The organism is Metasolibacillus sp., assembly GCF_025291715.1.
Taxonomy (GTDB): domain Bacteria; phylum Bacillota; class Bacilli; order Bacillales_A; family Planococcaceae; genus Metasolibacillus; species Metasolibacillus louembei.
In genome coordinates this window covers 115,343-161,611 of sequence record NZ_JAMBIZ010000006.1, presented here as the reverse complement: position 1 = coordinate 161,611, position 46,269 = coordinate 115,343, and the positions used below count along the sequence as shown (strand labels likewise).

Annotated in this window: 43 protein-coding genes and 1 other annotated feature (1 of these 44 running past the window's edge); of the genes, 10 read left to right on the top strand and 33 right to left on the bottom strand. The window is 37.3% G+C overall.

From position 1 onward, the window contains the following. Positions 1–600 (bottom strand): transposase (locus tag M3Z76_RS06645; RefSeq protein ID WP_295655768.1); only part of this gene is annotated, 600 nt, incomplete at its 3' end. Positions 601–735: 135 nt separating this feature from the next. Beyond that, complete coding sequence (locus M3Z76_RS06640) at positions 736–1,569, bottom strand: MerR family transcriptional regulator (RefSeq protein ID WP_293921632.1); 834 nt, start codon at positions 1,567–1,569, stop codon at positions 736–738. Positions 1,570–1,645: 76 nt separating this feature from the next. Between M3Z76_RS06640 and M3Z76_RS06635 the strand changes: the two genes are divergently transcribed. Together M3Z76_RS06635 and M3Z76_RS06630 are read left to right on the top strand one after the other, a co-directional pair. After that, a complete protein-coding gene (locus M3Z76_RS06635; protein WP_293921635.1) occupies positions 1,646–1,783 on the top strand; it encodes a hypothetical protein in 138 nt (45 codons plus the stop codon). Further along, positions 1,770–3,104: an MATE family efflux transporter gene (locus tag M3Z76_RS06630; protein ID WP_293921637.1), complete on the top strand. Its 1,335-nt coding sequence runs from the start codon at positions 1,770–1,772 to the stop codon at positions 3,102–3,104. Before M3Z76_RS06635 ends, M3Z76_RS06630 begins: the two co-directional genes overlap by 14 nt. A 111-nt stretch (positions 3,105–3,215) precedes the next feature. On the opposite strand, the gene hflX is transcribed toward M3Z76_RS06630, so the two are convergent. Together hflX and putP are read right to left on the bottom strand one after the other, a co-directional pair. Continuing rightward, the gene (hflX, locus tag M3Z76_RS06625; RefSeq protein ID WP_293921913.1) at positions 3,216–4,493 is read right to left on the bottom strand and encodes a GTPase HflX; all 1,278 of its coding nucleotides are present in this window, start codon (positions 4,491–4,493) and stop codon (positions 3,216–3,218) included. Between the two features lie 170 nt (positions 4,494–4,663). Then, positions 4,664–6,160, bottom strand: a complete 1,497-nt coding sequence (gene putP, locus M3Z76_RS06620) for a sodium/proline symporter PutP (protein WP_293921638.1) — start codon at positions 6,158–6,160, stop codon at positions 4,664–4,666. Positions 6,161–6,369: 209 nt separating this feature from the next. Between putP and M3Z76_RS06615 the strand changes: the two genes are divergently transcribed. From M3Z76_RS06615 to M3Z76_RS06600, 4 genes are all read left to right on the top strand, one after another. Next, the gene (locus tag M3Z76_RS06615) at positions 6,370–7,530 is read left to right on the top strand and encodes a class I SAM-dependent methyltransferase (RefSeq protein ID WP_293921639.1); all 1,161 of its coding nucleotides are present in this window, start codon (positions 6,370–6,372) and stop codon (positions 7,528–7,530) included. 320 nt (positions 7,531–7,850) lie between these two features. After that, on the top strand, positions 7,851–8,471 hold the full coding sequence (locus tag M3Z76_RS06610) for a DUF47 domain-containing protein (protein ID WP_293921640.1): 621 nt from the start codon (positions 7,851–7,853) through the stop codon (positions 8,469–8,471). Between the two features lie 18 nt (positions 8,472–8,489). Then, positions 8,490–9,506: an inorganic phosphate transporter gene (locus M3Z76_RS06605; protein WP_293921641.1), complete on the top strand. Its 1,017-nt coding sequence runs from the start codon at positions 8,490–8,492 to the stop codon at positions 9,504–9,506. A 200-nt stretch (positions 9,507–9,706) separates the two neighbouring features. Then, positions 9,707–11,803 (top strand): MMPL family transporter, encoded by a 2,097-nt coding sequence (locus tag M3Z76_RS06600; protein WP_293921642.1) that lies wholly within the window; start codon positions 9,707–9,709, stop codon positions 11,801–11,803. A gap of 56 nt (positions 11,804–11,859) precedes the next feature. On the opposite strand, the gene M3Z76_RS06595 is transcribed toward M3Z76_RS06600, so the two are convergent. The 21 genes from M3Z76_RS06595 to M3Z76_RS06495 form a co-directional block, all read right to left on the bottom strand. Beyond that, positions 11,860–12,462, bottom strand: a complete 603-nt coding sequence (locus M3Z76_RS06595) for an alpha/beta hydrolase (RefSeq protein WP_293921643.1) — start codon at positions 12,460–12,462, stop codon at positions 11,860–11,862. Between the two features lie 16 nt (positions 12,463–12,478). Then, positions 12,479–12,673 (bottom strand): hypothetical protein, encoded by a 195-nt coding sequence (locus M3Z76_RS06590; protein WP_293921644.1) that lies wholly within the window; start codon positions 12,671–12,673, stop codon positions 12,479–12,481. Positions 12,674–12,686: 13 nt separating this feature from the next. Beyond that, positions 12,687–13,148, bottom strand: coding sequence for a hypothetical protein (locus M3Z76_RS06585; RefSeq protein ID WP_293921646.1), 462 nt, complete (start codon positions 13,146–13,148; stop codon positions 12,687–12,689). Positions 13,149–13,159: 11 nt separating this feature from the next. Next, positions 13,160–14,239 (bottom strand): AI-2E family transporter, encoded by a 1,080-nt coding sequence (locus tag M3Z76_RS06580; RefSeq protein ID WP_293921649.1) that lies wholly within the window; start codon positions 14,237–14,239, stop codon positions 13,160–13,162. A gap of 121 nt (positions 14,240–14,360) precedes the next feature. After that, positions 14,361–16,061, bottom strand: a complete 1,701-nt coding sequence (locus M3Z76_RS06575; protein ID WP_293921651.1) for a M3 family oligoendopeptidase — start codon at positions 16,059–16,061, stop codon at positions 14,361–14,363. Between the two features lie 147 nt (positions 16,062–16,208). Further along, entirely contained in the window at positions 16,209–17,969 is a 1,761-nt protein-coding gene (locus M3Z76_RS06570; RefSeq protein WP_293921653.1) for a methyl-accepting chemotaxis protein, read from the bottom strand. 170 nt (positions 17,970–18,139) lie between these two features. Beyond that, on the bottom strand, positions 18,140–19,717 hold the full coding sequence (locus tag M3Z76_RS06565) for an ATP-binding cassette domain-containing protein (protein WP_293921655.1): 1,578 nt from the start codon (positions 19,715–19,717) through the stop codon (positions 18,140–18,142). Positions 19,718–19,762: 45 nt separating this feature from the next. Then, positions 19,763–22,462: a class III lanthionine synthetase LanKC N-terminal domain-containing protein gene (locus M3Z76_RS06560; RefSeq protein ID WP_293921657.1), complete on the bottom strand. Its 2,700-nt coding sequence runs from the start codon at positions 22,460–22,462 to the stop codon at positions 19,763–19,765. 107 nt (positions 22,463–22,569) lie between these two features. Then, a complete protein-coding gene (locus M3Z76_RS06555) occupies positions 22,570–22,692 on the bottom strand; it encodes a hypothetical protein (protein WP_293921658.1) in 123 nt (40 codons plus the stop codon). A gap of 612 nt (positions 22,693–23,304) precedes the next feature. Then, the gene (locus tag M3Z76_RS06550) at positions 23,305–25,059 is read right to left on the bottom strand and encodes a methyl-accepting chemotaxis protein (protein WP_293921659.1); all 1,755 of its coding nucleotides are present in this window, start codon (positions 25,057–25,059) and stop codon (positions 23,305–23,307) included. A 159-nt stretch (positions 25,060–25,218) separates the two neighbouring features. Then, positions 25,219–25,938, bottom strand: a complete 720-nt coding sequence (locus M3Z76_RS06545; protein WP_293921660.1) for a YebC/PmpR family DNA-binding transcriptional regulator — start codon at positions 25,936–25,938, stop codon at positions 25,219–25,221. A gap of 93 nt (positions 25,939–26,031) precedes the next feature. After that, the gene (gene ypfJ / locus M3Z76_RS06540; protein WP_293921661.1) at positions 26,032–26,889 is read right to left on the bottom strand and encodes a KPN_02809 family neutral zinc metallopeptidase; all 858 of its coding nucleotides are present in this window, start codon (positions 26,887–26,889) and stop codon (positions 26,032–26,034) included. A gap of 123 nt (positions 26,890–27,012) precedes the next feature. Beyond that, the gene (locus M3Z76_RS06535) at positions 27,013–27,474 is read right to left on the bottom strand and encodes a low molecular weight protein-tyrosine-phosphatase (protein WP_293921662.1); all 462 of its coding nucleotides are present in this window, start codon (positions 27,472–27,474) and stop codon (positions 27,013–27,015) included. 16 nt (positions 27,475–27,490) lie between these two features. After that, positions 27,491–28,081 (bottom strand): lysophospholipid acyltransferase family protein, encoded by a 591-nt coding sequence (locus M3Z76_RS06530; RefSeq protein WP_293921663.1) that lies wholly within the window; start codon positions 28,079–28,081, stop codon positions 27,491–27,493. Between the two features lie 61 nt (positions 28,082–28,142). Beyond that, positions 28,143–29,024, bottom strand: a complete 882-nt coding sequence (locus M3Z76_RS06525; RefSeq protein WP_293921664.1) for an NAD-dependent epimerase/dehydratase family protein — start codon at positions 29,022–29,024, stop codon at positions 28,143–28,145. 3 nt (positions 29,025–29,027) lie between these two features. Continuing rightward, the gene (locus M3Z76_RS06520; protein WP_293921665.1) at positions 29,028–29,864 is read right to left on the bottom strand and encodes a putative RNA methyltransferase; all 837 of its coding nucleotides are present in this window, start codon (positions 29,862–29,864) and stop codon (positions 29,028–29,030) included. Positions 29,865–29,984: 120 nt separating this feature from the next. Next, complete coding sequence (locus M3Z76_RS06515; protein WP_293921666.1) at positions 29,985–30,632, bottom strand: nuclease-related domain-containing protein; 648 nt, start codon at positions 30,630–30,632, stop codon at positions 29,985–29,987. A gap of 83 nt (positions 30,633–30,715) precedes the next feature. Further along, entirely contained in the window at positions 30,716–31,753 is a 1,038-nt protein-coding gene (locus tag M3Z76_RS06510; protein WP_293921667.1) for a DUF4097 family beta strand repeat-containing protein, read from the bottom strand. 2 nt (positions 31,754–31,755) lie between these two features. Next, on the bottom strand, positions 31,756–32,070 hold the full coding sequence (locus M3Z76_RS06505) for a PadR family transcriptional regulator (RefSeq protein WP_293921668.1): 315 nt from the start codon (positions 32,068–32,070) through the stop codon (positions 31,756–31,758). Positions 32,071–32,174: 104 nt separating this feature from the next. Beyond that, complete coding sequence (locus M3Z76_RS06500) at positions 32,175–33,338, bottom strand: MFS transporter (RefSeq protein ID WP_293921669.1); 1,164 nt, start codon at positions 33,336–33,338, stop codon at positions 32,175–32,177. Between the two features lie 15 nt (positions 33,339–33,353). Further along, on the bottom strand, positions 33,354–33,986 hold the full coding sequence (locus M3Z76_RS06495) for a FusB/FusC family EF-G-binding protein (RefSeq protein ID WP_293921670.1): 633 nt from the start codon (positions 33,984–33,986) through the stop codon (positions 33,354–33,356). A gap of 98 nt (positions 33,987–34,084) precedes the next feature. Here M3Z76_RS06495 and M3Z76_RS06490 point away from each other — a divergent pair, with 98 nt between their 5' ends. The 3 genes from M3Z76_RS06490 to M3Z76_RS06480 all read left to right on the top strand — a co-directional run bounded on the left by M3Z76_RS06490 (position 34,085) and on the right by M3Z76_RS06480 (position 36,698). Beyond that, on the top strand, positions 34,085–35,026 hold the full coding sequence (locus tag M3Z76_RS06490; RefSeq protein ID WP_293921671.1) for a LytTR family transcriptional regulator DNA-binding domain-containing protein: 942 nt from the start codon (positions 34,085–34,087) through the stop codon (positions 35,024–35,026). A 146-nt stretch (positions 35,027–35,172) separates the two neighbouring features. Continuing rightward, positions 35,173–36,021 (top strand): ABC transporter ATP-binding protein, encoded by an 849-nt coding sequence (locus tag M3Z76_RS06485; RefSeq protein ID WP_293921672.1) that lies wholly within the window; start codon positions 35,173–35,175, stop codon positions 36,019–36,021. After that, positions 36,018–36,698, top strand: coding sequence for an ABC transporter permease (locus tag M3Z76_RS06480; protein ID WP_293921673.1), 681 nt, complete (start codon positions 36,018–36,020; stop codon positions 36,696–36,698). The genes M3Z76_RS06485 and M3Z76_RS06480 overlap by 4 nt, the downstream gene beginning before the upstream one ends. Before the next feature lie 355 nt (positions 36,699–37,053). On the opposite strand, the gene M3Z76_RS06475 is transcribed toward M3Z76_RS06480, so the two are convergent. After that, positions 37,054–37,740 carry a YjjG family noncanonical pyrimidine nucleotidase gene (locus M3Z76_RS06475; protein ID WP_293921674.1) on the bottom strand — a complete coding sequence of 229 codons (687 nt, stop codon included), beginning with the start codon at positions 37,738–37,740 and terminating at the stop codon, positions 37,054–37,056. Positions 37,741–37,838: 98 nt separating this feature from the next. Between M3Z76_RS06475 and M3Z76_RS06470 the strand changes: the two genes are divergently transcribed. Then, the gene (locus M3Z76_RS06470) at positions 37,839–38,606 is read left to right on the top strand and encodes a TSUP family transporter (protein WP_293921676.1); all 768 of its coding nucleotides are present in this window, start codon (positions 37,839–37,841) and stop codon (positions 38,604–38,606) included. 123 nt (positions 38,607–38,729) lie between these two features. On the opposite strand, the gene M3Z76_RS06465 is transcribed toward M3Z76_RS06470, so the two are convergent. From M3Z76_RS06465 to metG, 7 genes are all read right to left on the bottom strand, one after another. Next, complete coding sequence (locus M3Z76_RS06465; protein ID WP_293921678.1) at positions 38,730–39,302, bottom strand: tetratricopeptide repeat protein; 573 nt, start codon at positions 39,300–39,302, stop codon at positions 38,730–38,732. 103 nt (positions 39,303–39,405) lie between these two features. Beyond that, complete coding sequence (locus M3Z76_RS06460) at positions 39,406–39,918, bottom strand: methylated-DNA--[protein]-cysteine S-methyltransferase (protein WP_293921680.1); 513 nt, start codon at positions 39,916–39,918, stop codon at positions 39,406–39,408. An 18-nt stretch (positions 39,919–39,936) separates the two neighbouring features. Further along, positions 39,937–40,407 (bottom strand): DinB family protein, encoded by a 471-nt coding sequence (locus M3Z76_RS06455; RefSeq protein WP_293921681.1) that lies wholly within the window; start codon positions 40,405–40,407, stop codon positions 39,937–39,939. Between the two features lie 189 nt (positions 40,408–40,596). Next, complete coding sequence (locus M3Z76_RS06450; RefSeq protein WP_483310147.1) at positions 40,597–41,100, bottom strand: DNA-deoxyinosine glycosylase; 504 nt, start codon at positions 41,098–41,100, stop codon at positions 40,597–40,599. A 99-nt stretch (positions 41,101–41,199) separates the two neighbouring features. Beyond that, positions 41,200–42,813 carry a glutathione ABC transporter substrate-binding protein gene (locus M3Z76_RS06445; RefSeq protein ID WP_293921685.1) on the bottom strand — a complete coding sequence of 538 codons (1,614 nt, stop codon included), beginning with the start codon at positions 42,811–42,813 and terminating at the stop codon, positions 41,200–41,202. A gap of 283 nt (positions 42,814–43,096) precedes the next feature. Further along, a complete protein-coding gene (gene rsgA / locus M3Z76_RS06440) occupies positions 43,097–44,158 on the bottom strand; it encodes a ribosome small subunit-dependent GTPase A (protein WP_293921687.1) in 1,062 nt (353 codons plus the stop codon). A 235-nt stretch (positions 44,159–44,393) separates the two neighbouring features. Then, positions 44,394–46,034, bottom strand: coding sequence for a methionine--tRNA ligase (metG, locus tag M3Z76_RS06435; RefSeq protein ID WP_293921689.1), 1,641 nt, complete (start codon positions 46,032–46,034; stop codon positions 44,394–44,396). A 98-nt stretch (positions 46,035–46,132) separates the two neighbouring features. Next, positions 46,133–46,269, bottom strand: a binding site (T-box leader); it runs 112 nt beyond the window's last position.

Sequence of the window (46,269 nt, the reverse complement as noted above, 5' to 3'; positions counted from 1 at the left end):
CCTTTCATTTTTTTGTGCTTCCAACTTCTTTTCATAAGTCGTTTGATTCGCTTCGATTTCGGCTTGTTCAGCGAGCCAGGCAGCACGTTCTTCCTTTGATTTACGCCCACGTTTTTTCGGAGCGATTTCTTTTTTCTCAGAAGGTTTTGCGGCATCTCTCGCTTCAAAATGTGTCGCGTCAAAACCAAGATGTTCTTCTTCAAGAAAACCTTCTGTAAAAGCAGTCTGAATCAGTTCATCGTGCATGCGATCTAACACATCTGATTGACTAATCGCGTCGACCATACGTGAATACGAGGCTTCAGATGGCACGGTGTCCGAAACTAAAAAGCCACAATCTAAACGAAAGACGAAATCAACCGTTAAACGATTGACCAAATCTTTAACGGTTGGGATACGCTCGACAATGCGAATAATCAATGATTGAATCATCGCACCGTAATTACATTCACGTGGAGCACCACGCATCGTCTTCTTTCGAAATAGCTGAAAGATCGGCTGCACATCGAAAGTGGCTAAAATCGCATCAAAACGACGAGAACTTTCCATTTTCAATAATTCATGGATGTCAAAAAGGCTCATTTGTTTTACAATAGTCATAGGGCATTCACCTCTTGGTTGATTTTGGTTTGGTCACTTAAATTATACCAAAATGGGGAGGTGCCCGTTTTTTATTGTCTTGAAACCCTTGGGAGACAAGGGGTTAGAATTATGAAATTAACTCAAATAAATAATTTATTCGCTTGCATTTTCAATTTCTAACATAATTTTTGTCACATAATCCTCTTCACGCTTTTTGACAATCGCATCATAAATGTATTCTTCATAAACATATTGCCCTAGCTTATATCCCCGCTCCATCATCACCTTAAACAAACGCTCATAAGTTTTTGGCAATGTTTCTGTCGTCCCAATATGATAACCAACGAGGCAATCTCCAGCAATTGCCTTAAAATATGGATGTCCTGCCCTTGGTGATGGCTGCTCCATATATAAATGGCTATAATTCGTATAATTTCCAGCTAGCACCTGCTCTCGTCTCGTCATTCCTCCAATTGGATGTCCTGTATCTAATTGTGAGCGATCGAGCTCATCAATAAAATCAGCAACTGCCTGTACAAATTGCTCCTCTGTTACATTTTCGATATTTCTACTTAAATAAAATGTAGCCTCTGGATAGCGTTCAATTGTTATCTCGTTAAAATCAATATTCGCTGCCTCCTCAAGTGAACCGATTTTTACCTTTATCATGCCCTCAATCAGTTCGAGCTCTTTCCTTTTTTGTGCAACAATTTGCTGCTGTTGACGCATTAATGTAAGAAATGCATTAGGTGACTGCTCTGCTAAATAATTTTGAATGCCTTTTAAGGACATACCAAGTGTTTTTAAAAGCTCGATTACACTGAAAAGGTCGTATTGCGCAATCGAATAATAGCGATAGCCGTTATCATCTTTAAAAATAGGAGATAATAATCCAATTTGATCATAATAAATGAGTGTTTGCTTATTCACCTTACATATTTTTGCGAACTCGCCAGTTGTAAAATATTTTATATTTTTATTAAACATGCTGTATCCCCCTTGACTATATAGTTACTATATACCATATATTATACGTGATTATATAGAGAAAGGTTTTGATAACATGTTGACAAAATTATTTTCACCCACCATCAACTTCCATACAATTGCTCAATTGTATGGTGAATGGCGTATTGGAGAGCTAAATATTAAAGGAGAAAAAACGATTGTAAAGGAGGTCATTACTTATGACTACCGTTAATGCAATCGAAACAAGACCTGTAAGACCGCTATTTTTCTCGTACCTATACCCAGCAATGGTTGGGATGCTACTCATGTCCGTCAACATTTTAGTCGATGGTATTTTCGTCAGTCGAGGTGTCGGTGCAACTGCTTTAGCAGGGGTCAATATTGCGGTTCCTATTTTTTCTATTTTACTATCTATTTCTCTGTGGATTGGAATGGGTGGCGCTACGCTCTTTTCCATCTCTCTTGGCGAAGGTAATAAAAAGCGTGCACATCAAATATTTACACTATCTTTTGTGATGATGATTGGGATTGTTACGGCAATCATTGCTGTGCTGCTATTCAATTTAAGGGATATTGCCTATATTTTTGGGGCCAATCATACAACATACCCTTATGTGCAACAGTACTTGTATATTATTTTATTATTTGGCCTGTTTTATACGATTGAAAATTTATTGAGTATTTTTATTCGCAATGATGGTAGTCCAAAGCTTGCAATGCTGGGGCTTATTACTACGTCCGTATTAAATATTATTTTTAACTATATTTTTATTTTCATACTGGACTACGGGGTAAAGGGTTGTGCTTTAGCAACAGCACTATCAACGATTTTTGGTATGCTTGTATTGTTCCTCCATTTTTTTAATAAACAATGCGAGCTAAAGTTCGTCCGTCATTTTTTTGCTGTCATCGATATGAAAAAAATCATGACAATCGGCTTCCCTAGCTTTATCGTTGAAGCCTCTATGGCGTTTATTATTATCCTTTATAATGTTACATTTTTACGTTATTTAGGCTCAGACGGTGTCACTGCCTACGCAATGGTCAACTATATTCATGCTGTATTATTAACAGTATTTTTCGGCATCGGTATGGCATTACAGCCTTTAGTTAGTTATCACCACGGTGCAGGGCTAAAGAAACGCTTAATTGCCTTATTGAAAATTGGTGTGAAAACAGCTATTATTCTTGGCTTGTCTACAGCCATTATTGCGATGCTCTTTCCTTCGCAGCTCATCGGTGTCTTTGGTGATAAAGGAAGTGCAGAAGTCCAATCAATGGCTATTCAAGGCTTTGCTTATTTTGCGATAGGCTATATATTCCTTGGTGTTAATATGGTATTTGCAGAATTTTTCCAATCCATTGAAAAAATTCGCCTCGCTACAACGATTATGCTACTGAGAAGCGCGGTATTGTTTATTCCTGTTCTTATAGTGCTCCCTAAAATTTTCGGTGCGCAGGCGATTTGGTGGACATTCCCTGTTGTAGAAGGCTTAACTGCTTTATTGATTGCCCTCTTTATTTGGAAATCTAAATATGGAATAAACTTTTAAAAACGTGGAATAAACTTTTAAAAACGTGGAATAAACTTTTAAAAACGTGGAATAAACTTTTAAAAACGTGGATAAAGAGCTGTCTGGAAAGATACTTTCCAGACAAGCTCTTTATTCTACTACATATTGCTCATATTTGTGATAATCTGCTGCCTTCAATTCAAGTTGCAGCAATGTTCCTTGCTCCTCATATTCTGTGCTAAAAATGGATGCCTGCTCATTTAAATAAGAAACAACTGAACCTGCCTTATACGGAACGAGCATTTTACATGTCACATAGTCCGCAAAAATATGCTGGCGAATCATTGTTAAAAGCTCATCTAAGCCAACACCTTCTTTAGCTGCAATCCACAAATTATCTCCGCTCATAAGTGGGTACTCGACACTAGCTAAATCTGACTTATTATAAACATAAATTGTCGGAATATCCTCTACACCGACCGCTTTTAATGTATCGTTTGTGACATCCATCATAAAGCGATATTCCTCATTTGAAACGTCCACAACATGCAATAGCAAATCTGCTTCACGAGCCTCTTCTAGTGTTGAACGGAATGCTTTTACTAAATGGTGAGGTAGCTTACTAACAAAGCCAACTGTATCTGTTAATAAAAATGCTTTGCGATCCTCTAGCTCAATGTGACGAACAGAAGTGTCTAACGTGGCAAACAGCATATCCTTTTCAAATACTTGCTTCTCCTCCTGCTGCCCTATTTTTGCTAAGAGCTGATTCATAATCGTAGATTTTCCGGCATTCGTATAGCCGACAATCGAGACAATGGGCACTGCATTTTTTCGTCGTTGCTTGCGCTGTGTATCACGCTGTGCCTTTACATGCTCTAAATCACGACGCAATTTCGCAATTTGATCCTCGATTTTTCGACGGTCAAGCTCTAGCTTTGTTTCCCCTGCACCACGGTTTTTAAAGCCGCCGCCTGTACCACCACCTTGACGTGATAAAGAAGCATGCAAGCCAACTAAGCGCGGTAGCATATATTGTAATTGCGCTAGCTCTACTTGCATTTGCGCTTCTTTTGTCTTTGCACGACGGCTAAAAATGTCAAGAATAAGCATTGTGCGATCAATCACTTTACATTCTAAATCGCGCTCCAAGTTGCGAATTTGTGAGGGTGACAGCTCATCATTAAAAATAATAATATTCGCATCTGCTTCCTCATAAAATGCTTTAATTTCTTCAATTTTCCCTGTGCCTACATAATGAGACGGGGTCACGCGCTCTAAATTTTGCGTCACGCTTCCGATTACTTCTACATCGAGTGCCTCTGCTAAATTCGCAAGCTCCTCCATCGAATAATCAAAATGCTCATCATTTTTTAAATTCACACCAACTAATACGCCACGCTCTTGTATGCTTTCAATTTCTTTCATCAATTATCGTCCTCCTAGTTGCCATAATCCTAACATAACACATGTATGAAAGGCTATTATGTTATACATAAAGAAAAAGTGGCTGTTTGAAGAGATTTTCTCTTTTCAAACAGCCGTTACCTACTATTAAATAATTACTCAATATGATGTTCTATGTGAAAATCATATTTTTATTTTCTTTCTTCTTTTATTAATCGAAGTGTTTCTTCAAACTCCTCTTCGATTTGAGGATTTCTTTTGTATGTTACAAGAGATACAATGACTGCAATAATTAAACAAGCGAAGAAGCCTGGGACAATTTCATAAAGCATGCCTGATAATGTAGCATTTTTCCCCCATATGAAAGCAGTTAGAGCACCAATAACCATTCCAGCTAATGCACCGATGTTCGTTAGCTTGCGCCAATAAAGTGATAATAAAATGATAGGACCAAATGCAGCACCAAAGCCTGCCCATGCAAATGATACTAATTTCAAAATTGAGTTTTCAGGGTTCCATGCTAATATAACCGCAACAATTGTTACAACTAAAACTGCTAAGCGGCCCATAAACACATAGTGCTTATCCGTTGCATCTTTATTAAATAAAGCTTTGTAAATATCCTCTACAAGCGCAGAAGACGTTACGATTAGCTGTGAAGAAATTGTACTCATTACTGCTGCTAAAATTGCCGCAAGCATAATTCCTGCAATAAACGGATGGAATAATAATTGCCCCATTACGATAAATACCGTTTCTGCGTCCTTCAATTCTCCTAAAGTTGCCGCATTTTGTTGATAGTAAGCGACCCCTACTAATGCTGTACCAATCGCACCAACCAAGCTTAAAATCATCCAGCCAATACCGATGCGACGCGCTTCCTTCGTTTCTTTTACCGAATTAATCGCCATAAAGCGAACAATGATATGTGGCTGCCCGAAATAACCAAAGCCCCATGCAAGTGAAGATACTACACCAGCTACTGTAGCTGTTGAAGCAAATAAATTTAAATTTTCAGGGTTGACCGATTTAATTGCATCAATTGTTTCCCCAATACCACCTGTGTAAAAAATTCCGAAGATTGGCACTGAAATTAATGCTAAAAACATAATTAAGCCTTGTAAAAAGTCCGTGTAGCTTACCGCTAAAAATCCACCAAACAATGTGTAGCCAACTGTTACTGCCACAACAACAAGTAATCCAACATGGTAATCATAGCCGAAGGAGCTATTAAAAAACTTACCACCTGCTACCATACCTGATGATACGTAAAACGTGAAGAATACTAAAATAATAATACCAGATGCGATACGAATTAATTTTGTATTGTCTCGAAGACGATTATCCAAATAACTTGGAATCGTAATCGAGTCATTTGATACTTGTGTATAAACACGTAAGCGTGGTGCAACAATTAGCCAGTTTAAATAAGCACCAACCGTTAAACCAATGGCTATCCATGCCTCCACTAAACCTGAGATATAAATAGCTCCTGGTAATCCCATTAATAACCAGCCTGACATATCAGCTGCCCCTGCACTTAATGCCGTTACAGCAGGACCTAGCCCACGTCCACCAAGCATATAATCGTTTAAGTTAGAAGTTCTCTTATACGCATACCAGCCGATTACGACCATCGCCACCATGTAAATAATAATTGCTAATAATTGAAATCCGTGATCTGACATACTGTTTCCCTCCTTAAAAAAATTTACTTTCCGTATAGAGGTTATCTATCGAAAAGCCTTATAATAAACATATAATTTATTGCATTGTAAAACAAGGCGTAATTCAACTAATTGTCCTCCGCTTATTTGTTATACCCTTTATCTTTAGCTTTCACACAAATAGTTATGTTAAACTAATGTCAATTTTATTATAAAGAAGGTATATTACTATGGAATTCCAACAGATGAAAGAACAATTTTTAGCACTGTTACATGATAAAACATTAATCTCTGCAACTATTAGTCAGCCCCGTTTAAAATCTAATGAAATAAAACGAGTGAAGCTCAAACCAATTGAGCTAAAAGGCATTTACACAATTCAAATTGAATATCAATATGAGCGCATTTTGAAGCATGAAAACATTCCGTTAGAGGCATTTCCAGAGCATTTTGATTTAGTGCTTGAGCAATTCCGCCAAATTCATGCTCAATTTACTGAGCAAACGATTCACATTCAATTGTCCAAGAAAAATAAAGTGTTATGGAAATCTGAGCAAGTGCAGACTAATAAAAAAGTAGATTTAGCACATAATCGTAAAAAGCAATATTTATTAGACGATACAACTATCCATCCTTTTCTCGTTCGCCTCGGTGTGCAAGCTGAAAATGGCACGATCAAAAAGCAAAAGTACGATAAATTTAAGCAAATCAATCGCTTTGTAGAATTTATTGACGATGCCTTAGATTACTTACCAAAGAACCGTCAAATTCGCATTTTAGACTTTGGCTCTGGCAAGTCTTATTTAACCTTTGCCCTTTACCATTATTTAAAAATTATTAAGAAATTAGATATTCACGTAACAGGACTGGATTTAAAAAAGGAAGTTATTGAGGAATGTAATGGAATTGCACAAGATTTAGGTTATGAGGATTTACAATTTTTAGTTGGCGACATTCAAGATTTTAATGATGAAACAGCTGTTGATATGGTTGTGACATTACATGCTTGTGATGTAGCAACAGATATGGCACTTGCACGCGCTGTAAAATGGGGAGCAAGCGTTATTTTAAGCGTCCCTTGCTGCCAGCATGAACTAAATCGCCAATTGCAATCACCTGCATTAGAAATTATGACACAGCATGGCTTAATTCGTGAACGCTTTGCCGCATTGGCAACTGACTCCATTCGAGCTCAATTGTTATCGCTCGTAGGCTACGAGGCACAGCTACTTGAATTTATCGATATGGAAAACACACCAAAAAATATTTTAATTCGCGCATACTACACAGGCAAAAAACCCGCCGCTGAAGAACGAGCAAAATATGATAGCTTTATTCAATTTTTAAATGCTAAACCATTTTTACAAAAGGAACTAGAAAATCTTTTGTAAAAAAGAAGTGACAGGGGAAACTGGCATCCGCCTACTTCCTCTTCCACTTCATTGAATTTACATTATCTTTACAATCCAAAATATGCAATTGTATATACTATGCCACCATTGCATACAATATAGCCAAAAACCTTGTTATATCGGATGTCCCAGCATACTATCCCTATAATTATTACGCATATATATACAATATGAACAAAATAAATATTACAGCATTGTAAAGATTGTTAATGTGAATATAAAATTATATTGATTTCGTAAAGCTTTTGTTATTATTTTATTAAAAGAGAAAATTTTCATATATGCTTAGGAGGCATTCCATGTTTAGTTCAAGAAAATCAGATCCATTTTTCACAGCCCTTCATAAAATTGCAGAAAATATGAGAGAAGCTGTACATTACGCTAACGACTACCGTATCGAAACAGTAGCAGATTTAAAAGAAATCAGCATTCGTATGAAGGAATATGAAACGGCTGGCGATAAATTAATTCATGAATTAATCGTTATGTTAAATAAATCGTTTATGACACCAATCGAGCGTGAAGATATTTTAGCATTAGCCATCCGTATGGACGATATTTTAGATGGTACAGAAGGTTGTATCGCCCACTTTGAAATGTTCTCATTAAATGAAATCGATGATTCAATGCGCAACTTCTTAGGCTATATCGTAAAAAGTGCCGATGAGCTTGTAAAGGCAATGGAGCTTTTGAATAAAAAAGATTTAGTTGGCATGCGTCAGCATGCCATTTTAGTGAAGGATTATGAGCGTCAATGTGATGAAGTATTGCGCTCATCGATTAAAAAATTATTCTTAAATGAAAAAGACCCAATTCGTTTAATCAAGTTCAAAGATATTTACGAGCAATTAGAAGAAATTGCTGACTACTGTCAAAACGTAGCGAATACAATTGAAACAATCATTATGCGCAACGCATAAAAGTAGGAGAAATAACTAATGGAAACAATATTAATCCTTACAATTTTAGTCGTTATTTTTGCGCTAGCATTCGACTTTATTAACGGCTTCCATGATACAGCAAACGCCATTGCAACTTCCGTATCTACACGTGCATTACCACCACGTACAGCGGTATTAATGGCAGCCATTATGAACTTTGTTGGGGCGATTACATTCGTAGGTGTAGCTAAAGCAATTGCTAAAGATATCGTTGACCCATTCTCGTTGTCAACACCTGAAACACCGATGATTGGCTCTGTCGTAATTTTAGCAGCATTATGCGCAGCCATTACATGGAATTTATTAACTTGGTACTACGGTATTCCATCAAGCTCATCACATACATTAATCGGCTCAATCGCAGGTGCAGCAATTGCCGCTGCTGGTTTTAATATTTTAAATTACTCTGGCTTCATTAAAATTATTCAGGCACTTGTTTTCTCGCCATTTATTGCATTAGCAGTTGGCTTCTTAATGATGTCATTGTTTAAAGTAGTCTTTAAAAACATGAACCTTTATAAAACAAATAAAGGCTTCCGTACAATGCAAATCGGTACAGCCGCATTACAAGCATTCACACATGGTACGAACGACGCGCAAAAAGCAATGGGTATCATTACGATGGCTTTAATCGCTGGCGGTCTGCAAACACATGATGAAGTACAAGGCTGGGTACGTTTAGCCTGTGCTGTCGCAATGGGGCTAGGTACATCTATTGGTGGTTATAAAATCATCAAAACTGTTGGTGGTAAAATCATGAAAATCCGCCCAATTAACGGAGCGGCAGCTGATTTATCATCTGCAACAGTGATTTTTGGTGCAACACTGTTGCATTTACCCGTTTCAACAACACATGTTATTTCCTCTGCGATTATGGGTGTAGGTACTGCACAGCGTGTAAAAGACGTAAAATGGGGAACAGCCCGTAAAATCGTCATTACATGGATTATTACAATGCCGATTTCAGCCATCATGGCAGCAGGCTTCTATTTCTTATTAAATATTTTCTTTTAAACATTAGGGGTTTCCGAAAAATGGCAACCCCTATTTTTAGAAAGACTTTATTCTACGTTTTTTGGAGTTTATTCTACCTTTTTTGAGATTTATTCTACGTTTTCAAAGTTTTATTCTACGTTCCACTTAATTACCTCAGTATCTCTTTCTTTATACATGGAAACCTTGTAAACTCTTTACTAAGGAAAGGGGCTTCAAACATGCAGAAATTTTCTATCTTCGTTACAAAACATGCTAAAGCAATTGTAAGCATTTGGATTATCTTTTTTCTTATTATGGGCTATTTCGCACTACAATTACCAAGCAAGCTACAAGGTGATGGCTTTTTTGTAAAAGATGACCATAGCAAGACGATGCAGGAATTAAGTGAAACATTTGATTTACCAGCGAAAACAATCTTTGTTCTATTTGAAAATAAAACAGATGATGAAATTACAATAGCACTCAACAAACTTGAGCAAGTTGAGGCTATTCAGGAAAGTATCTCTCCTATCGGTATGAAGCAGCTGCAAAATGGCAATTTCTCTTATGCCATGCTGCATTTTGGCAATAGTGTAACCGACTATTTCCCTATAGTCGATGAGATTCGCGAAATTTTATCTTATGACAATGATATTTCTATTACAGGTGAGCCAGCCATTTCAAAGGATATTAATGTGGCAAGCCAGAAAGACTTAATGCAGGCTGAGGCAATTGGCTTACCTATTGCATTAATCGTCCTTTTACTAGCATTTGGTACAGTTGTTGCATCGCTCTTGCCAGTTATCGTTGGCGCAGCAACAGTTATCGTATCATTTGGCGTATTAACTTTATTTAGCGGCACCTTCGATTTATCCATTTTCATTTTAAATATTGTACCGATGCTCGGGCTCGCTTTGAGCATTGATTTTGCCTTGCTATTTATTAATCGTTATCGCGAGGAGCGTCAAACAAAAAGTATTGAGCAGGCTGTGCAAATTGCGATTCAAACAGCTGGTCGCTCCATCATTTTCTCAGCGTTATGTGTCATGATTGGGCTTGGAGCGATGGTCGTAATTAAAGTAGAGATCTTCCAAAACATCGCATTAGGTGGCTCAATCGTTGTCTTTTTAGCAATTATTTCAGGGTTAACATTGCTGCCAGCGACAATTATGCTGCTAGGCGATCGCTTAAATAAATGGCGCATATTACGCGTGTCACAAAAAGCGACGAAATGGCAAGCATTTGCTGCCTTTGTTATGCGCAGACCATTGATGATTATTGTAGTAGCATTGATTTTACTAGGGGCTGCGATGATTCCAGTGAAAGATATGGATTTAACTATTCCATCAAAGGAATCGTTGCCTACCTCTTATGAATCACGAGCAACATTTGATAAAATGGAAAAAGCTTTTGATTTCGGTGCAGATGCGGTTGTTTATTTGTTGGCAGAACGCTCTAAGGGCTGGGATGATGAGGATGGCTTAACAAAAATGCTCGATATTCAACAAGCGCTTGAGCAAGAAGCACTCGTGAAAAAGATTGATTCACTCTTTACGACAGCGCAAATTGATTCTGTTGAGATATGGCAAGCTGCTAGCATTGACCCGCAGTTACAAGCAGTGCAATCGCATTTTATTCAGGAAGATAAAATGTATATGGCTGTTCATTTAAATACAAGCGGCTCATCGACTGAAGCTCAAGATTTTGTACGTGAATGGAAAGATAAAGATTTAGATGTCTCCTTTACATTAGCAGGTGCACCGAAATTTAACCAAGAAATTTTCGATGAAATTGCCAATAAAATTGGACTTGCTTTAATGATTATTATGATTACGACATTTATTATTTTAATGATTGCCTTCCGCTCCATTTTAATTCCTGTGAAGGCGATTATTATGAATATTATTGGGCTTGCTTCAACATTCGGGCTTATCGTCTATATATTCCAATATGGGCATTTTGGTATTGAAGCAGGAACCGTTGTCTTGATTATGCCTGTTATCGTCTTTTGCTTAGTATTTGGACTTAGCATGGACTATGAAGTGTTTTTAATTTCCCGCATTCAAGAGGAATATTTAAAAGGCGCGGATAATACGAAGGCTACAGTCGATGGACTTGTTTCAACAAGTAAAATTATTACGTCTGCTGCCTTAATTATGATCGTTATTACTGGGGCATTTGCTTTTACAGATGTAATGCCTGTTAAACAAATTGGGGTTGGCATTGCAATTGCGATTGCAATTGATGCAACGGTTATTCGCTTAATGCTTGTGCCAAGTTTAATGAAGCTGTTCGGCGACTGGAATTGGTGGTTGCCATTTATGAAAAAAAGATAAGTGATTTGCTCACAAGAAAAAGCGCATGAAATCAATTTGAATTCATGCGCTTTCCTTTATTTAAAAATCCCTGTGTACCAAGCTTTTGCAGCTTGTACTTCTGGCATCGTTAATTGGTGACCTTGGTTGAACCATGCAGTTTCTACCTTTGCACCATGCGCCTGTAGCATTTGCTCTAGCTGCTCTGATTCTTGCGGTGGACACATGAAGTCATTCGTTCCAGCACCAATCCATACGTCTACATTTGCCAAATTGGGAATTTTGGCATCGCGATTCGGTACCATTGGGTGATGTAAAATTGCGGCACGTAATGCATTTTCATGATGGAACAATAGGCTACCAGCAATATTCGCTCCGTTAGAATAGCCAATTGCAATGACTTGGTTACGGTCAAACTGATAATCCACTGCTGCTTGCTGCACAAAATCATCTAATTCCTTTGTACGGAAAAGTAAATCCTCCATATCAAATACGCCCTCTGCAACTCGACGGAAAAAGCGTGGCATACCGTTTTCTAACACATTGCCACGAACGCTTAAAATATTCGCATCGGCATCAATTTCCTTCGCTAATCCAATTAAATCTCGCTCTGTGCCACCTGTACTATGTAGCAATAATAGTGTACGCCCATTTGTGCCATGTTCAAAAATATGCTGCATGTTCTCCACCCTCTCATTATCTCGAATTCAAGACAATTATAGTCGGTGCTTGCTCAGGTGTCAATAAACTTGATTCATGTAGCTCTACTGTCTCGCCCTCTGGCGTTTTTGGCTCATAATATTTAAAAAATAATAACATCGCGATAACGATTAATAGCGATACACCAACAACAATGCTAACGATGGTTAATGCAAATTTCTTTCCATCCATTTCTGGTCTCTCCTTATTTCGAAGGTCTAAATCCTTCTTCTCGTAAATATTCTATAGCTGCCTCTCGCGTGCCAAAGGCTTCCTCTAAATTATCTTGATGGTAAATTGCCCACGAGCGATTTTCATAAATTAGCTCTAGCATAGCCCCTTCACGTGAGCGCCAAATTTCTATAATTGGCTCTTCCTCCACATCTTCGGATAAATAGCTAATAGCTGCTGCAATAATGGCACGCAATGCTGATTCATCATAATCGCGAATATTGACGAGACCTTTGTCATTTGCCTCTGCCTCATATTGCAATAAATCGCCAACGAAGACGAAGCCATTGCCATTAGGATGTAATTTTTCCACAACAATCGTTTTTTCATATAGACTATTTTCGTAGTGATAATTTAAGCGTTTTAATGAAACTTCCTTTTTCGTTAATTCGGGGAATGTTTCAATAATCGCCTGTTTTTGTTCAAATGTTAGCATAAAATGCTCCTTTATAATGTTTTCGTCGCTGCTTCTTTAATTTTTTTGCGCTCTTCGTAAATATTTTTGACAATCGCTTTAATGACCGCATATGTTGGAATTGCAATTAAAATTCCGATAAATCCTGCAATATTTCCTGCAGCCAAAACAATTGTAATAACCGTTAATGGGTGAATATCCAGCGATTTCCCCATGACATTCGGTGTAATTAAATTGCTCTCGATTTGCTGTGCGATAAGTGTAACGGCTAACACCCCAACGACTAAAATCGGCTTTTGAATAAGTGCGATAACCAGCGCTGGCACAAGTGAAACCCATGGACCAATGAACGGAATCATGTTCATAAAGAAGGCGAGAATCGCTAATAATAATGCGTAATCTAATCGTAAAATTAAATAACCGATAAACATCATCAACGCAAGTAAAAAGCTAATCAATACTTGTCCCTGTACATAGCTACTTAGTGCATCATCGATATCCTTTAATGTTTTCTTAATCCATGCGCGACGCTCCCCTGTAAATAAGCCATAAATGCGTGGAGCAAATTTTTCGTGATCCTTCAACATAAAGATAAAGAAGAATGGCACTAAAATTAATGTAAATGTGGCAGATACTGCACCACTAACAAAGGTTACAATCATTTTGCTACCTGTTACGGCTATTTCTTGGACAGAGTTTGAAACAGAATCAATAAACTTATCCACTTGCGGTGGCAAATGGTCTTGATGATCCTTTATGAACTCTGTTGCTTCCTGCATTTTCTCACCAATGTAAGGAGCATTATCGACTAATTTATTAACCTCTTTCGCAATTGGATTACCTATTGAGAATAAAAAGCCTGTAAGTGCACTTGCTAGCAGGACAATAATAATAATGATACTTCCCCACCTTGGGACTTTACGCTTTTCCAAGAAACGCTGTATCGGCTCCGTAACATAGTAAAGTACCCCACCTAATAATAATGGGATGAATACCGTTTTCAAAATAATGACAAACGGCTTAAAGATGGTGCGAATTTCCATGAAGTACTTCACAATCAATAGCGATAATAGCATGCCAATCGCTACTTGAAACCATAATTTCTTTATCATATTTCCACCTCGATCATCATCTATCTACTAGCAATAATCGCATATAGGCTTAAAAAATACAATCTTTGAAGGCGAAAAAGGATTGCTAATGCATAAGATTATGCCCTAGCAATCCTTTTGATTATAATTGTGTATCGTCAATTGAGTTTAAGTAGTCTTGAATTGTGCCGATTACCGATTCCACACAGCCACTTTCAAATGGCGAGATTAAGCCTGCTTCACGTACTAAATTTGTAAATGATTGCGAGCCACCTAAGCCACATAAATGTACATAATCCTTCCACGCACTGGCAAAGTCCTCACGTGAACGTTTCCAGAATTGGAATGCACAAATTTGCGCTAATGTGTAATCGATATAATAGAATGGGCTTGCATAAATATGCCCTTGACGTTGCCAGAAGCCACCAGCCTCTAAATAGGCATTGCCGTCAAAATCACGATGTGGTAAGTATTTCGCTTCGATTTCCTTCCAAGCAGCTTTACGCTCAGCAGGTGTCATCTCTGGGTTTTCATAAACGACATGCTGGAATTCATCTACTGCAACACCATATGGTAAAAATAATAATGAGCTGCTTAAATGAGAGAACTTATATTTATCTGTTTGCTCTTTAAAGAATAGCTCCATCCATGGCCATGTAAAGAATTCCATACTCATTGAATGAATTTCTGCTGATTCATATGTTGGCCATAGATACTCTGGAATACCGATATTGCGGCTAGAGTATACTTGGAATGCATGACCAGCCTCATGTGTTAATACATCGATATCGCCTGATGTACCATTGAAGTTCGAGAAAATAAATGGTGAATTGTAGTCATCGATAAACGTACAATAGCCGCCACTTTCTTTTCCAGTTTTCGCTACTAAATCCATTAGCTCATGGTCAATCATAAAGTTGAAGAACTCGCCTGTTTCCTTTGACAGCTCCTCATACATTTTCTTACCATTTTCAATAATCCATTCAGGAGTACCTTGTGGCTTTGCATTACCTGTTAAGAAATTCAAGCCCTCATCATAATATTTAAAGTCTTCAACGCCAATACGCTTCGCTTGACGTTTATAAAGCTCTGTTGCGACCGGCACGATAAAGTCGCGCACTTGGTTACGGAACTTTTCCACCATCTCGGCATTGTAATCAATGCGATTCATATTCACATAGCCTAATTCTACATAATTTTTAAAGCCTAGCTTTGTCGCAATTTCATGACGTAGCTTTACTAGTTTATCGTAAATTTCATCGAATTTTTCACCGTTCTGTGCATAGAAATTAACACTTGCCTCACGTGCCTCTTTACGAACATTGCGTTCCAATGATTCACCGTATGGTCCTAACTGTGCCAAGGTTAATGTTTTACCATCAAATTCAATTTGTGCAGATGCTACAAGCTTACTATATTCTGAAACTAGCTTATTTTGCTGTTGCATTAGTCCAATCACTTCTGGTGAAAAGCCTTTAATTTGATTTTCAGCTAATGCAAAAAGCTGTGTTCCCCATTTTTCTTCAAGCTGTGCACGGAATGGTGATTTCACAAGCTCTTGATAATATTCAAATACGATTTCTTCCGCCTGTGGTGTTGCCTCATCTAAATAATCACGCTCTGCTTGATAAAAAGTATCGTTCGTATCAATTGATGCGCGAATATAAACTAAATTCGCTTGCGTTGAGAAATTATTGCGATGTTCATTAATTTTTTCAATAACTGCGCTTTGTTCCTCCACGCTTTGTGCATTTTTGAACTCCTCAATCAACGCACGTACAGCCATTTTCATTTCGTCTAAATTTGGACGCTTATACTCGTAATCTTTAAATGTTACTCCCATGATGTCCCCACCTTCAAATTGTGTTTGAATCAATGACGCCTTAATTAAAGCTATGTTCTTAAATCAAGAACATTCAATTCGCTTTTAATTATTTACTACTATTCGCCATTTTGCAACTATTCCGAAGAATAATCTCTTGAATTGTCGTCAATTGTCAGAATTGTTTGTGTGCCAGGCACTGATAATCGCCTCTTGTAATCTCGTAATTTCATTCGTCAACTCATTTGCTGAATTTGTAACAACCTCCACTGCATGTTGCTGCTCTTCCACCGATGCAGTGACTTCCTTCGTTACAGTTGCGTTTTTCTCACTAATATTGGTGATGCTCTCCATCGACATCAACATTTCATTTTTCGAGGTATTCAATTGATTGACGCTCTTCGATATATCATAAATAATCGCTGTAATATGCTCGACTGATTTTTCAATTGCTTCAAATGAGCCTTGCGTTGTCATCACAGACTGTCGTTGCTTTTGGACAATTACTGCTGCTTTTTCCATTTCATTCGTTACTCGGCTTGTTTCTTCTTCAATTCCACGTAGCGTACCTCTTACTTCTCCTGTTGCTTGCTGTGTTTGATCAGCTAATTTGCGCACTTCCTCTGCTACAACCGCAAAGCCTTTGCCATGCTCCCCGGCTCTCGCCGCTTCAATTGAGGCATTCAATGCTAATAAATTTGTTTGGTCAGAAATTTCATTAATTGTACTAACGATTCCTTCAATTTCATCTAACTTTTGCATTAAATTATGAAATACTTTTTGCATTTGTATCATTAATTCATTTGATTCCTCAGAGCTTTGCTGTAGTTGTTCTAAATTCGCTACCCCTTGCTCATTGGAACTACGCATCTCACCAGATGCTGTTAGCATCGTTTCGTTTTTCGCATGTAATACTTCAATTTGAGTAGCAAACTCAGTTGTCGAACGACTTGCTTGCTCAGTGTCTATTGCCTGTTGTGCAGCACCTGTTGTAACCTCTCCTACTGACTGAACAATCGTTTCTCCTAATGCCGTCGTTTCTTCTGCAACCGCAGATAAATTGCTAGAGGTCGTTTGAATTTCGGAGATTGAATGCTCCACATTTGAAATAAGCTCCTTTAATTGAATAACCATATTATTAAAGCCCTCGTTCAAAGTCCCAACTTCATCTTGTCGATTAAGCTGGTCAATCGTTACCATCAAGTTTCCTTCTGCTACTTGACTCACTCGTCTCGACAAGCGTACTAATGGAATGGCTAAATAGCGAGAGAAGATCACTGCTACAATACCACCTGCTATAGCTGAAATAATAAGAGTTACTATAATAACTTTAACTAAGTCGTTAACCGGTTCATTGAAATCTTGCATATATGTGCCTGAGGCTACAATCCAATCCCAATGCGGGTCTAACTTTGAATAAATCAATTTTGGTGCGACAACCGTTTGTCCTGGCAGCTCAAAATCATAATGGGTAAATCCCCCACCTGCTAATGCTTTATCTTTTACTTCCCTAATAAAATAATTTCCTGAGCTATCCTTACTTTCCCATAAGCTTTCCCCTTCGCGTGTAGGGTGCCCCAGCAATGTTCCGTCATGGCCTAAAATATAAATGTAGCCGTTTTCCCCTAGGTTTGCTGGATATGTAAGTAAACGCTTTCCTTCTGCATCCATTGCACCAATCAGCTGTGTTTTCACACGTTCCTTCGCTTCCTCAAGCGTTAATACCCCTTGTTCCACTTCGTAATTGGTCGATTCAATTAATTGCAAAGCCGTTTCTACGCTATTTTTAATAACCGTTTCTCCTAGCTCGTCCATTCCTTGCTTTGCCGTCATATAACTGATAACACTAATAATAAGACTTGGTATAAAAAAAATTAAAAATGAGAAGACAAGCAACTTACCTTGTATAGATTTTAAAAAACGTGTCATTTTCACCATCTCCTATATCTCTATTCCAATAATATATAACTAATATTATTACATAAATAGGGACTACGAGGAAGGAAACCTAATAATTATTACAAAATGCTCTAGTAAGTAAAAAACAACTAGCACACACCATCTAAGTGGTAGGCGCTAGTTACTTTTAAATCCATTCTCTAAAGCTTCAATTTTTTGTTAAATCTCTCTCGTATTTCTTCATCTATTCTATGTTCAATATTGATAATAGTTCCAGGATAGCTTGTAATTAGCTGATTCAAACGGTCCGCACTCTCCCCGTCTAACCCTGAAAGTGCCTCATCTACAACAAGAATCTCCTTATTAGATAGCATTGCACGTGCTACCTCTAATCGCTTCAACTCCCCGCCAGATAGCTGGTGAGCATCACTACCTAGTTGGATTTGTAAGCCTTCTTCATTCGCTAGGCGATTCAAACCTACTTTGTGCAAAACCTCATACAATTTTTCATCAGCTATTTCTTGGCCAATTATTAAATTGTATTTTAATGTATTACGGAAAACAAACGGCTGTTGCTCAACAACTGCAAATGCTTCTGTTAAATTTCCTTGTAAGTTGCTACTATATTGAATTTCCCCTGACAATACATCCTGCTCATTCATCATCGTTTTTAACAATGTTGATTTACCAGATCCCGAAGCCCCTTCTATTAAAATACGATCACCTTGTTCGACTTGAAGATTAATACTTTCTAAAATTGGCTTGTTCTCTTTAAATCCAATATTCACATTTTCTAAAGATATTAAATAATCATTGTTTGTAGTAAACACTGGCTCTGTTGGTTGTGTATGACTTGGTTCTTCATTTAGCACTTTTCTAAGTAAAGGTTCCGAAGCTGTCATCGCATTATAAATATTCGCCAAGGAAATAAGTGGTGTTACTACTCGATCAGCAGCCATATAAATGGTGATGAGCATACCAGCAGATATTTCCCCATTGATAACGGACCATGCACCATATGATAATGACCCCATTGCCGAGACGACATAGAGTGCACCAACATAGAATGCAGATGTGGACCTTTTAAAGTTCATAGAAAAGTATTTATTTTGTTCTGTTGTTACTCCCGCTAGCAATTGTTTAAATATGAAATTTTGAGCACCATAACGTTTCACTAAATTCCTTGCATTCAAGCCATCTTCAAGTTGCCCTATATACTGTTGATTTGCTTCCTGCCAATTCTCTGTTCCTTTTTGAAGCCAACGTGATGTCAGCTTAGGAATAAAGGTAGGCAGGGTTCCAAGTAACACAAAGATAATGCCAACTTTCCAGTTGATAAACAATAAAAATACTAACGTAATACCACCTTGTAATATACTATAGACAAAATTCATTGTGTTATTGATAAAATCTTGTTCAATCTGCTTTATATCCGAAGTAATAGTCGATATGTACTGGCTAGCTGGAACTTTGCTATTGCCAGCATCATATGACTTTTTAAACATTTTATCTTTTAGATCAATATTTATCTTGCTTCTCACTTTACCAAAGAAATAGGCATTCGATAATTGGGCTGCTATAATTAGCAGCCATAATATAAACCATATAAACAGTAATAAGGGTATTTGGCTATATTCTTGATTGGTCATCACATCTGTAAATTTACCTAAAAAATATGGAAGAACAATCCCATCTAAAGAAAGTACGATTAACATGAGAAAACTGATAAATGTAAGTTTCCACTTTCCTTGAAATAAGTTGATAACCAATTTAATCATTTCTTTCCTCCTCGTAAATATTTGCCTCCATAGCGAGTACTAATTTTATAAAACGTACTCCTTGTTATTTACGAGATTTTCTTGTTTACATGGAAGTATTGGTAATGAGCTGAAACTTAAATTATCCCATGTCAATTTATCTGCTACATATTCTTTGTATAATTTGAAGACTTTAAGAATGCCTAAGCCCCCATTTCCAAAATCATCTGCATAAAATGATTGCTTATCTCCTAAAAACCCTATTGCGCCATTATTACTTTGAAAATGTGTTGCTACATAGTTTATTTTGTGAGTAAGCATATCCTCTAATTCTTCTTTAAAGTCATGAGGGATATTAGGAAGTAATAAAATTCCCATAATAACTAGTGCTAATCCAGTAGTTCCATATGTCACTCCATAATTGTAGAAGAATGGTGATTTTAAAGATAAAACTAATTCTTTTAAAAAAGCCCAATCTGGCTCTCCTGTATTGTGATAATAGTGAAGTAAAACTAAAATTGATCCTGCACTACCTGAAAAAAGATACGGAGACCTAATATTTGGCCACTCCTGAACACTATACGACAAGCCTGAGAAAATTGAGTCATCTTTAACTGTCTGTAAATCTTCCCCAATATTTTTGTATGCAATATCCCAATTATCAATATTTGCCTCTGCAAATATTAACGAGAAGGCTAAACCTGTGTTGCCATATTCTAATCCTTGATATTTACTAATCGGCCACGTTGTACTTCCTAAGTGTTGTTTGACTATAGTAATCCATTTACTCAGATCTGGATAATTGCCAGATTGATTAATTAGCTTTAGGCTCACATAAATGCCAGATAAGCCATTAGCAAAATCTAAATTCACAAAATTGTATTTACTTAAAGCTTTTATCAAATTAAAAAAGAAATGATTATTTTCCATAGGCACTCCAGCCTGTGAGAGATACAGTGTAAACCCAGCTTTACCAAAAACTAAACCATCATTTAGTCTACTTATATTTTGGTTTTTTAGAGCATACTCTTGTAGTATATGGGCTACGTCTAGCAACTGCTGATCATCAATGATGTTGAAATCCCGCAAGCATAAAGAAACACCTGGCAATCCATATACTAAAGATAATCTATTGTGATGATAGTCAGAAGTAGCAAACTTAAATATGTTGTTTGGATTATCTGCAAATAAATTAGAGTAATATCTTAATAAAATTTTTTCAATATTGCCAATACGTGCAATAAGATCTTTTGGCTGTAAGCTATTTTCATTTAAAGGGGATGTTTCTTCATCAGTGAATAAAAGTTTTTTAAATTCTGCACTAACATCACTAGTTAAATCCCCTTTTAATACATGATTCATTAACATCATGCCAGCATTAAATAAACCTCGTGTGCCTATAGGAAGTTTGTACAAGATTGCACTATATTCTTTTTCGTAATACTTTTCATCAAAAGAATAACCTTTATTTCTACCTATTACAGAGTATAAAATGAGCTGTGAAAACATGTATAAATCTTTAGCCTCACTTTTAATACCCTTTGGCATTCTATACATAAATCTATCTGTGCCCATGCCATACCATTTATTATCTTGAATATTAGAAATGCCTTCCGCATCAATTAAAGCAACTTTATTTTCAGCTGTTATAAAAAAATTGTCATCAGAAATGTCATTGAAAACAAGATCATTTGAATGTAACTGTAATATGAAATCGAAAATCTGATTAAAAATATCCTTAAGGGATTTTATGAAATCCGCCTTTTCCTCTTCCGATTTTTCAGGTTTTAAAATGGGACTTTCAGTAATAAATTCTTTTAGAGACTTACCTTCAAGTTTCTCCATTATGATAAATACAGAATCTTCATCGTAAAAATAATCTATCACTTTAGGAAATAACATATTATATTTATCGCTATTTTCGTTGAAGAATTGAAATTCGTTCATTCGAGCTTTTTGAGCTCTATACAAAGGCTCTTCCATAGAAGGAATTCCTCCCAATCGCCCTTCCTTTATAATAACCGCTTCATTATTTACATCATTATATCCTTCATAAACATTTCCAGTAGCACAGTGTCTCAATATTTTATTGACTGAAAAAGTGTTATTAGTTAGGTGTCCTTTTACTGGAACTTCTTGAATAATTTCATCGCTCCATGTGCTATTCTCAAAAGGATCTTCAATACCTGAAGGAAGAGTGAAATACCCTTTTCTAACATCTTCCTTTAGTTCCGCAAACCCATTCATTATATTATAGTTTCTTTCATTTTCATTAGAAATTTCATATTCAGGAAAAGCAGCTCCGTATCTATAATAAATAAAGCTACTATTTTTATATCTTTGATCTGAAGGAACCTGCACCCCAGTTTCACAGCTAATTTCTGAATATATTCTCTCAATTATTTCTATAAATTCTGCTTTATCCGAAGGGTAAATAGTTATGTATTTACCGAATTGGCTAATGCTTGTGTTTTTACTTGATAAAAATGTGAATGCCCTCATATCCGCAACATATTTAAAAGAAATTCTTTTATTTTGAAGAATTTTAGTTACTTGGCTTAATACTAAAGGGTATTGATCCAATGTGGGAGAAAGATGTATTTTCCACCCCTGAAGATGCTGTGCATTATCAAATATAATATATCTAAAAGGAAACGCATCACTAATGGTCATATGTTTCTCATTTTTTAAATTAGCTTTGAAATAGAAGTTATTTATATCTACTTTTAGGTATTTTGTTTCGAATTCATGCATAAATTCTTTCATAAGAACTTACCTCCTCGTCTTAAAAAGTAAATAAATGAACGATTTTTATTATTTTTAATAAAAATCGTTCATTTATGGATGTAACAAAGTGATTAACACATGAATATTTAACTGATTACGATAGTGTGACAGCCACCGCTTGTGCAGCTATTGCTCACACCTGAGTTAGCTGCAACTTTTTGTTTAGTATCTGAAACTTCTAAACGCTCTAATTGTTCACGTAACTTCATATGATTCACCTCCTACCTTAATATATTTCCATTATATATCATAAAACCTATAAATTCAAACATTTCTGTAATTTTTGAATAAATAGATAATTATGGGTTTAAGCATATATAAAATGGTATATATTTTGCAAATAGGCAAATTCCCTTCACTTTTTACGATATCTTTTTCTAAAGCATATACTTAAATAATTTTAGTTTTGGTTTTCAGAGAAAAAAATTATTTTCTAAATGGTAAATTAACAAAACCGCCCCCTCTGCGATATACAATCACAGAGGGGACGGTTTATTTATTTAAAAACTGGTATGGCAATACTTTTGGACAACTTTTATAAGGGTGCCCTTAAAGCATATGGGGTGTACAAGTTGCTTGACATGGAGCCTCTATGGGCATGACTCTTTGCGCCAGAAAGCCAGCTATATCAGGCTGGCTTAGCCAAACGAGGCTATCATGCCCATTGCTCCACGTAAAGCTCTTCTTCGTTGATAGGCTTGGGTATTGTCCTTTATACCTCATAAAAAGTGTCCAACTAAATGTAGCCTATCCAAACTTAAATCTAGTATTATAAAGTAACTATGTTTCAAAATACATTAGCCTATTTCCAGCCATCCTAATTATAATTTAAATTTCTCAATCTCATTTACAACATCTTTTGAAGTAGTATCAAGCTTTTCTACTACTTCATTTAATTTTTCTACCATGTCCACTTGAATGTCTATTGATTTTGCCACTTCTTGTGTTTGCGCTGTCGTATTGTTAACGAGCTGGCTCATGTCTTCAGCAGACGCTAATATTTCCTCAGAGCTTGCTGACATTTGCTCAATCACTGCCGAGTTTTCTTGAATGTTATTATTTACTCGCAAAACAGCCTGTAAAATATTTTCTAAGTTTTCACCGATTGCAGTTACAGCTAAACTTCCTTCTTTAACATCCTGTGTGCTAACAGCCATTTCGCTTAATGCGCGCTCTGCAATTTCTAAAAAGCTTTGTAAATGACGGTGAATATCATCCGCCGATGTGCGTGACATTTCTGCTAGCTTGCGTACCTCATCCGCTACTACAGCAAAGCCTTTACCAGCTTCACCTGCTCTTGCTGCTTCAATTGCAGCATTTAATGCTAATAAATTTGTTTGATCTGCGATACTTGTAATGACATTAATCATTTCTTCAATCGAATGGAACCGTTCACCCATCTCACGCACTTGCTCGGATGTGCGAATAACCGATGTTTCCACACTTTGAATTTGCTGAACCACTTGCTTTGAGTTCGACGTGCTTTTCTCAACTAACTCTGTCATATCATTTGAGGATTCGGCAATATCGCTTGTTGAATCAGCTAATCTTTGAATGCCAATTGTCATTTCGCTCATTGCTTGCATAACTTCATCATTGCTAACTTGCTGCTTACCACTACCCTCTGCAATTTGCGTGACACTTGCAGCGATGGCATTATTCGAATTATTTACATGGTGTGCCGTCGAATTAATATCTTCAACTACCTGTTCCAAGCTGTTTACCTTTACATGAATCGTGTCAAATGTCTTTGTAAGCTGTTTTAATGCATTTGTAAAATCCTTTGCAAATAAAGAAATTTCATTGCCATTTGCCATATCGATGTTAGAAACCACATGATTAGCCTCTTTAATATTGCCCTCAGCTAAGTATGTTGCGGACTCCTTCAATGATTTTAAAGGACGGAGTGATTTATTAATATAATAGTAAAGAATCACTAGACCTAAAATAGCAATTACGCTAAATATAATAACTATAGCAGGAATAACTTCCTTCGCAATTAAACCGCTAATGACGTCAACATAGCCAGCATCCATATCGATTCCTAAATAAAAGACAACCTCACCATTTGCATCCTTTACGGGAATTGTTCCTGAAATAAATTGTCCATATTCACTTTCAATTATATTTGTATAGTAATAATCATCCTTTAGTGCTTGTACAAGGTCAGCATTTGATGTCGCGCTAGATTCATCACCAATAGTGGCTGCATTTTCATGATCATCCGCTGGCATGCCATCAACTAAAAAAACAGCCTTTCCTTCTTTACCGTTTGTAGGTGGAGCAAATGTATAAGCATACAACACACCATTTTTTTCACGTAAATCATTTAATTGCTCGCGTAATTCCCAATATAATGTACTCTCTTCTGGTGCATTTACTAACTGCTTATAGCCCTCAATATCTAAATACTCAGCTATATTTTGAGCTACCGTTACACTATGCTCTCCTAAAGTGGCTTTCACAGATTTTTCTGTGCTATAAATTGTCATAAAAACATTCATTGCTATTAGGACAATAAAAACGGCAATAGTAATTGCTACAATACGGCTTGCTAATCTATCCTTGCGTCGCATAAATAATCTCCCTTCCTTTTCTTAAACGTTACTAAATATTGTGACTTACTTCGACAAAATTCACAATAGTCAAATTTTTTCAGCTAAATATTTCACAATATTGTCATATAAAAAAGACACTGTGAAATTTTTAATTCACAATGTCTTATATATTGCTATTTATTCTCCTAAATCTGCATTATGGTAAACACGTTGTACATCCTCTAAGTCTTCTAACGCATCAATCATTTTTTCGAATTTTGCTAAATCATCATCTGTTAAAGCAACTTCTGTCATTGGTAGCATTGATAATTCGGCTACTGCGAATTCTTCAATGCCTGCTTCTTTGAATGCTTCCTGTGTTGCATGGAATTGGTCTGGCTCTGCATAAATAATGATTGTACCATCTTCATCGATAATGTCACGTGCATCTAAATCCGCTTCCATTAAAATTTCTAGCACTTCATCCTCTGTTTTGCCTTCAATGCCGAATACTGCTGTGCTTTGGAACATATGTGCAGCTGAACCACTCACGCCCATGTTTCCTCCGTTTTTACCAAATGCAGCACGCACTTCTGAAGCAGTACGGTTAACGTTATTTGTTAAAGCATCAACGATGACCATTGTGCCACCTACACCAAAGCCCTCGTAGCGTAGCTCGTCAAATTGCTCATCGCCGCCACCTTTTGCTTTGTCGATTGCTTTTTCAATAATATGCTTCGGTACAGAGTATGTTTTTGCGCGCTCTAAAACTGTTTTTAATGCACGATTTGATTCTGGATTTGGCTCCCCAGATTTTGCAGCTACATAAATCTCACGACCAAACTTTGCATAAACTCGGCTATTTGCTGCATCTTTCCCTGCTTTTTTGTCCTTAATGTTATTCCATTTACGCCCCATTAGGATTCACTCTCTTTCATTTATATAAAAATTGTAGTAATGAAATTTTAACCTATTAATTATACATAAAAAGTCAGGAAATGAAAATGGTAATTACAAGTCCTTTGCATTAAACGTATCGCTACCTTGCAATGTGCCATTTTGGTAGCCTTTCTTAAACCAACGCATGCGTTGCTCACTCGTACCATGTGTGAAGCTTTCTGGCACAACATAGCCGCGCGCCTCCATTTGCAATGTATCATCACCAATCGCATTGGCAGCAGTCAATGCTTCTTCAAAATCGCCTTCCTCTAAATAACCTTGATTTTTCACATGATGTGCCCACACACCAGCTAAATAATCTGCCTGCAATTCAAGGCGCTTCACTTGCTCATTATATTCTACATCTATCACTTTTCCATTTAATGCATGCACCTTTTGCGAAGTGCCTAATAATGTTTGAACATGATGCCCAACCTCGTGTGCCACAACGTATGCCATCGCAAAATCGCCAGGTGCTTTAAAGCGATTTTTCAATTCACCGTAAAAACTTAAATCAATATATAGCTTATGGTCTACTGGACAATAAAATGGTCCAACCGCCGCACTTTGCATCCCGCAACCTGAGCTAACGCTTTCCGTAAACAGCACAAGCGTTGGGTTTGTATAGGTCATATCATTTTCTTCAAAAACTTTCGCCCATACATCCTCTGTATCTGCTAACACGACTGTTACAAATTCCGCTAACTCCTCCTCTTCAGGTGTCGGTGTATATTCCTCAGCTACTTGTCCATTTTGTGTAATGCTTTTCGTCACTGTATTTAACACATCGCCCGCATCGCCACCACTTAGCAATGTATAAATAATAACAATAATAATCCCGATACCGCCTAAGCCACCCCCAACTTTTCCGGCACTCATGCCACGGCGGTCTTCCACATTGCTACTTTTACGTCTTCCCTTCACATCCATACAATGTCCCTCCGATTAATCTTTTTCTATATTCGTACCCGTTTTACAAGTGTGCTACTCCTTTTATCGTGCAAATTATAAGGAACTTTATTTTAAGCTTGATAAAAAACGCGTTCACGACAATTATCGTGAACGCGCTTCTAAAGCCTTCTTCAGCAAAGCCTCACAGCCCTCTAAACAAAGATCATATGTTTCTTGAAAATCACCTGTATACCAAGGGTCTGGTACATCCTTTTGATGCGATGTCAAATCTAAAAAGCGGAAGATTTTTGCGTCATCTGGCTGCCTAAGCATTGTGCGAATATTGTCCACATTGCTCGCATCCATTCCAACAATATAGTCAAATTCCGTAAAATCGCTGCTCGTTAGCTGACGGCATTGCATACCTGTTGTTGTAATTCCATACTCTCCTAGCTTCGCCTGCGTCCCTTTATGTGGTGGTTCCCCAACATGCCAGCTGCTTGTGCCTGCTGAATCGACTGTAATTTGCTCGCTTAACCCACGCTGCTCCAATAAATTACGCATAACAGCCTCTGCCATAGGCGACCTGCAAATATTACCTAAGCATACAAATAATATACGCATCTCATTCGACACCATCCTATATTTTTGCTTGTAGCTCTGCTGTTAAACGCTGAAATTCCTGCTCTAAAAACTTCGTTGCCTCATCGCGTGCTTCCTTGCCACTTTCCACTGTAAATGGCGTACCATAAATTAAATAACCTTTTTGGCGTTTAAATACTTCTCCTGCACTACGTGGGCCGATATAAGCAGCAGGAACAATTTGCGTCTTTGCTAGTTGTGCGATTGTGACAGCCCCCTGCTTCAAATCATTGCTTTCGGTTGAGCGAGTACCGCTTGGGAAAATACCAACGATTTTATCCTCTTTAATAAGCTGACGTGGAATTTTAATCACGCTTGGTCCTGGATTATCACGGTCAACAGGAAAAGCATTTAAATTATTGATAAGCCAACCAAGCCCTTTCATTTCAAATAGCTGCTTTTTCGCCATGAAATGAATTTCACGTGGGTAAATGGATAAGCCTAAATTAATAATGTCAATATAGCCTGTATGTGTACATGCGATGACAAAGCCACCTCCCTCAGGCACATTTTCTGCACCGTAAACCTTTGCCTTCGAACCATTCATTTTTAAAATTACTTTACAAATATTTGCTGCTAATTTATACACATCATTGCCCTACCTTATATTTTAATACTTTTATTTTAATCAAAAAGAGGCGTTTTTTCAATTAAGCATACTGCTGTGCAATATGTTGCACCAAGTTTTCTAGCCAGCTATCAAGCTGTGAAAATTCAAATCCTGCCATTGTCGCTTTATCATTTTTCATATACCACGATGCGGGAATCGCATATGGTGAGCGAATTTTATCATCCCCTAAAAGAGCAATTTTTGCTCGTTTGCCTGTCACCTTTTCCACTAAATTCATTAATGCTTGCAATGTTATCGCACCCGTTGCCGTTGCATTAAATGGACCTTCCACTGACGTTTGCCCCGCCCATAATAAAAAGCGTGCGGCTTCCTCTGCTTGAATAAATGACATTTCCGCATCCATATTGACAAAGCCAATCGGCTCTCCCTGCGCTACACGCTTTACATGAAAATGTAATCGCTCTGTATAATCATCTACACCCATGACGATTGGGAACCTTACTGCTACAACAGGAAACTTCGCGTATTTGAAAAACACTGCCTCCGCCTGACGCTTCCCTTCCCCATACGTGAAATCAGTTGTATCACCCATGCGAATTTCATAATTATACGGGTCAAAATCTTCCTCTACTTTTACAGCACCATCGATTTCATATGTGGATAATGTAGAAGTGAACACAAGCTTGCCTATCTTGCCATTAAATACATCGCAAAATGCCTTCGCTTCATTTGGTGAGTAGCAAATATTATCGTACACAATATCGAATGTGCGATTTGCCATCAATGCCTGTAAATCACTTGCGTTTGTTCGGTCAATAACAACATGCTCCACCTTATCTCCAAATGGATTACCTGACTTCCCTCTCGTTGCAATTGTCACCTGATGCCCCTCTCCTAATAGTAGTTCTACTAATTTACGTCCGAAAAATCGCGTACCACCTAATACTAAAACTGTTCCCATTGTTTATTCCCCTTCCCCAACTAAAATATCAACATCAATCGTAATTTGTGGCAGCTCGACTGCTGTGCTATTTTCAATATGCCAGCCCATTGGCGTCATTTGCAGCAATTTTGGCACAAGCTCTGTTGATAATTGCACAGTATAAGTAAGCCGTTGCACATCCACTTTTGCAAAGCTATCTTTAAAACGCTCCACCGTCTGCGCATTAGAATAGCTTTCCTTCTCAGAATCCGCAAATGCTTGGCGTCGTAGCTCCTGCAAATAGCCTTTCTGTGGCACAACTTTAATTACCTTGCCATTGGGCCGAAGCAGGCGCTTAAATTCCTCATAATTAGCAGGCGATAAAATATTTAAAATCGTTGTAAAGCTCTCTGATTGGAATGGGCTATTCGCTAAGTCACCGACACACCAAATTTTATCACTATAAAACTTAGCGGCAGCAATAATCCCCTCTTTTGAAATATCAATTCCAACACCGACTGCTTGCGGTAGCTGTGCGCAAATACGAGCTAAATGTGACCCTTCACCAGAGCCTGTGTCTAAAATCATTTGCCCATTATTAAGTAGCTCGGCAATTCTCCTTTGCAGCGGGTCATAAAGACCGCTCGCAATCACTTCTTGACGTGCCTCAAATAACTCCTTGCTATACATCGAAGCGACAGGCCTTGTCATAAAATTCATATAGCCCTGCTTCGCCATATCGAATGAATGCTTTTGACTACAGCTCATTGTTCCTGAGTCATTTAGCTGCATTTGCGTATGACAAAATGGACAGGCAAATAAGCTGATATGCTGCTTTATACAATGAATGCTTGCTGCTCTTTTTGATAATTGTTTCATCGTGCTCTCCTACAACTGTTTTCTTTATTGTACAGGAAAATAGCCCTTAACAAAAATAGATGCTCATTCAAATAAAAAATGCCGAAAAAGCAGCTATCTACTTTTCTGGCATTTTCATAATTAAGCTGTTTTTGTTGTTAAATGTACCGCATCTTTTCGGTCCTTCAATGCGTCATAAATCGCCTGCACATTTTCAGTCGATAATTGATCTTTCTGTCCACGTAAATCGGTAATCCAGCCTTTCAAATCCTTTGCCTTCAATACATCAATTTTATCGGAATGTAGCTCAATTTTTTGGAAGGAGCATTCATTTGTAAAAACAACAAGTGTTTTATAAGCTTCAACATCAATATTAGGCAATAAATCACGCAATGCATAAATGCTACGCTGCACTTGGTGAATTGGATTTGGAAAAGCTTCTTTTCGGTCTTTATATAAAAGCTGTGACCATTCAAGATCTTGCTCACGCCCTGCAATCCAGCCCTTTTTCTGCTCTACTCTTATAATATAAATACCTGAAGTATGCATAATCAGCGCATCAACAGGCGCTTCGTCCGATTGAAGTTGCACATCAAATAAAATATCATACTTTTCTTTTGTAGCTTTTAATTCATTTGTTAACGTATATAATGTTCGAATTCTACTACTGCTTAGCACATCAAAAATTGAATACGATGTAGCCTTACTAAACAAAGAATCATCATATTTATAAATAACTAACATCACTATTACTATTAATAGAAAAATACCTAGCAGTATCCATACCATTTTGTGCGTCACCTCGTAGACAATTGTTTCTTACTGCTATTGTAACAAACTAACAGCTACTTGACTACGTACGTTTCGAACTATCATTTTTGATCAATCGTGATGCTGCCTAGCTCCGTTTTTAGCTTAATCAAATTCTCTCCTGCACCATAGACGAGACGCTTACTACGCTCGCCATAAATCGAAATTTTCCCTAGCTCTGATTTCGCCTCAATCGTCGCATTATCAATTTTTTTATCTGTTAACACCTCAATCTTCCCTACACTTGTTTTCAAGCTGAGTGGCTTTGTAATGCTTTCAACATTTAATGTCACCTTACCTGCCTCTGTACGGGCATCAATTTCTCCTTGTACATTGACTAAATCGACACGCCCCGCCTCTGATTTAACATGCCAAACCTCAGCAATAGAGTCCTCAATTACGACTTTTCCAGCATCACTTTTAACGGTAGCTGTTGTGGCATGAACAGATTGAAGCTCCGCTTTCCCAACGCTTGATTTGATATTTAAATCACTTGCTAAAATATTTTTTAGCTTAGCCTTCCCAACAGATGTGCGGCATTTAATATCTTTCGCTTGTAGCCTTTCAATCACTGTGCCGCCAATTTCATTTTTAATGACAATGCTCTCATAAAGCTTTTCTGGTACATAAACGAATGCAGTTGCCCCGTTATTTATATTGAAATTAAAATTAATATTTACACCAAAAATCTTAAAGTTGCCTTCCTCACGCTGAATATCTATTGTTAATGTGTTATTAGCAATTTCCACATCCATCGTATATTGCTCACCTTTGCTTTTTAATTCTGTATAAAATTTCCCAGTAGGTGATGGTAGTAATTCAACAGCAGCAAGCTCACTGTCAATTTTAATATGGCTGAATTCCTCTTCCTTAACAGCTTTTGATGTTTGCACAAATTCTTGCTCTGAGTATGCCTTTAATAGCTCTGCTGCTAATTCATTCACATCGCCTAAGGAAGCAATCATTTCTTCAACCGATTTCCCTTCAGCCTGACCACTTGCAAAATATTCCTTAAAATCACGCAATATATCTTGACGTTCACCATCATTTAATTTTACTAACGCTTGCTCTAGCTTATTTAAAAATTGTTGTTCCATCATTATTACTCCCCCTCATTTATTAAACTGTTTACTGCTTGATAAAAATGTTCCCATTCCATCTTTTGTATACGCAATTGCGCCTTGCCATCTTCCGTAATTTGATAATACTTTCTAGCAGGTCCTTCTGTCGATTCCACCATATAGGTTGTAAAATAACCTTCTGCTGTTAGACGACGTAGCAATGGATAAACTGCACCTTCTGAAATATTGATTTTACTGGAAATAGCTTGCACCAGCTCATAACCATACATATCACGCTGTTCAAGCAATGCAAGCACACATAAATTCAATACACCTTTTTTAAATTGTGGATTCATTTGGCTCCCCCCTTCACTACTATTTATTAATTAGTAGTATAGCATCCACTACTGTTCAATGCAAGGTACTAATCCAAAAATAATAGGACTACTTTTTAGTAGCCCTATTTTGCTTGCCTTAAAGACTTCACACTTCTTGTAAAAACCCACAACAGCATGATACTGGCAACCGCAATACTTGCTGATAAATAATATGTTTCTCCACCTGCCATTGTCAGCAGCCATGTGAAAAATAATGGCCCGATAATGCGCCCTAAGCTATCCATTGAATAAATAACTCCCGCAGCAGTGCCATACATTCCGCCAGATTCCTTTGAGGCAAGCGATGTATTTAACGTTCGGGCAAGTGCATTGCCTGCTGTAAATACACATAATGCGACACCAGCAAAGGCTAAGCTATTCGTAAATGGTAGCATCAATAAGCCGATTGCTGTAATAATTTGTGCCAGCATTAACCACTTTGGCTCTTGTCCATCCTTTACTTTGCGCACGACCATTCCTTGAATGAAAAAGTCGACAAAGCCACTAAATAAAAATAGCGAGCCGATTTGTGCAGAGGTAATTTGAATCGCATCCATTTGGAATAGCTGCAATGTTGATTCAACACCCGCTAATAAAAATGTCACTGAAAACGAAAAGATAAATAAATAGCGGATGCGATAGCTAAATAGCTTGCCAGCAGCCAGCGGAATAATGACGCGCCCCTCTGTCTTGCGATATGTTTCCGGCTCATTCAATATAGCTAAAGCATAAAAGAATAGCGCAAAAATTAAAATCGCCGATACAGTAAATGGCATCCGTACGCTAATTTCTCCAAGTAAACCACCGATTGCTGGACCAAAAATAAAGCCTAACCCAATCGACATTCCCATAAAGCCCATATATTTATTGCGGTTGTCCTCATTTGAAATATCGCCAATAAAGCCTGTTACGGCTGTATACAATGCACCTGAAAACAAGCCCCCCACAACACGTGAAGCATAAAGCATTGGCAATGAATCAATAAATATGGAAACTAGCATAAAGCTTAAGCTAAAACCAAGCAAGCCTACTAAAATTAATTTTTTACGCCCTACTTTATCAGATAAACGTCCCCATAAAGGGGCTGTAAAAAAGCTTGCAAGTGAATAAATTGTCAGTAAGCCCCCGACATGCATTGGATGAAAGCCTTGCTGGACAATGACCTCTGGTAAAACAGGAATAATTAAACCGAATCCTACATAAACAAAGAATTGCACGGATACGAGTAAAAGAATAGCTTTATTCATCACGTATCTCCTTATTTAAACCAAGTTATTTTCAACAAATTGAACAAGTCGTTCATAATCTTTAATGCGATGATTACATTTCTCCACATCATCACAAATATATTGGCTATATGATTTATAGGCATCAGCCTGTCCCTTTACTTTCGCTGTAAACAGGTGGACATCTGAATGCTCATTACAAATCGCACAAATACCTTTCGCATTCGTGCCACTTACTGTTCCTTTCAAGCCTGTAAACTGCCCTTCTCTCTCAATAATCATATATTGACGATGTGTGCCGATATCTTGCCATGATAAATAGCTAATGCCCTTCCAGTTCACTTCATCTAACTTAGGCATTTTTAGCTTTTTCTCTTTTTTAAATAGTTTTTCAATCCCTTTTTCTGAAATTGCTTTAAATGGAATCGTATAAACATGCAAATTTTCTAGAAATAATGTGACATCTAGTCGATCCTCTACAGCCTCAGCAGCTTTTAATAGCGTCTCCTTGTCTTCTCCAAGTGGCAATTTTTCATTCAATGTAGCCATTGCAAGCTCTCTTACTGTCGCCAATATATTGGCATCCTTTGACGAGGCCTTGGCATTTACAATTTTCATTAGCTGCTGCTCAATTAAACGAACTTCTGCAACTGTTAAAAATGGTGTCATTATATAGCACTTCCTTTACTTTCAGCATTAACTATTTATTTTAACATGCTCTTCTCTATTATATAATAAGATTAGCTTACTAAAAGTGAGGTTTTTCCATGCACACAACAACAATCGATATTCCTGCTTATGTTGAAGCTGGCAATATTATTTGCCCTTCGTTAGCAATTCCATACCATCCAGAGTTTATTATGGGTATTTATACAGACCAAGCAAAAATACAATATGTATTAAAGATGTTGATGAAACTACCAAATAGCTATATCCATTTAAAAGATGATAATTTGTATGATCGTTTAACAGTAAAGGAGCATGTTGCCTTTTTCAAAAAGCTATTTAATTCCGCTGAAACGACGGAAGCATTATTGCAGCTTATTCATTTAACTGATTTCCAAAAAATGAAAGTCCATCAATTATCCAATAGTAATCGTCAATTACTTCATTATTTAAAGCTTTATTTAACACCTGCCTCAATTATTGTTGTGGAAGAACCTCTACAAAATATGGAGGATTTTTCAAAACAATTAACAGTACAATTATTTGAAAAAATGACACAAAAAATGCTTTTATTGCTATCTAACAATTTAGAGGATTTATTTATTTCGTGTCACGAAACGAATCGTTTAGATGCGCAGGGCTTATGTTTATTAGATGTTGTGGGACAAGATACAACACCAAACGACATTGCTTCATTTTCTCCGATCAAAATCGAGAAAATCCCAACAAAGAAAAATGACAAAATTATTTTATTTAATCCACCTGAAATTGACTATATAGAAAGTGTGGAGGGCGATGTTTCTATTTATGTAGCAGGTGAAGCATATCCTTGTTCATTAACTTTAACAGAGCTTGAACAGCGTCTTTTACCTTTAGGCTTCTTTCGTTGTCATCGTTCATATATTGTCAATTTACAAAAGGTACGTGAAATTATTACTTGGACAAAAAATAGCTATAGCTTATCCATTCATACAACAACAAAAACAACAGTCCCTTTATCTAAAAATAAACTCGCCACATTAAAAGAGCTTATCGGAATTTAACGAATTTCCGGGGAAATAATTTGCTCCATTTATCCTCATATAGCTCCAATCATCTTTATTTCCCCTCTTTTCGTCACGAAATGAATGCGATGCTTCTAATCTTGCATTATATTTAAGGCATAACGAATACGGAGGGGAAATACGATATGACAACAATTATTGATGTTCATCATTTAAAAAAGGCATTCCAACAATCAAACGCTTTAGCAGATGTAACATTTTCTATTCAAAAAGGGGAAATTTTTGGCTTCTTAGGTCCAAGTGGTTCTGGCAAAACAACTACAATTAAAGTTTTAACAGCACAGCTCCATAAAGATGGTGGTGAAGCAAATGTGTTCAATATGCCTGTTAGTGCAATGCAAAACAGCGAAAATAGGAAAAAATTTGGAATTTTAACGGATAACAGTGGTCTTTATACACGTTTATCAATCGAGGAAAATTTAGCGCTCTATTGCAAGCTATATGATGTCCCAACAACAGCTATTAAAGAAGCGCTTGAATTTGTCAATTTATATGGCGAGCACAAGAAAAAAGTAAATATGTTATCAAAGGGAATGACACAGCGAGTTTTATTAGCAAGAGCCATTTTGCATAAACCAGAGCTTCTATTTTTAGATGAGCCAACTTCTGCATTAGACCCTGTCAACACAGCCCATATTTACAAAGGGTTGCGCGCTTTAAATGAGCTAGGTACAACCATCTTTTTAACAACGCATGATATGCAAGAAGCTGAAACACTGTGCCATCGTGTTGCTTTTTTAAATAAAGGTGCGATTCAAGCAATCGGTACACCAAAGCAATTAAAGGAGCAATATAGCGAGCAAACAATCACGGTTGAACTGGTCGATGGCTCATCTCATGTGATTAAAAACGAAGCGCAAAATGCTCAAATTGTACACAATTGGATGGCAAATAATCAAATTGCTCGCATCTTTTCAAACGAACCGACTTTAGGCGATATTTTTATGAAAATAACAGGGAGTGACTTACAATGATGAACATTTCAATTACACGTATTCAAGCCATTTTTATGAAGGATTACAAGGAGTTTTCTCGCAACTATGCGATTTCAATCATGGTATTTTTCCCAATCATTATGGCATTTTTATATAGAATGGATGGGGTAGAACCCGCACAACAACTATTGTTCCCGCTTGCCTTCACTTTCGGTATGGTAACAGCCTTTGTGCAAGCTGCTCTGATTGCCGAGGAAAAGGAACGCAATACACTGCGTAGCTTATTGCTTTCCCCTGCCTCACTTGCAGATATTTTAATTGGTAAAAGTGCATTAGTTTCAGCTATATCTGCTATCGTTATTGCTGTTTGTTGCTATGTTGTTGACTATATGCCAAGCATTGCCTCTATCGTTGCGATGTTTCTTTCCATATTATTTTATGCAGCTTTAGGCACAATTTGTGGCTTATTTGCTAAGTCAACATTGGAAACAACATTTACGATATTACCAGTTGCTATTATTTTCCCATTCGGTCCATTTGTTATGATGTTATCCGAACGTTTTGAATTCCTAAAAATCGCTAAATGGCTGCCAAGTACACAATTAGCCGACTTAGCTCAAGGTGAAATGGTTATACCGTTAATTGGTATTGCACTATGGACAATCCTCGCTTGGGTTGTGGCAATTATCCTTTGTAAAAAACGCATGGTAGATTAATTGAAACCTTTTGTTACGATAGCCGTACAATAATTAGGGCACCAATTTTCAAATATAAGGAGAAATTTTCGTTGAATCATTGAACCAAATGTTTATTATTTATCATGTATCTGATTGCGATCTCAGATGCCTACTATTCTTCTCTATGGCTACTTGAATCAAAATCACCACCGCAGCATCAAACTGTACAGGCATCTGCTCAATTTGCGGTACAGCTTGCTCATATGCGGTGACAAAGATGAAAATAATAAACTACGAACTACAAAGAAAATCAAAAACATTACAGTGTTTTATATTGTAATCGAAACTAAAAAGTCGATGTACATACCAAAGCTTTTGGTGTACATCGACTTTTTTATAATAAAATTTTCGCTAGCTGCTGTAACTCTGCTATTTCATATTTAGGTTTGTAATTTTCAACTGGCGCTTTGCCATGCTGGTTGAACCAGCAAGTGTCGATACCTGCCTGAATACCGCCTACTATATCTGCCGAAAAAGAGTCACCAATAATCAATGCCTCTTCTATGCGGAAATTGGGAATACGTTCAAATACATAATCAAAATAGCCTTTCATTGGCTTTTGATAGCCTGTATCCTCAGATACGAAGACATTTTTAAAAAATGGAGCTAATCCCGTTACTTGCAAACGTTTATATTGAGTTACAGATACACCATTGGTCACTAAATATAAATCAAATTGACGCGCTAGCTCATTGACAATCTCCCATGCTCCCTTCACAAACACTTTGCTTTCCGCTAAATAATTGCGATATTTCGTATCAAATAGTACCCCATCAACTCCTTGATCGTATGCTGCAAATAATTTAGCAAAGCGCGTCGTAATCACTTCATCACGTGTAATTTCGCCATGCTCAAATTGTGTCCATAAGCTGCTATTAATTTGACGGTATTTTTCTTCTACCTCTTCAGTTAAAGGAATTTTTTGCTCCTCAAATAAACGATGCAGTGCCAAATCCTCTGCCGCTCCAAAATCGAGTAATGTGTCATCTAAATCAAATAATAAATGTTGATATTTTTTCATTCACTTTCACCTCACCTTTTTACTATAGCAAAATATTGTTGTGATGATGAGCTATTTTCAGGTACGATTCAATTGTACAATAGAAAGAAGGTTGAACAATGCCCTTTGATTTAGATATTTCACTAATTATTATTTTAATTTTCTTCGGCTTTTTAGCCGCATTCGTTGACTCTGTTGTTGGTGGGGGTGGCCTTATTACACTGCCTGCATTGCTTTTTACAGGAATGAGCCCTGCTTCTGCTGTTGCAACTAATAAGCTTGCAGGTTCCTTAGGTTCTCTGACTAGTACGATTACCTTTTATCGTTCTGGAAAGCTCGATATGAAATCTGTTTATAAATGGTTTCCTTTATCATTTTTCGGCTCAATGCTCGGAGCATGGGTTGTTCATTTAATCAACCCAGAAATTTTAAAGCCATTAATGCTGGTCATGCTAGCTGCTGTAGCAGTTTATACAATTTTCAAAAAGGATTGGGGACAGCTATCTACCTATAAAAGCTTATCGACTAAAAAGCTTATTGCCTTTTTGTTTGTATTATTTGCTATCGGCTTTTACGATGGCTTTTTAGGCCCTGGAACAGGCTCATTTTTAATTTTTGCCTTTCTTATCATTGGCTTTGATTTTTTAAAAGCAGCAGGCAATGCAAAGTTTTTAAACTTTGGGAGCAACATTGGCGGATTGTTGATGTTTATGTCACTTGGACAAGTGAATTATGCATATGGTCTTATTATGGGAGCAGCACAAATTGCAGGAGCTATATGTGGTTCAAAATATGCTATTAAACGTGGAAGCGGCTATGTACGCATATTATTTATCATTGTAACGATTACATTATTAGCTAAAAATACTTATGATTTCTTTAAATAATTCAATTGACTCTTCGTATAATTGCGTCCAGATTTTTGCGAACATGCCTCATTCGTCAGAGGCTAAATTATAATAAAAGACAGCCTAGCAAATAGCTCATTTAACTACTTGTCAGGCTGCCTTTTAACGCTTAATTTTGCCGATATATTTCAAGGCATTTTCAGATGGAATAAGCATTTTTTTATCATTGCGCTTTTTACGGATTGTATATGCCTTATAAAAACAGCGCTCTGCACTTGCTACATCGCCCTGCTCTAAATAACATTTCCCTTTAAACTGCCATACGCTATCCTCAAACTGTGGTAAATTATGTTCATTGCAATATGTTAATACTTGTTCAAATATATGTAGTGATTTTTCATATTCTTTCGTATGCTTGATTGTTTCTCCGTAATTAATAAGCGTTAGCACATACTCTTCCCCGCCCTTTGGCTCAAAATAATCTAGCGCCTCCTTTAAGTAATATAACGATGTTGCGATACATCCTACTAGTCTATTTAAATAACCAACTTTACGATATGTTTTATACTTTAAATCATTTTCTATCGTTGGTTGCAGTAAAAGAGCATCACCTAAACGGAGAGCAGCGTATAATTTGTCTGTGTCTGGACATTTTTCACGTAAAAAATCATTCTCATCAATAAAAATTAACTGCCTAACCTCTTGGAACCTTTGATCAAAGTCGTTTATTAGCACGAAAACCCTCTCCTTAGCTTTCTATAATGCTACAATTGTTGAATAATCCATTACTTTTATCTAAATATTTGTGAAAAGCGCCATCTTAATTAACATTATTTTGCTATACGTATAGTTTTCCCTCAACTGCCAATAAAGCTTTTTTCAGCTCCATACCTGAGCTAAATCCTGTTAAAGAGCCATCTTTCCCAATAACTCGATGACATGGTATCACGATAATTACTGGATTTGCTCCAATTGCTCCGCCTACAGCTCGTACTGCCTTCGGGTTTCCGATACGACTAGCAATGTCTGAATATGTACAGACTTCTCCATAAGGAATTTTTTGTAATTCCTGCCACACACTTTCTTGGAAAGGGGTACCCTTATAATCTATTGCAAAATCAAATTGCTTTCTTTGCCCCTGAAAATATTCGATAAATTGCTCTGTGTAAAGCTTTAATTTACGCTCATCTTCTCTTACTTCGCTATCTTTATAACGCTTTTTCGCCCAAACAAGCAATTCTTCTTCATTTTCATGGAATGAGCCTGTGTAACATAAGCCCTGTTCTGTTGCCGCAATCACGAATTGTATATTTTCATAGCAGAAATTTGCCCAATAGATTTTTTTAGACATTTGAATACCCCCATTATGTTAGCTCATTTCAGCAGTTGGTCCCATTACTGGTGGCACAGTTAAGCCTGCTTGACGTAATAATACTGTCATTTGACCACGGTGATGTGTTTGATGGTCGATTAGTACTCTAAACAGAGCACCACGTTGCATGGAGCCACCAAATGCAGCTACCTCCTCTGTCAGCTGTTCATCAGACAATGTAGCGATTTCCTTTTGGTATGCGTCAATAACTGCCTCATATGCTTCAACAATATCTGCCATATTATTAGGCATCTCCATATCTGGTCCAGGAGCAGGTATTTGTAAGCCCGCAAAGTGTCCAAATGCACCGGCTACTCCAACTAAATGCCACGCTAACCAACCTAGTGTATTGTGACCTGCTACAATGGGTTGGCCCATTTTTTCATCTGTAATCGCTTTGAATACATTGAGCGTTCCTTTTGAAGAGACATGCCAATCTTTTGAAAAATCCTCTATTGTACGATACACAAAAAAATCCCCTTTCAATCTTCATTTCATCTGGCAAAATATTAAAAATTTGCACAGAAAAAGTAACTATGTAATGTGAACTCCTCGATTCTTTCCACTAACAAACAATAGAGGTAAATTCTATTATTTGAAGCTTCACTTTATTACAGCATAATCAAAAAAACAGCAAATTTCAAACAGTTTGCTAAACTATACAATATATTGTTTCATAACATGCCAAGCTTCTATTTTTTGCTCAAATGTTTTAATATTTTTCCCTGGTATTGGGCTTGTCGATGGCATTTTATGATAATCCCGTCCATCTAATATATCCAATCCTATATGCTTTTTAAATACATTAAAGGCTTTCGCTCCATTAAATAGCACTGCTTTTATGTGAGGATATTCTCGAAATAGCCATGTGAAATCATTTGCTACCTCGTTGCGAATATTGGTATCTAAGCTCCCTTGCCGTTCACATGATTGAATCGAATCCCACAAGCCAATTCCGTTCTTTTTCAACAGAGCAACACGCTGTGCATAATCGTCGGGCATTTCCTCATCTACAAGTACAGCAATAATTGGCCAAAAATGATTACGAGCATTGCCATAGTATTGTTGTTTCTCTAATGATTGTACGCTTGGCATTGACCCAACAATCAGCACTTTCGTATTTTCATCAATAATGGGTGGTAAACTATTTTGTCGCACAATTCTCACCTACTTTTGTTTGTACATTTAGTATACCAATCATTTATATAATGCAGAAAATATTTATAGACAAAGCCGAAATCGGCTTTGTCTATAACAGGATTATTCGGTTAATTTCACATGTTGAATTTTGTAAATACCTGTTGGATCAACTGTAAAGTCCGTTACTTTTTTGCTTACACCTGTTAAATAAGCTTGGTGGTGTAAAAACGCCGCTGGTGCTTTCTCGTTAAGAAGCGTTTGAATTTCTTTATAGTAGCCTAAACGTGTATCACTATCTGTTTCAACACGTGCTGCATCCAATAATTTGTCTACTTCAGCATTTGAGAAACGAGTACGGTTGTTGTTACCAATATCAGATGTGTGGAATAGTGGATATAATGCACCATCCGCATCACCTGTTGATGCAGACCAGCCTAAGATGAACATCTCATGGTCGCCAGCACCCGTTTTCTCTAAATATGCGCCCCACTCCATTACTTCAATGCTAACATCAATATTTAATTGCTTTAATTTTTCTTGTAAAACAATCGCAATTTGTTGACGTTGTGGATTGTCATTTGTCCAAATTGCTGTTTTGAAGCCATCTGGATATCCAGCTTCTGCAAGTAATGCTTTTGCTTCTTCAATATTGTAGTCCTGTGGTACAATATCGTCGCTTTGGCCCCAAATCATTGGTGATAATGGACCTTTAGCAGCTACACCAAAGCCATCATAAACACCTTGTAAAATTTCTTCGCGATCGATTGCTTTAGAAATTGCTAGGCGCACTTTTTCGTTATCGAATGGAGCTTTTTGTGCGTTAAAGCCGATGTACGCGATAGACATCGATGGTTGCTCATTTACTGTTGCAAAGTTTTCTACCATTGCTACTTCTGTTGGTTGTACTGGATCAATAATATGTGCGTTACCTACTTCTAAGTCAGCTGCACGTGTTGCGCTTTCAGGTACTGTTTTAAATACTGCTGAATCATATGCTACTTTCTCGCCCCAATACTCTTCATTTTTCACTAAACGAATTTCTTGTCCTGGAACCCATGCATCATATTTTAAGAAGCCTGTACCAACTGGGTTGGCATTTACATAAGCGCGAAGCTTTGAAGCATCGTCACCCGCTTCTTCATAATCTTTTGCAATCACCGCTGGGCTAATCATGTAGCCACCGGCATGTGTTAATACCGCTAATAGCGGCCCATAAGGTGCTTTTGTCTTAATATCTACTGTATATTCATCTACAACTGTAACCGATTCGATAGGCTCAAAGTTTGAAGCACGTGGTGATGCTACTACTGGGTCTAATAAACGGTCTAAGTTAATTTTTACAGCTTCTGCATTGAAAGGTGTTCCGTCATGGAATTTAACGTCTTGACGTAATTTTAATTGTAATGTTAAATCATCAATTTGTTCCCATGATTCTGCTAATAATGGCTCGATTTCACCTGTGTCAAAATTACGTACTACTAAAGTTTCATAAATATTTGCTTGTACGTTGTTAGACGGCACGTCATTTGAACCGTGTGGGTCAAGCTCAACAGCCTCTGATAATACTTCTAAAACTAGATTTCCACCAGTTACTGTTTCTGTATTTTGATTGTCATTGCTTGCTGTATCGCCTTCTTTATCTGTCTCTTTCCCTTTATCATCGCTACCGCATGCGGCAAGAACAACGATAAGTGCCGATATTAAAAGCACTAGCCATAGTTTATTACTCTTCATTCGCAAATCCTCCCTTTATCATCTCTTTTTCAGAGAATTATCTTTTTTAAATATTATCTGAATTTTCTACAAAAATCAACCCTTATTCATAATATATAAATTGAATTAAATAATTGACACTATAGGAGTAGTAGCGTACAATTCATTACTTTTATAAATAAACACAACCATACATATTTATCCATAAATTACACAAGACCTCCACCTCAAAATATGAGGTGAAGGCTAATTGTTTGTAAAAATTCAATTCTTTCAATCAACGATTCTGGCAGATAAAAAAATATTACTTATATTTTTTGTTCGATTTCATCCCTTTAGAAATTTGCTTCCATTTGCGCTGCTCAGCCTGCTTTGCCTGCGCATCAGTTTTGCGCTCAATATAGGCTAGCTCACGTTGTAGCTTGAAATAGCTTTGGAGACGTGCTGATTCCAGTACTCCCCCATCAATCGCTTTTTGTACAGCGCAATGCGGCTCTCCTTTATGCGTACAATCTCTAAAGCGGCATTGCTCCATTAACTGTTCAATATCTTGGAAGCTTGCAGCAAGGCTATCTGATTGATTCCAAAGCTGTAGCTCGCGCATACCTGGTGTGTCAATTAAACAGCCACCTGAATCAAGTGCTACTAGCTCGCGATGTGTTGTCGTATGACGCCCTTTGGCATCGTCTTCTCGAATGCTAGAAACTTTCATATGTGCTGTTCCTAAAAGGGCATTCGTTAAAGTAGATTTCCCCGCACCAGAAGATCCTAGTAACGCTCCTGTCACACCTGCTGGGAACAGCTCGCTTAATCGCTCAAAGCCAGTCCGCGTCACTACGCTCGTCACAATTACTTCTACACCAAATGCGATACCTTCCACCTCTGACACATAATATGCCACATCATCGCATAAATCCGCCTTTGTTAAAACAATAACAGGCGTTGCACCAGAATCCCATGCTGCCACTAAATAACGCTCTAGTCTGCGAATATTAAAATCCTCATTTAAGCTCATTACTAAGAGTACAATATCAACATTTGCTGCAACAATTTGCTCTTCAATTTCTAAACCTGCCACTTTGCGTGAAAATACTGACTTACGCTGTAATAGCTTATGAATAATCGCCTTTTCCTCTCCAGGCATTTGCTCAACTAACACCCAGTCCCCTACTGCTGGATAATCCTCGCGCGCAAAAGCGTTATATGCAAAATTCCCCGCTATCGTCGCTAGCCACTCTCCATGCTCACTTATAACGCGATATGAATGCTTATGCTCCAACACCACACGTGCTGGCACGTATTTTTTATATTTATCCTCTAGCTGTTCGATTTGCTCACTAAAAAATGCTGTTAATCCTAAATTCAATGTAAATTCCTCCTAAAGTGTATATAAAAAAAGTCCTGAGCTGCCATTTCAGCAGTTCAAGACTTTTACACACATAGGATCTTTTTTACAAAGCTAAACAAGCATACGTCAAAACGTACACTGTAGGCGTGTGAAAGTGAACAAGCTGAATGGCAGTTTGTCAATCGCAATCGTATTCATCATGTCACATCACCTACTTCCGATAATTTGTAAATCAACTATAACTGAATATTTTCTACAAGTCAACTTTATTTGAAATTAATGTATTATATTCCTCTTCAATTTGTGCTATATCAATGCGATCAAATAAAGGTGTAATCGCTTGTAAATGCGTTGGCTGGGCAATTTGCTCCTGCCATTCAATCGTTTCGAGCTGCAGCATTGTGCGAATTTTCTCTGCAGAAAATGGCAAAAACGGCTGCAATAGCTGCGCTAAGTTCGCAATGATATATGTGCATGTTGCTAATGTTTGTTTCCCTGCCTCCACGTTTTCTTTCACTTGTAGCCACGGCTGCTGCTCATCAAAATAACGATTTGCCCCCCGTATATAATAGAAAACTTGCTCTAACGCCTCCTTGAAATGACCTTTTTCAATAAGCGTGCCCACACTTTCATAAAGCCTAACAGTTTGCTGACGAATTGCTTCATCTATTTTCCTATTTGGCACAATGCCTTCAAATGATTTTTCGATAAATTTTAATGTGCGGTTAACGAAATTGCCATATGCACCAAGCAATTCCCCATTATGACTGTAAATAAATTCTCGCCATGAAAAGTCTGCATCGCGATTTTCAGGTGCATTAACCGTTAAAAAGTAACGGATTGAATCTGCATCATATTTTTCAATCATATAAGGAACCCATACTGCCCAATTTTGACTTGTCGATAGCTTTCTTTTCTCCAATGTCAAATATTCATTTGAAATAATATGTGTTGGCAATGATGGATTATTCAACCCCATCAAAATAGCGGGCCAAATAACACTATGAAACGGGATGTTGTCTTTGCCGTGAATATAATAGGATATCGTTTCCTCATTCCACCAATCCTTTAGTTCTTCTCCATGCTGCTGTGCCCACTCTATGCTTGCCGTTAAATAGCCTGCAACAGCTTCAATCCATACATAAATCTTTTTATCACGAAAGCCATCAATCGGTACTGCAATACCATTTGGTAAATCGCGGGTCACTGCACGATCTGGCACACCTTCTGCTAAATAGCGGGTCGTTAAAGCAATCGCATTATCGCGCCAGCGCTTCTCCTGCTTCGCCTGTGCAACAAATTGCTCTAACTCTTTTTGAAATTTACTAAAGGCAAAATATAAATGCTCTGTTTCTTTAATGACAGGCTCATTGCTACAAATTTTACAGCGCTTTTCCAATAAATTAAGTGGGTCTAAAATGGCTGAACAGTTGTCACATTGATCTCCCCTCGCCTTTGCACCGCAATTCGGGCAAATACCTTCTACAAAGCGGTCAGGTAAAAATTGCTTGTCTGTTTCACAATATGCCTGCTCCACTTTTTTGCTATATAAATGGCCCTTTTCAAGTAGCTGTAAAAATAGCTGCTGCACTGCTTGATGATGGTGTCGTGCATCTGTTCTTGTGTATAAATCATACGAAAAACCTAACTTCGTAAAGCTTTCTTCAAACTCCCTGTGATAATGGTCTGCAATTGCTGCGACAGTTGTATTTTCTTGACTTGCGCGAATGGAAATCGGCGTACCGTTACAATCACTTCCTGACACATATAAGACATGCTCACCCTTTTGACGGTAATAACGCGCTAAAATATCTCCTGGTAATAATGCTGCAATATGTCCTAAATGCAATGAACCATTGGCATATGGCCAAGCTCCCCCAATAACAATTGCCATGCTGAAATCCTCCTTTAAAATCAATTAATTGTGTCCATAGTTTTTCAAGCTAGCTCGAAAACTTCACTTCAAAATAAAAAAGCGTCCTAATCTAAAAAGATTAGGACGCCTAAATTAACGTGGTACCACCTATATTTACAAATAGCTCACACTATTTGCCTCCATCAGTACGTCGCATGCGAGATACTGCTGCTGTTATAACGAGTGCCCTTCTCGTCGTAGCCTACTTTATTGT

Bases quoted from the DNA above. Each gene is read 5' to 3' on its own strand.
- M3Z76_RS06640 (WP_293921632.1), bottom strand. From the start codon at position 1,569: ATGTTTAATAAAAATATAAAATATTTTACAACTGGCGAGTTCGCAAAA.
- M3Z76_RS06635 (WP_293921635.1), top strand. From the start codon at position 1,646: ATGTTGACAAAATTATTTTCACCCACCATCAACTTCCATACAATTGCT.
- M3Z76_RS06630 (WP_293921637.1), top strand. From the start codon at position 1,770: ATGACTACCGTTAATGCAATCGAAACAAGACCTGTAAGACCGCTATTT.
- hflX (WP_293921913.1), bottom strand. From the start codon at position 4,493: ATGAAAGAAATTGAAAGCATACAAGAGCGTGGCGTATTAGTTGGTGTG.
- putP (WP_293921638.1), bottom strand. From the start codon at position 6,160: ATGTCAGATCACGGATTTCAATTATTAGCAATTATTATTTACATGGTG.
- M3Z76_RS06615 (WP_293921639.1), top strand. From the start codon at position 6,370: ATGGAATTCCAACAGATGAAAGAACAATTTTTAGCACTGTTACATGAT.
- M3Z76_RS06610 (WP_293921640.1), top strand. From the start codon at position 7,851: ATGTTTAGTTCAAGAAAATCAGATCCATTTTTCACAGCCCTTCATAAA.
- M3Z76_RS06605 (WP_293921641.1), top strand. From the start codon at position 8,490: ATGGAAACAATATTAATCCTTACAATTTTAGTCGTTATTTTTGCGCTA.
- M3Z76_RS06600 (WP_293921642.1), top strand. From the start codon at position 9,707: ATGCAGAAATTTTCTATCTTCGTTACAAAACATGCTAAAGCAATTGTA.
- M3Z76_RS06595 (WP_293921643.1), bottom strand. From the start codon at position 12,462: ATGCAGCATATTTTTGAACATGGCACAAATGGGCGTACACTATTATTG.
- M3Z76_RS06590 (WP_293921644.1), bottom strand. From the start codon at position 12,673: ATGGATGGAAAGAAATTTGCATTAACCATCGTTAGCATTGTTGTTGGT.
- M3Z76_RS06585 (WP_293921646.1), bottom strand. From the start codon at position 13,148: ATGCTAACATTTGAACAAAAACAGGCGATTATTGAAACATTCCCCGAA.
- M3Z76_RS06580 (WP_293921649.1), bottom strand. From the start codon at position 14,239: ATGATAAAGAAATTATGGTTTCAAGTAGCGATTGGCATGCTATTATCG.
- M3Z76_RS06575 (WP_293921651.1), bottom strand. From the start codon at position 16,061: ATGGGAGTAACATTTAAAGATTACGAGTATAAGCGTCCAAATTTAGAC.
- M3Z76_RS06570 (WP_293921653.1), bottom strand. From the start codon at position 17,969: ATGACACGTTTTTTAAAATCTATACAAGGTAAGTTGCTTGTCTTCTCA.
- M3Z76_RS06565 (WP_293921655.1), bottom strand. From the start codon at position 19,717: ATGATTAAATTGGTTATCAACTTATTTCAAGGAAAGTGGAAACTTACA.
- M3Z76_RS06560 (WP_293921657.1), bottom strand. From the start codon at position 22,462: ATGAAAGAATTTATGCATGAATTCGAAACAAAATACCTAAAAGTAGAT.
- M3Z76_RS06555 (WP_293921658.1), bottom strand. From the start codon at position 22,692: ATGAAGTTACGTGAACAATTAGAGCGTTTAGAAGTTTCAGATACTAAA.
- M3Z76_RS06550 (WP_293921659.1), bottom strand. From the start codon at position 25,059: ATGCGACGCAAGGATAGATTAGCAAGCCGTATTGTAGCAATTACTATT.
- M3Z76_RS06545 (WP_293921660.1), bottom strand. From the start codon at position 25,938: ATGGGGCGTAAATGGAATAACATTAAGGACAAAAAAGCAGGGAAAGAT.
- ypfJ (WP_293921661.1), bottom strand. From the start codon at position 26,889: ATGGATGTGAAGGGAAGACGTAAAAGTAGCAATGTGGAAGACCGCCGT.
- M3Z76_RS06535 (WP_293921662.1), bottom strand. From the start codon at position 27,474: ATGCGTATATTATTTGTATGCTTAGGTAATATTTGCAGGTCGCCTATG.
- M3Z76_RS06525 (WP_293921664.1), bottom strand. From the start codon at position 29,024: ATGGGAACAGTTTTAGTATTAGGTGGTACGCGATTTTTCGGACGTAAA.
- M3Z76_RS06520 (WP_293921665.1), bottom strand. From the start codon at position 29,864: ATGAAACAATTATCAAAAAGAGCAGCAAGCATTCATTGTATAAAGCAG.
- M3Z76_RS06515 (WP_293921666.1), bottom strand. From the start codon at position 30,632: ATGGTATGGATACTGCTAGGTATTTTTCTATTAATAGTAATAGTGATG.
- M3Z76_RS06510 (WP_293921667.1), bottom strand. From the start codon at position 31,753: ATGATGGAACAACAATTTTTAAATAAGCTAGAGCAAGCGTTAGTAAAA.
- M3Z76_RS06505 (WP_293921668.1), bottom strand. From the start codon at position 32,070: ATGAATCCACAATTTAAAAAAGGTGTATTGAATTTATGTGTGCTTGCA.
- M3Z76_RS06500 (WP_293921669.1), bottom strand. From the start codon at position 33,338: ATGAATAAAGCTATTCTTTTACTCGTATCCGTGCAATTCTTTGTTTAT.
- M3Z76_RS06495 (WP_293921670.1), bottom strand. From the start codon at position 33,986: ATGACACCATTTTTAACAGTTGCAGAAGTTCGTTTAATTGAGCAGCAG.
- M3Z76_RS06490 (WP_293921671.1), top strand. From the start codon at position 34,085: ATGCACACAACAACAATCGATATTCCTGCTTATGTTGAAGCTGGCAAT.
- M3Z76_RS06485 (WP_293921672.1), top strand. From the start codon at position 35,173: ATGACAACAATTATTGATGTTCATCATTTAAAAAAGGCATTCCAACAA.
- M3Z76_RS06480 (WP_293921673.1), top strand. From the start codon at position 36,018: ATGATGAACATTTCAATTACACGTATTCAAGCCATTTTTATGAAGGAT.
- M3Z76_RS06475 (WP_293921674.1), bottom strand. From the start codon at position 37,740: ATGAAAAAATATCAACATTTATTATTTGATTTAGATGACACATTACTC.
- M3Z76_RS06470 (WP_293921676.1), top strand. From the start codon at position 37,839: ATGCCCTTTGATTTAGATATTTCACTAATTATTATTTTAATTTTCTTC.
- M3Z76_RS06460 (WP_293921680.1), bottom strand. From the start codon at position 39,918: ATGTCTAAAAAAATCTATTGGGCAAATTTCTGCTATGAAAATATACAA.
- M3Z76_RS06445 (WP_293921685.1), bottom strand. From the start codon at position 42,813: ATGAAGAGTAATAAACTATGGCTAGTGCTTTTAATATCGGCACTTATC.
- metG (WP_293921689.1), bottom strand. From the start codon at position 46,034: ATGGCAATTGTTATTGGGGGAGCTTGGCCATATGCCAATGGTTCATTG.